The 56,762-nt window shown below is 63.9% G+C and carries 48 protein-coding genes and 1 pseudogene (2 of these 49 only partly in view); 31 read left to right on the plus strand and 18 right to left on the minus strand.

Translation table 11 applies throughout. The features are described from left to right. Both EJV47_RS20020 and EJV47_RS20025 read left to right on the plus strand, forming a co-directional pair. A protein-coding gene (locus EJV47_RS20020; protein ID WP_126694982.1) for a M61 family metallopeptidase crosses the window boundary here: on the plus strand, positions 1-188 show its end. Its footprint begins 1,627 nt before the window's first position; 188 of the gene's 1,815 nt are visible here — the last part of the coding sequence; its start codon lies beyond the left edge, outside the window; it ends in the stop codon at positions 186-188. A 274-nt stretch (positions 189-462) separates the two neighbouring features. Further along, complete coding sequence (locus tag EJV47_RS20025) at positions 463-2,082, plus strand: glycoside hydrolase family 28 protein (RefSeq protein WP_126694983.1); 1,620 nt, start codon at positions 463-465, stop codon at positions 2,080-2,082. 442 nt (positions 2,083-2,524) lie between these two features. Here the strand turns inward: EJV47_RS20025 and treF are convergent, their stop codons facing one another. The 3 genes from treF to EJV47_RS20040 form a co-directional block, all read right to left on the minus strand. After that, positions 2,525-4,096: an alpha,alpha-trehalase TreF gene (gene treF, locus EJV47_RS20030; protein WP_126694984.1), complete on the minus strand. Its 1,572-nt coding sequence runs from the start codon at positions 4,094-4,096 to the stop codon at positions 2,525-2,527. A 167-nt stretch (positions 4,097-4,263) separates the two neighbouring features. Beyond that, positions 4,264-5,289: a glycoside hydrolase family 43 protein gene (locus tag EJV47_RS20035; RefSeq protein ID WP_126694985.1), complete on the minus strand. Its 1,026-nt coding sequence runs from the start codon at positions 5,287-5,289 to the stop codon at positions 4,264-4,266. Between the two features lie 57 nt (positions 5,290-5,346). Continuing rightward, complete coding sequence (locus EJV47_RS20040) at positions 5,347-5,742, minus strand: hypothetical protein (protein WP_126694986.1); 396 nt, start codon at positions 5,740-5,742, stop codon at positions 5,347-5,349. Between the two features lie 222 nt (positions 5,743-5,964). On the opposite strand from EJV47_RS20040, the gene EJV47_RS20045 reads away from it, so the two are divergent. The 12 genes from EJV47_RS20045 to EJV47_RS20100 all read left to right on the plus strand — a co-directional run bounded on the left by EJV47_RS20045 (position 5,965) and on the right by EJV47_RS20100 (position 19,422). Beyond that, the gene (locus EJV47_RS20045) at positions 5,965-7,296 is read left to right on the plus strand and encodes an NAD(P)/FAD-dependent oxidoreductase (RefSeq protein ID WP_126694987.1); all 1,332 of its coding nucleotides are present in this window, start codon (positions 5,965-5,967) and stop codon (positions 7,294-7,296) included. 62 nt (positions 7,297-7,358) lie between these two features. Next, positions 7,359-8,288 (plus strand): SMP-30/gluconolactonase/LRE family protein, encoded by a 930-nt coding sequence (locus tag EJV47_RS20050; RefSeq protein ID WP_126695047.1) that lies wholly within the window; start codon positions 7,359-7,361, stop codon positions 8,286-8,288. Positions 8,289-8,470: 182 nt separating this feature from the next. Then, entirely contained in the window at positions 8,471-8,929 is a 459-nt protein-coding gene (locus EJV47_RS20055) for a carboxypeptidase-like regulatory domain-containing protein (protein WP_126694988.1), read from the plus strand. 308 nt (positions 8,930-9,237) lie between these two features. Then, positions 9,238-9,654 carry a carboxypeptidase-like regulatory domain-containing protein gene (locus EJV47_RS20060; RefSeq protein ID WP_126694989.1) on the plus strand — a complete coding sequence of 139 codons (417 nt, stop codon included), beginning with the start codon at positions 9,238-9,240 and terminating at the stop codon, positions 9,652-9,654. A 294-nt stretch (positions 9,655-9,948) separates the two neighbouring features. Then, a complete protein-coding gene (locus tag EJV47_RS20065) occupies positions 9,949-10,584 on the plus strand; it encodes a helix-turn-helix transcriptional regulator (protein ID WP_126694990.1) in 636 nt (211 codons plus the stop codon). 74 nt (positions 10,585-10,658) lie between these two features. Further along, on the plus strand, positions 10,659-12,164 hold the full coding sequence (locus EJV47_RS20070; protein WP_126694991.1) for a hypothetical protein: 1,506 nt from the start codon (positions 10,659-10,661) through the stop codon (positions 12,162-12,164). Between the two features lie 14 nt (positions 12,165-12,178). Continuing rightward, positions 12,179-13,498: an amidohydrolase family protein gene (locus EJV47_RS20075; RefSeq protein ID WP_126694992.1), complete on the plus strand. Its 1,320-nt coding sequence runs from the start codon at positions 12,179-12,181 to the stop codon at positions 13,496-13,498. A 26-nt stretch (positions 13,499-13,524) separates the two neighbouring features. Next, positions 13,525-13,902 carry a hypothetical protein gene (locus EJV47_RS20080; protein WP_126694993.1) on the plus strand — a complete coding sequence of 126 codons (378 nt, stop codon included), beginning with the start codon at positions 13,525-13,527 and terminating at the stop codon, positions 13,900-13,902. Next, positions 13,899-15,422, plus strand: a complete 1,524-nt coding sequence (locus EJV47_RS20085; RefSeq protein ID WP_126694994.1) for a hypothetical protein — start codon at positions 13,899-13,901, stop codon at positions 15,420-15,422. Before EJV47_RS20080 ends, EJV47_RS20085 begins: the two co-directional genes overlap by 4 nt. 451 nt (positions 15,423-15,873) lie before the next feature. Beyond that, positions 15,874-16,377 (plus strand): carboxypeptidase-like regulatory domain-containing protein, encoded by a 504-nt coding sequence (locus EJV47_RS20090; RefSeq protein WP_126694995.1) that lies wholly within the window; start codon positions 15,874-15,876, stop codon positions 16,375-16,377. Positions 16,378-16,602: 225 nt separating this feature from the next. Further along, positions 16,603-18,225, plus strand: coding sequence for a Na+/H+ antiporter (locus EJV47_RS20095; protein ID WP_126694996.1), 1,623 nt, complete (start codon positions 16,603-16,605; stop codon positions 18,223-18,225). Between the two features lie 456 nt (positions 18,226-18,681). Then, the gene (locus tag EJV47_RS20100) at positions 18,682-19,422 is read left to right on the plus strand and encodes a hypothetical protein (protein ID WP_126694997.1); all 741 of its coding nucleotides are present in this window, start codon (positions 18,682-18,684) and stop codon (positions 19,420-19,422) included. A 266-nt stretch (positions 19,423-19,688) separates the two neighbouring features. On the opposite strand, the gene EJV47_RS20105 is transcribed toward EJV47_RS20100, so the two are convergent. Further along, the gene (locus EJV47_RS20105) at positions 19,689-20,642 is read right to left on the minus strand and encodes an HNH endonuclease (protein ID WP_126694998.1); all 954 of its coding nucleotides are present in this window, start codon (positions 20,640-20,642) and stop codon (positions 19,689-19,691) included. A 137-nt stretch (positions 20,643-20,779) separates the two neighbouring features. Here EJV47_RS20105 and EJV47_RS20110 point away from each other — a divergent pair, with 137 nt between their 5' ends. Genes EJV47_RS20110 through EJV47_RS20120 form a run of 3 tightly spaced genes read left to right on the plus strand, consistent with a single transcriptional unit; the run spans position 20,780 to position 24,286 of the window. Continuing rightward, positions 20,780-22,357: a class I SAM-dependent DNA methyltransferase gene (locus EJV47_RS20110; protein ID WP_126694999.1), complete on the plus strand. Its 1,578-nt coding sequence runs from the start codon at positions 20,780-20,782 to the stop codon at positions 22,355-22,357. A 10-nt stretch (positions 22,358-22,367) separates the two neighbouring features. Then, entirely contained in the window at positions 22,368-23,675 is a 1,308-nt protein-coding gene (locus tag EJV47_RS20115) for a restriction endonuclease subunit S (protein WP_126695000.1), read from the plus strand. 14 nt (positions 23,676-23,689) lie between these two features. After that, a complete protein-coding gene (locus tag EJV47_RS20120; protein ID WP_126695001.1) occupies positions 23,690-24,286 on the plus strand; it encodes a Fic/DOC family protein in 597 nt (198 codons plus the stop codon). Here EJV47_RS20120 and EJV47_RS20125 read toward each other — a convergent pair. Then, positions 24,258-24,440 (minus strand): hypothetical protein, encoded by a 183-nt coding sequence (locus EJV47_RS20125; protein WP_126695002.1) that lies wholly within the window; start codon positions 24,438-24,440, stop codon positions 24,258-24,260. The two genes, EJV47_RS20120 and EJV47_RS20125, sit on opposite strands and share 29 nt — an antisense overlap. Before the next feature lie 191 nt (positions 24,441-24,631). Here EJV47_RS20125 and EJV47_RS20130 point away from each other — a divergent pair, with 191 nt between their 5' ends. Continuing rightward, entirely contained in the window at positions 24,632-27,715 is a 3,084-nt protein-coding gene (locus tag EJV47_RS20130) for a type I restriction endonuclease subunit R (protein WP_126695003.1), read from the plus strand. Between the two features lie 66 nt (positions 27,716-27,781). Here EJV47_RS20130 and EJV47_RS20135 read toward each other — a convergent pair. The 3 genes and pseudogenes from EJV47_RS20135 to ettA form a co-directional block, all read right to left on the minus strand. Next, positions 27,782-27,985, minus strand: a pseudogene (locus EJV47_RS20135) (energy-dependent translational throttle protein EttA); the annotation flags it as partial. A gap of 3 nt (positions 27,986-27,988) precedes the next feature. After that, entirely contained in the window at positions 27,989-29,056 is a 1,068-nt protein-coding gene (locus tag EJV47_RS20140) for a Fic family protein (protein WP_126695004.1), read from the minus strand. Positions 29,057-29,259: 203 nt separating this feature from the next. Beyond that, the gene (ettA, locus tag EJV47_RS20145; RefSeq protein WP_126695005.1) at positions 29,260-30,927 is read right to left on the minus strand and encodes an energy-dependent translational throttle protein EttA; all 1,668 of its coding nucleotides are present in this window, start codon (positions 30,925-30,927) and stop codon (positions 29,260-29,262) included. A gap of 546 nt (positions 30,928-31,473) precedes the next feature. Between ettA and EJV47_RS20150 the strand changes: the two genes are divergently transcribed. The 3 genes from EJV47_RS20150 to EJV47_RS20160 all read left to right on the plus strand — a co-directional run bounded on the left by EJV47_RS20150 (position 31,474) and on the right by EJV47_RS20160 (position 33,983). Beyond that, positions 31,474-32,778 carry a DUF349 domain-containing protein gene (locus EJV47_RS20150; RefSeq protein ID WP_126695006.1) on the plus strand — a complete coding sequence of 435 codons (1,305 nt, stop codon included), beginning with the start codon at positions 31,474-31,476 and terminating at the stop codon, positions 32,776-32,778. Positions 32,779-32,922: 144 nt separating this feature from the next. Then, complete coding sequence (locus tag EJV47_RS20155) at positions 32,923-33,144, plus strand: DUF2795 domain-containing protein (protein WP_022821757.1); 222 nt, start codon at positions 32,923-32,925, stop codon at positions 33,142-33,144. A gap of 83 nt (positions 33,145-33,227) precedes the next feature. After that, positions 33,228-33,983, plus strand: a complete 756-nt coding sequence (locus EJV47_RS20160) for an ABC transporter ATP-binding protein (RefSeq protein ID WP_126695007.1) — start codon at positions 33,228-33,230, stop codon at positions 33,981-33,983. An 82-nt stretch (positions 33,984-34,065) separates the two neighbouring features. Here EJV47_RS20160 and EJV47_RS20165 read toward each other — a convergent pair whose 3' ends face one another. From EJV47_RS20165 to EJV47_RS20180, 4 genes are all read right to left on the minus strand, one after another. Continuing rightward, positions 34,066-35,241, minus strand: coding sequence for a lycopene cyclase family protein (locus EJV47_RS20165; RefSeq protein WP_165903845.1), 1,176 nt, complete (start codon positions 35,239-35,241; stop codon positions 34,066-34,068). Positions 35,242-35,316: 75 nt separating this feature from the next. Then, positions 35,317-35,955 (minus strand): RBBP9/YdeN family alpha/beta hydrolase, encoded by a 639-nt coding sequence (locus EJV47_RS20170; protein WP_126695009.1) that lies wholly within the window; start codon positions 35,953-35,955, stop codon positions 35,317-35,319. Positions 35,956-36,129: 174 nt separating this feature from the next. Further along, the gene (locus EJV47_RS20175) at positions 36,130-36,993 is read right to left on the minus strand and encodes an LOG family protein (protein WP_126695010.1); all 864 of its coding nucleotides are present in this window, start codon (positions 36,991-36,993) and stop codon (positions 36,130-36,132) included. A 333-nt stretch (positions 36,994-37,326) separates the two neighbouring features. Next, positions 37,327-38,589 carry an ABC transporter permease gene (locus EJV47_RS20180; protein WP_126695011.1) on the minus strand — a complete coding sequence of 421 codons (1,263 nt, stop codon included), beginning with the start codon at positions 38,587-38,589 and terminating at the stop codon, positions 37,327-37,329. Between the two features lie 192 nt (positions 38,590-38,781). Here EJV47_RS20180 and queA point away from each other — a divergent pair, with 192 nt between their 5' ends. The 7 genes from queA to EJV47_RS20215 all read left to right on the plus strand — a co-directional run bounded on the left by queA (position 38,782) and on the right by EJV47_RS20215 (position 45,740). Further along, entirely contained in the window at positions 38,782-39,834 is a 1,053-nt protein-coding gene (gene queA, locus EJV47_RS20185) for a tRNA preQ1(34) S-adenosylmethionine ribosyltransferase-isomerase QueA (RefSeq protein ID WP_126695012.1), read from the plus strand. A 166-nt stretch (positions 39,835-40,000) separates the two neighbouring features. Continuing rightward, the gene (locus EJV47_RS20190; RefSeq protein ID WP_126695013.1) at positions 40,001-40,708 is read left to right on the plus strand and encodes a 2-C-methyl-D-erythritol 4-phosphate cytidylyltransferase; all 708 of its coding nucleotides are present in this window, start codon (positions 40,001-40,003) and stop codon (positions 40,706-40,708) included. 261 nt (positions 40,709-40,969) lie between these two features. Then, entirely contained in the window at positions 40,970-42,688 is a 1,719-nt protein-coding gene (locus EJV47_RS20195; RefSeq protein WP_126695014.1) for a DUF1800 domain-containing protein, read from the plus strand. Positions 42,689-42,880: 192 nt separating this feature from the next. Continuing rightward, complete coding sequence (locus tag EJV47_RS20200; RefSeq protein WP_207895937.1) at positions 42,881-44,461, plus strand: DUF1501 domain-containing protein; 1,581 nt, start codon at positions 42,881-42,883, stop codon at positions 44,459-44,461. 162 nt (positions 44,462-44,623) lie between these two features. Further along, positions 44,624-44,929: a hypothetical protein gene (locus EJV47_RS20205; RefSeq protein WP_165903846.1), complete on the plus strand. Its 306-nt coding sequence runs from the start codon at positions 44,624-44,626 to the stop codon at positions 44,927-44,929. 180 nt (positions 44,930-45,109) lie between these two features. Next, positions 45,110-45,313, plus strand: a complete 204-nt coding sequence (locus EJV47_RS20210) for a hypothetical protein (RefSeq protein WP_126695016.1) — start codon at positions 45,110-45,112, stop codon at positions 45,311-45,313. A gap of 220 nt (positions 45,314-45,533) precedes the next feature. Beyond that, the gene (locus EJV47_RS20215; RefSeq protein ID WP_126695017.1) at positions 45,534-45,740 is read left to right on the plus strand and encodes a hypothetical protein; all 207 of its coding nucleotides are present in this window, start codon (positions 45,534-45,536) and stop codon (positions 45,738-45,740) included. Here the strand turns inward: EJV47_RS20215 and EJV47_RS20220 are convergent. Both EJV47_RS20220 and EJV47_RS20225 read right to left on the minus strand, forming a co-directional pair. Beyond that, positions 45,737-46,405 carry an SOS response-associated peptidase gene (locus EJV47_RS20220; RefSeq protein ID WP_126695018.1) on the minus strand — a complete coding sequence of 223 codons (669 nt, stop codon included), beginning with the start codon at positions 46,403-46,405 and terminating at the stop codon, positions 45,737-45,739. The two genes, EJV47_RS20215 and EJV47_RS20220, sit on opposite strands and share 4 nt — an antisense overlap. Before the next feature lie 264 nt (positions 46,406-46,669). After that, a complete protein-coding gene (locus EJV47_RS20225; RefSeq protein WP_126695019.1) occupies positions 46,670-47,440 on the minus strand; it encodes an alpha/beta fold hydrolase in 771 nt (256 codons plus the stop codon). A gap of 194 nt (positions 47,441-47,634) precedes the next feature. Here EJV47_RS20225 and EJV47_RS20230 point away from each other — a divergent pair, with 194 nt between their 5' ends. Further along, the gene (locus EJV47_RS20230; RefSeq protein WP_126695020.1) at positions 47,635-48,552 is read left to right on the plus strand and encodes a DUF5996 family protein; all 918 of its coding nucleotides are present in this window, start codon (positions 47,635-47,637) and stop codon (positions 48,550-48,552) included. Between the two features lie 23 nt (positions 48,553-48,575). Further along, positions 48,576-48,752, plus strand: coding sequence for a hypothetical protein (locus tag EJV47_RS28475; protein ID WP_207895938.1), 177 nt, complete (start codon positions 48,576-48,578; stop codon positions 48,750-48,752). Positions 48,753-48,761: 9 nt separating this feature from the next. On the opposite strand, the gene EJV47_RS20235 is transcribed toward EJV47_RS28475, so the two are convergent. Then, a complete protein-coding gene (locus EJV47_RS20235; protein WP_126695021.1) occupies positions 48,762-49,694 on the minus strand; it encodes a hydrogen peroxide-inducible genes activator in 933 nt (310 codons plus the stop codon). 235 nt (positions 49,695-49,929) lie between these two features. Between EJV47_RS20235 and EJV47_RS20240 the strand changes: the two genes are divergently transcribed. Further along, positions 49,930-51,438: a catalase gene (locus EJV47_RS20240; protein ID WP_126695022.1), complete on the plus strand. Its 1,509-nt coding sequence runs from the start codon at positions 49,930-49,932 to the stop codon at positions 51,436-51,438. Positions 51,439-51,749: 311 nt separating this feature from the next. On the opposite strand, the gene EJV47_RS20245 is transcribed toward EJV47_RS20240, so the two are convergent. The 3 genes from EJV47_RS20245 to EJV47_RS20255 form a co-directional block, all read right to left on the minus strand. Further along, complete coding sequence (locus EJV47_RS20245; protein ID WP_126695023.1) at positions 51,750-53,705, minus strand: T9SS type A sorting domain-containing protein; 1,956 nt, start codon at positions 53,703-53,705, stop codon at positions 51,750-51,752. Between the two features lie 103 nt (positions 53,706-53,808). Further along, positions 53,809-55,146 carry a family 1 glycosylhydrolase gene (locus tag EJV47_RS20250; RefSeq protein WP_126695024.1) on the minus strand — a complete coding sequence of 446 codons (1,338 nt, stop codon included), beginning with the start codon at positions 55,144-55,146 and terminating at the stop codon, positions 53,809-53,811. 146 nt (positions 55,147-55,292) lie between these two features. Then, a protein-coding gene (locus EJV47_RS20255) for a GMC family oxidoreductase (RefSeq protein WP_126695025.1) crosses the window boundary here: on the minus strand, positions 55,293-56,762 show its 3' portion. It continues 216 nt past the right edge of the window; the window shows 1,470 of its 1,686 coding nt (coding positions 217-1,686); the start codon falls outside the window, past its right edge; its stop codon occupies positions 55,293-55,295.

Consider the following 56,762-nt stretch of genomic DNA (forward strand, 5'->3'; position numbering starts at 1 on the left):
TGGTGGCCATGCAGAGCGGCAAGCCCGGCGAGGAAGTGGAGCTGACCATCAGCCGCGACGGGAAGGAGAAGAAAATCCGCTGCCGCACCGTGGAGCGCGACGAAACCAAGCGCTACTACTTCGCCCTCGACCCGCAGGCTACGCCCCAGCAACTGGCCCTGCGCCAGGCCTGGCAGAAGAACCTGTAGGCCAGCTGACACCTCCGGCCAGCTGATTCGGGCCGCGTTTCTCGCACCAAGCCGGTGCAGAAGCGCGGCCCGAATGCGTTTTGCAAACCAGGTTCAGGATGGTGCAGGACTGTATTACCGCCATCAAGCCGTTGGTTTACTGCTATTCGCTCCATCCTGAGCACTTCACTAATACCCGCACCACCCACAGTCGTCAGGCTCCCCCTCGCCCGAAGGGGAATGCGCATCAAGCATTTCTTCGGGGGCCAGGGGGGTGAGGTCCACCGCTCTCCCTATGCCCCACCGCCTTTTCTCCGCCTGCCTCTTCCTGCTGCTGCTAGCCGCCTCCTGCGCCGCGCTGCGGCCGGGTGCTCCGGCCGGCGCCACCGCCAGCATCCCCACCAAGGACCAGGTAGGCGCGGCCAATCTGCCCGCTGACATTGCCCCGGTGAAAGCGCCGTTTGCCATGCCGCAGCTCAAGAAGCCCAGCTTCCCGGCCTTCGCGCTGCGCATCACCGAGCGCGGCGCCGCGCCGGGCATCATGGCCACGGCCGCCATCCAAGCTACCATCGACGAAGTGAGCCGGCGCGGGGGCGGCACGGCCATTGTTCCGGCCGGGCAGTGGCTCACGGGGCGTATCAGCCTGAAAAGCAACGTCAACCTGCACTTCGAGGACGGGGCGGAGCTGCAGTTCAGCGGCGAGGTGGAGGACTACCACCCGGCCGTATTCACCCGTACCGAGGGCGTGGAAGTCATGTCGCTGGGCGCCTGCATATACGCCAACGGGCAGCAGAACATTGCCGTGACGGGCCGGGGCCGGCTTATCGGGCCGGCGCAGGGCGGCTCGGTGCGTAAGCAGACGATGACCCACGACGTGGTGGAAAACGTGGTACTGGCCGCCACGCCGGTGGCCGAGCGCGTGTACGAGGGCCGGGGCGGCAGCATCGTGTTTCCGCCCATGTTCATCTCGCCCATCAACTGCCGGGGCGTGTACATCGAGGGCGTTTCGCTGGAAAATACCGCCTTCTGGAACATCGTGCCGGTGTACTGCGACGGGGTCATCATCCGGGGCGTGACGGTCAATTCCGTGGGCATTCAGCGCGGCGACGGCATCGACGTGGAATCCTCGCGCAACGTGCTCATCGAGTACTGCACCCTCAGCGCGGGCGACGACTGCTTTACCCTCAAGGCGGGCCGCGGCGAAGACGGGCTACGCGTGAACCGGCCCACCGAAAACGTGGTGGTGCGCCACTGCCTGGCCCGCGAAGGCCACGGCGGCATCACCTGCGGCAGCGAAACGGCGGCTATGATTCGCAACCTCTACGTGCACGACTGCGTGTTCGACAACACCGGCGTGGGCATCCGCTTCAAGACGCGCCGGCCGCGCGGGGGCGGGGGCGAAAACCTGACCTACGAGCGAATCCGGATGAACCTCAAGGCCACGGCCTTTCACTGGGACATGCTCGGCAGCCAGACCCACGTGGGCGGCCTGGCCAGCCGCCTGCCGGCCCGCCCCGTCACCGCCCTCACGCCGCACTTCGCCCACATCACCGCCCGCGACATCGTCGTGGAGCAGGCCAGCTATTTCGTGAAGGTGGAGGCTATTCCGGAAGCCCCGCTGCGCCACGTGCTGCTCGAAAACCTGACCGTGAAGGCCCAGAAGCTTTTCACCGCCGCCGACGTGCAGGACTTCACCGTGCGCCACGCCACCTTGCAGACCGCCGAGTCCCAGCTCAATTTCCTGGATGCCCGCCAAGTGCTCTTCGACCGGGTGCAGTTCGGCGGGCCGGGCCACGAGCTGAAAGCCACCGTCGCCGGCGACAGTTCGGCCGATATCCGCTTCCGCCGCTGCACGCCCGCCCAGCCCGCCGGCTGGCCCGCCCCCCAGTGGGCCCCGCCTGCCGCGAAGCAGTAAGCACCGGCTATTCCGTGGCGGCGCGGCGCTTCACCAGCGTTAACGGCCGCGTTGTGGTCCGGGTCCGGCCGGTTGTCACGCCTGCCCGCCGCGTTTCCACGCGTCGTCACCGCATCTGCAGCTATGCGCCGCAGCTTTCCAAGCCTGGCCGCGAAGTTTCCACCCTTGCGCCCCGGGTTTCCACGGCTAACCGGCCCATTTCCACCCCAACCGCTCTACTGCGCGCCCAACCGGCTCACGCCACGCCTAACCGACTTACTGCAATAATATATATTATAATTAATATTCAAATCAATTTGGTTTCCCTAGCAGATTAGAAAGCAACAGCAGAACCGCTCTAATACTAAATCCATCAACGATTAACCAAAGACCAAAAGCTAGTTCCCCTCGTCAGCTGAGGAGGGGAACTAGCTTCTAGCTTTTTACCGCCACTCGGAGGGAGCTACTTCGCCGGGCCGAGCTGGTAGTGGTTCATCAGCGTGAGCAGCACGCCGTTGGTCCAGCCGAAGCCGTCCTGAGTGGGGTACTCGCCGCCGCCGGCCAGCAGGGCGGTGTCCTCCACGTTGTACTTCTCCAGCAGCTTGCCCGTCTGCTCGAACACGCGCACGTTCAGCTGCACCCACCGCTCGGCCACGGTGCGGGCCAGCGCCCGGTGCCGGTAGTGCTCCAGCCCTTCGATGGCCACGTACTGCAGCGGGGCCCAGCCGTTGGGCGCGTCCCACTGCTGCCCGCTGCGGGTGAGCGTCGTCACCAGGCCGCCGGCTTTCAGGAAGTCGCGCTGCAGGCCGGCGGCTACCAGGCGGGCCTGCTTGCTGGTGGCCAGGCCGAAGTACAGCGGAAAGGCCGCCGCCAGGGTGCGCACCCGGGCCGGCCCGCGGGCCGTCAGATCGTAATCGACAAACCAGCCTTGCTTGGCGTCCCAGCAGTAGCGCAGAATGGCCCGGCGGCGGGCAGTAGCGCGGCGCTCAAACTCCCGGGCCCGGGCCTCGTCCGCCTGGGCGTGGTAGCCGTCGGCCAGGGTCATTTCCAGCCCGTAGAGCAGGCAGTTCAGGTCGACGGGCACCAGCTCGGTGGTGCGGATGCTGGCCAGCGTGCCGCCCGCCCCGAACCAGCGGGTGCTGAAGTCCCAGCCCGAGGCGGCGGCGGCGCGCACGTTGCGGTAAAACTGCGGGGCCGGCTGCGGGCTTTGCCTGGCGGTGGCCACGTCCTCGGCGTAAGACTCCTCGCGGGCGTAGTCGCCGGCGTCCCAGTAGCGGTTGAGCACCTCGCCACCGGGCAGGCGCACGGCGCAGCGGCGGGCCTCGCCGGGCTGCAGGGAGTCGGCGCCGGCCATCCAGTACTGATACTCGCGCAGCAGCCGGGGCTGGTAGCGGCGGCGCACCGAGTCGCCCTGCGCCTGGGCCAGCAGGTTTACCATCTGGGCGAAGAAGGGCGGCTGCGAGCGGGTGAGGTAGTAGGTGCGGTTGCCGTTCGGGATGAAGCCCTGCCGGTCAATCAGGCTGGCGAAGTTGTCGACCATGCCGCGAATCAGCGCCGTGCGTCCACTCTCGCGCAGGCCCAGCATGGTGAAGTAGGAGTCCCAGTAGTACACCTCGCGGAAACGCCCGCCGGGCACCACGTAGGGCCGGGGCAGCGGCAGCAAGGAGCCGTGCGCGCCTTCGGCCTGCCCGGGCGGGCGCTGCAGCACCGTCCAGAGCGTATCGAGGTGGTGACGCAGGCCGGCCTGCACGCGGCTGTGGTAGGCATCGGTGGGGGCGGTGGGCAGCTGAAAGTGCTGCTCCACGAAGCGCCGCAACTGAAAATCCGGCTGCCCGCGCTGCTGCTGGTAGGCCCGCTCAATGTCGGCCGGGGCCAGCCTGGGCCGCGCATCCACGAAGGTTTTGCTGTCGGGGAAGATGCCGCCGAGCTGCACGGCTTCGAACACCGTGGGGTACAACTGCCGGGGCGAAGGCTGCGCCCACGCCGCGTGCGTGGTCAGCAGCAGCGTCAGGCAGGAAAGGGCGAATCGGTTCATAAGCAGGAGTACGGCATTGGCAGCCCACGCGGCGTAACCGCGTCGTAAGCGAAGCGTCGTAGCGCGAAGCTCTGCTTCGCGTATCGTTGCTGACGTTGTTACGATCAACGGCCGGACGATTGTCGTTCAACGACGACGTTCAACGATACGCGAAGCAGAGCTTCGCGCTACGACGCGGACGGCACGGACGCCTGCCCTATCGGCGCGGGCATGGGCCGGCGCGAGGCCGTACCGCCGGTTACCAGCCGGGGCCAGCCGTCGGCGGGGTACTCCAGCCGGTCCAGCAGCATCACGCGCCGCGAGTAGCCCTGGTCGGCGTCGATGGCGTTGAACGTGGGCCGGGCCGGGTTGATGGCATGGTAGGCTAACCAGTCCTGCCCCGCCTCGTCGGTAACGACGCAGTTGTGGCCGGGGGCGCGCCAGTCAGCGGAAGCTTCCAGGATGGTCCCGGGGCCGCCGGTGGCGTCGGCCAGCGTCTCGAAGGGGCCGGTGGCGGCGCGGGAGCGGGCCACCAGCACGCCGTAGTGGGCATCGGGCCCGCAGCAGTTGTTGCCGGAGTAAAACAGGTAGTACCAGCCCTGGCGCAGAATCACCCAGCTACCCTCAATTAGCCGCTGGTAATGCGTGGGGTCGTCGGGCCGGGCGGGCAGCAGCTCCACGGTCTCGCTGCCGGGTAGAAAGGACACGCGGTCGGGGGCCAGCTCGCGCACCCGCAGCGGCCCGAAACCCGAGCCCCAATACAGCCAGCGGCGGCCGGTAGCCGGGTCGTCGAAGGCCATGGGGTCGATGTCGGCGAAGCCCGACATGCCGGTGTGCAGCAGCGGCCGGCCGATGTCCACGAACGGGCCGGTGGGCGCATGGGCCGTGGCTACGGCCAGGGCCAGCCCCGCGCCGTAGTCGGGCTCGGCGGAGTAGTAGAGGTAGTAGCGGCCCTCGTGCTGGCTCACGTGCGGAGCCCAGAATTCCTGCGTGGCGGCGGCCCAGCGGGGCTTTTCGGGCAGGGCCTCGCCAAGGTAGTCCCAGTGCACCAGGTCGCGGGAGCGGGCCACCTGAATATTGACGACGCGCCCGCCGAAAAGCTTGGTCTGGGTGCCGTAGGCGTAGTACCAGCCATCCGGGGCGCGGATGATGGTCGGGTCGGGGAAGTCGGCGTCGAGGACGGGGTTCTGGTAGTAACCGGGGGCAGCGGGCATGGCGGGGCGGCGTGGGTACAGGCTTAGCTGTACGCGCCGCCCGGGGCCGGGGGTTGGCTAGGCCTGCTGCTGCAACCAGGTATAGGCCGAGGCCACATCGTCGAAGGCGGCTACGGCGGGGCGCGGAATAAACTTGACAATCTGCTCAGTGCTGGGCCGGTGGTCGAAGGAGCGCGGGAAAATCCAGGCAATGTAGCGCATACCCGCCTGGGCCATCTGCTCCACCCACCAGATGCTCCACTCGCTGAGCTGCATGGTTTGCCGGGTGATGTTGGAGTTGTCGTTGAGCAGCTTGCGGGCCGGATGGCGCCGCAGCGTTTCGAGCAGCAGCATACAGCAGGCCCGCGACGATTCCGCGTCGTGGGGGCCGCGCCAGTCGGCGTACAGCCAGTCGTTGGCCGCGTCGTAGCTGATGACCAGCTCCGGCCGGTCGACGAGCAATTCCAGGTGCATAAACTTAGGTGCGGGAAGGTGTGGGAAGGTGGGCAAGCGGGGCGCAGTACCAGGCAGTACGACCAACGGTGGCCCAAAGATTGAGCCGGCCGGCCAGTTTGACCGTGGCGGCGGGCTATCCGGCCGGTAACCGCCCCGCCGCTTCTCCCGTTTGGCCCTGTTGGCAGCCGCGGCCGGCGGCTGGCCGTATCTTGCCCCCGTTCACCCCTCTGACTGCTGCTTATGGAAGGCCTGGCCAAAATCGAAGACCTGGGAAAACCGCGCGTGGTTATCGTGGGCGGCGGCTTCGGCGGGCTGGAGCTGGCCAAAGCCCTGCGCCACGCCCCCGTGCAGGTCGTGCTCATCGACAAGCAGAACTACCACTGCTTCCAGCCCCTGCTCTACCAGGTAGCCACCGCCGGCCTCGAAGCCGACACGGTGGTGTCACCCTTCCGCAAAATCCTCGACGAGCAGCCCAACTTCTTTTTCCGCCTGGCCGAGGTGCAGCGCATCGACGCCGGCCGGCAGGTGGTCGAGACGTCCATCGGCCTGGTGCGCTACGACTACCTGGTGGTGGCCACCGGCGCCACCACCAACTACTTCGGCGACCAGCAGATGGAGCGCAACGCCATTGCCATGAAGAGCGTGGAGGACGCCATCGAGCTGCGCAACACGGTGCTGTCGAACTTCGAGAAGGCCCTGCAGCTCGGCGACGAGGAGCAGCTGAATAGCCTGCTCGACTTCGTCATCGTGGGCGGCGGGCCTACCGGCGTGGAGCTGGCCGGGGCCCTGAGCGAGCTGCGCCGCCACGTCTTCCCCCGCGACTACCGCGAGCTGGACTTCAAGCAGATGGACATTCACCTCATCCAGAGCGGGGATTTGCTGCTCAAGGGCATGTCGGCCGAGGCTTCCGCAGCGGCGCTGAAGTACCTGGAAGATTTCGGCGTGCAGGTGCACCTGAACAAGCGCGTCAAGAGCTACGACGGCTACACCGTCACGCTCAGCACCGGCGAAACGCTCATCACCCGCACGCTTATCTGGGCCGCGGGCGTGGCTGGGGCGCCGCTGCCGGGTTTGCCGCCGGAGTGCCTGCGCAAGGGCGGCCGCTACGCCGTCGATGAGTACAACCGCGTGCAGGGCTTCCCCAACATCTTCGCCATCGGCGACATTGCGGCCATCGTCAGTCCCGAAAACCCCGAGGGCCACCCCATGCTGGCCCAGCCCGCCATGCAGCAGGGCCGCCTGCTGGCCCAGAACCTGGAAAACCTGCTGGCCGGCCGCCCTCTGCAGCCCTTCCGCTACGACGACAAGGGCACTATGGCCACCATCGGCCGCAACCACGCCGTGGCCGACATCAAGCTCGGCGGCAAAGACTGGCGCACCCAGGGCCTGCTGGCCTGGCTGATGTGGATGTTCGTGCACCTGATGTCGCTCATCAGCTTCCGCAACCGCCTGGTGGTGCTCATGAACTGGACCTGGAGCTACTTCACCTTCGACAAGGGCCGGCGCTACATCATCGGCCGCACGCGCGAGCCGGTGCCGGTGGAGGCCACCACCGAAAAGGCCATTGTGTAGCCGCTTGTCTGTTTCCACCACGCTTATCCGCCGCCCGGCCCCGGGGAGGCCCGCCGCTTATGATGCTGAATCCGCTGCTTTTTCTGGCCCTGCTCGGCGCTGCGCCGCAAACGGGCACGCCGCCTCCGCCTTCCGTGAAGCCCGCCCAAACCACCCCGGCCGCCAGCCCCGTCGTGGCCCCCGGCGCCAAGCCGCAGCTGGTGGCCCGGCAGTTTAAGTTCACCGAGGGCCCGGCCGCCGACCGCGCCGGCAACGTGTTCTTCACCGACCAGCCCAACAACAAAATCTGGAAATACGGCCTCGACGGCAAGCTGAGCGTGTTTCTCGACCCGGCCGGCCGCTCCAATGGCCTGTATTTCGACCAGAAAGGCAACCTGCTGGCCTGCGCCGACGAGCACAACCAGCTCTGGTCCATTGGCCCCAATGGCAAAGTCACGGTGCTGGTGAAGGACCTGCAGGGCAAGCGCCTCAACGGCCCCAACGACCTGTGGCTGAACCCCAAAACCGGCGGCCTCTACTTCACCGACCCCTACTACCAGCGCGACTACTGGACGCGCACCACCTCCGAGCTTGACGGGCAGAAGGTCTACTACATGGCCACCCAGCAGGCCGCGCCCGTCGCCGTCGACGCCGATTTGCGCCAACCCAACGGCATCATCGGCACGCCCGACGGCCGCACCCTGTACGTGGCCGACATCGGCGCCGGCAAAACCTACCGCTACCGCATCGGCGCCGACGGCCGGCTGCTTGACCGGCAGCTGTTCGTGGAGCAGGGCTCCGACGGCATGACTCTCGACCGGGAGGGCAACGTGTACCTGACCGGCAAGGGCGTGACCGTGTACAACCCCGCCGGCCGCCAGATCGACCATATCGACGTGCCGGAAGCCTGGACCGGCAACGTCTGCTTCGGAGGCAAAGACCGGCGCACCCTGTTTATTACCGCTTCGGAGGCCGTCTACGTGCTGCCCATGCGCGTGAGCGGGGCGCTGTAGCCGCCGGATTGGCGGAAGCTTGATTGGCCGTAGCGGCTTTTCTGCCGTTCAAGGTTTGCAGCTGGCCCGTTTGCGGGCGCACTTGGCGCTTTTTGGTGTTATATCAATATCATATAATACTAAACTTCGCCTAAAGCTGTTATATTTGACCCTAGTTAAATACCACCCGCTCCACCCAAGCCATGCAGCAACCTGTTTTTTCCACCCTTCTGCTGGCCCTGCTTGTCTGGGCCAGCGGCGCCCAGGCCCAGCAACGCCCCGCCACCCCAGCCCGCAAGCCTGCCGAGCGGCTGGCCTTGTCGGAGCCCGCGGCGGCCCCGGCACCGGCAGCCAACGTTACCTACGCCCTGCAGGGGCAGGTGCTGAACGAGGAAGGTCAGCCGCTGCCAGGCGCGACGGTGTTTGTGAAAAGCAACAAACAGGTCTACATCACCAACGCCGAGGGTTACTTCGTGTTCAACTCGCCCCGGCCTAACGAAACGGTTTCCGTGACCATGGCCGGCTACTCCGAGGCCGAGCTGCAGCTGCGCCGCGGCAACGCCGACGCCGTGACCCTGCAACTGCTACCCGGCACCCGCATCAAGCGCAGCGGCCGCCACGCCGGCCAGATCAAGACCGTAGGGCAGCAGGTCAAGGACTAAGCTTGCCCGAGCCACCGGCCGGAGCGTTCAGGCCCCGGTCCCGGGTGCAGCCAAGGCTGCACCCGGGACCGGGGTTTTTGCTTGACTACCAGTTTGCGCTGAGGCTTCCAACAACCAGCAACGGCCGCAAACACCTAGCCCGTAAGGCCCGCTAGAAGCACTACCATCCTCAGGCTTCGGTTAATATACTCTGCCCCAGCGCCTTGCCATTTGAATGAATCTACTTTATATACTTTTATCAATAATTATTTGAACAAATAAATTATTAAAGCAATATTTAAACCTACTTAAATACAAACAAAGCCGCCATGCGTACTCTTTTCTCCACCCTTGTTGCCTGCTCGCTTTTGCTAGCTGGCACCGCCGGCGCCCAAACGCTTGCTACCACCAATGCGGGCAACCAGCCTGTTTCCCCAAATCCGGAAATCGTTGGCCTCATCAAGGGGCAGGTGCTTAACGAGGACGGGCAGCCGCTGCCCGGGGCCACCATCCTTATCAAAGGCACCAAAAACGTGTTCAGCACCAACGCCGAAGGAGCTTACTCGTTTCCTTCGACGCTGCCCGCGCAACGCGTGCAAATCAGCCTGCTGGGCTATACGGAAGCGGAAATGTCGGTGCGCGTGGGCTCCGCCAATGCCGTGACCCTGCAGCTGCTGCCGGGCACCCGCATCAAGCACGGTGGCCGAAACAACGGCAAGCTGCTCGCCGTCGGTAAAGAGGAATAGCGGAACGGCCGTTGGGCAGTCATTTCCTACCCAACTGGTCATTTTTACAAAGGCCTGCCGGCCAAGAGAATAAGCTCTTGGCGGGCAGGGCTTTTTTTGGGTTTGGCAATAAGCAGGCTCCTCGCTTGTCGGGCCTATGACTTATTAGGCAGAAGCATTGGATAATAGCTATATAAAACCCATATTGCTGCTACTACGCTCCGCCGGCCGTACTGCGTCGGCTCTACCTTCCTGCACACCTATTGTTCCATTTCCGTCACTTCCCTGCATGATTCTACCCCTACCCCAGCACCTATGCTCCCGCTCGACTGCGCCGTCTTGGTGGCGGCGCCCCCTACTCTCTATCGACAGGGTCTGCTCACCACCCTGCTCGACCACTGGCCTGGCCTAGCCATTACTCTTACCACCGACGCGCAAGCCTTGGTGCCCCTGCTCCGGCGGCAGCGCTTCGCCCTCGCCGTGCTCGACAGCGCGCTGGCGGGGCCGTCGCTGCCGCGGCTGCTCGGGCAGCTGCAGCTGCCGCATACCCAGCAGCCCGTGCTGGTGCTGACGCCGCCGCGCCTCTCCCCCGGCAGTCGGCAGAGCCTGCTGCGCCAAGGCGTGGCCCTGCTGCTGCCCCACCACACCTCCCCGCTGGAGGTGGTGGCCACCATCCGGCCCTGGCTGACGGGTGAAACCGGCGGTGCCCGGTCGGGCCCGCCCGCGGCCCCGGCGCGGCCCGTCTCTCCCCCTACCCCCTTTAGCCCCCGCGAGCTGGACGTGCTGCGCCTGGTGGTAGCCGACCGCTGCAACCGGGAAATTGCCCAGCAGCTCAGCCTGAGCATTCGAACCGTGGAAAGCCACCGCCGCGCGCTGCTGCAAAAAGCCGGCGCCCGCACGCTGGTGGGCCTGGCGGTGCAGGCCGTACGCGCTGGCTGGGTACCGGCCTGATTCGCCCACGTCTATCGGAACTCCATCCCTCACTGCCCGGCCGCTACGCGGCGGCTGGCCTTTCCTGCCCGTTTATGCCCTTGACCCCCATTGTGGAGGTGGCAATAGCCCTGGCTTTGCTGTACCTGTTGTTCAGCCAGATTGTATCGTCGGTGCACGAGCTGCTGGTCAGCTTCCTGGGCTACCGCGGCAAATTTCTGCGCCGCTGGCTGAACCTGGCCCTGTACGACCCCAAAAACAAGAACTGGGTGGAGCTGCTGTACCTGCACCCCACCGTCGATACGCTGGCCCGGCGGGCCGGGCACCCGCCGGCGTACATCCCGCCCGAGCTGTTTGCCAAGGGGCTGATTGATTTGGTTATCGACGAAGCCCGGACGCACGAGTTCGTCACCGACCTGGCCTCGGGCGACGTGCGCTACCAGGTGGGGCCGCCCGCAGCAGCCGCAGCTGTACCAGCTGCTCCGGCCGCAAACGCCCCCGCGCCGGCCGGCGCGGCCGCTCCGGCCAACCCCGAGCCGCTGGCCTATTTCAAGGCGGGACTGGCGCGGCTGGAAGAAGGCAACTTCAAGGCGCTGATGCGGGCCCTGCTGCAGGATGCCGACGCGAGCGGGGTCAACACCTTCGACAAGCTGCACCAGAACCTGGTGGGGTGGTACAACGATTACATGGACCGCATGACCGGCTGGTACAAGCAGCGGACACGCAAAAACCTGTTCTGGCTGGGCCTGGGGCTGGCGGTGCTGGCCAACATCGACTCGCTGCACGTAGCGCATTATTTCTGGACGCACGCCGCCGCCCGGCAGCAAGCCGTGGCCTACGCCGAGAAAGTAGCCGCCCGCGACGCCAAGGAATTTGCCTCTGCGCTGGCGCCCGTACCCAGTACCAAGGAAAAACAAACCGCCGACTCCTTGGCCAGCATCAATCTGCTGCCCAAGCTGCGGCGCTACCAGCGCCAGGTGGATTCGCTCACGCGGGAGCTGCAGGACTGGGGCTTCCCCATCGGTTGGGCTACGCGCGGGCCTGAAGTGCCGCCGCTACAAGTCAGCCCCAGCGCCGCCCTGCCCGATACCTTCGTGGTGGCCCTGCCGGCCCAGGCGGAGCTGCGCACCTCGAAGAATGGCCAGAAAACGGAGTTCTGGCAGCGCCCGGCCAGCTGGGTACGCTACACCCGCCCCCGGCCGGCGGCGGGCCTGAAACCCATGCTGAGCCGCTGGCAGAATGCGGTGTTGTTTGAGCAGCCACCCAAGCCCGCGGCGCTGGCCCTCGACGCCGAGCAGCGGCGCTACCTGCAGTGGCTGGCGCTGCAGGGGCAAGACACCTTGCTCTACCGCGCCCTCGGTGGGCAGACCGTGGCGCCGCCGCCCCCGGCCCCGCCGGTCGAGCCGCTGCCGACCTCGTTGCGGGCCGTATGGCAAGCCTTGTGGCAGCACCTGCCGGGTTGGCTGCTGACGGCCTTTGCCCTGTGCCTGGGCGGGCCGTTCTGGTTCCAGGTGTTGCAGCGCTTCATCAACGTGCGCAACAACGGCCCCCGGCCCGCTCAGAACAACACCCCTCCCGTTCCCCTCAACAACCGGGCTTAGCCCACCGCGCAGCTATGAACGTGTATAACTGCCACACGCACGTGTTCAACATGGACTGTGCGCCCGACCGTTTTCTGGACGGCTACGCCGGCAAAACCGGCGCCTGGCTGCTCCGGCAAACCCTGCGCATCCCCTTGCTCAAGCGGGCGGCCCGCTGGGCCGCCCGCCGCACGCCTTTTGCCAAGAAGCAGGCGGCCTTCCTGCACATCGGCACCGAACTCTCGCAACGCGGCATCTTCGAGGAGCGGCTGGTGCCGAACTACCCCGTCGGGACGCGCTTCGTGGTGCTGACGCTGAACCTGGATCTGATGGGAGCCGGCAACGCGCTGCACAACTACGAAACGCAGCTGTGGCAGGTGCTCGACATCCGCCGCCGCAACCCCGATACCTGCCTGCCTTTCCTGTGCATCGACCCGCGCATGGGCTCGGCTCAGTGGAACCTGGAGTTCGTGCAAAAATGGCTGGCCCGCGGCTTCGTGGGGCTGAAGCTGTACCCCGCGCTGGGCTTCTACCCCTTCGACGAGCGACTGAGCCGCGTGTACGCCTACGCCGAGGCGCAGGGCCTGCCGATTATGATTCACTGCTCGCGCGGGGGCATCTACTACAAGGGCGCCATCACGCCGCTGCTGCGCACCCCGGAGCTGCCGCAGGCGCCCGTGGTGCAGCAGCAGTTGCAGGCGCTGAGTCAGCAGAGGCAGCTTTACGACCAGCCGTTCCCATTGCACGCCCGCCGGCCGCGCCTGGGCCAGAGTGGCCTGGGCGAGGTGGAAGCGGCCGACGACTTCTGCGACTTTTTCCTCGACCCGCGGGCCTATGATCTGGTGCTGGCCCAGTGGCCCAAGCTGAAAATATGCCTGGCGCACTACGCCGGCGGGCCGGAAATCGTGGCGGGCCGGGCGGCCGGCGCCAACCCGGCGAACCTGACCAACTGGTACCACGGCATCCGCTGGCTGATCCGCAAGTACCCGAATGTGTACACCGACGTGTCGTACACGCTGTCGGAAACCGCGCATTTTGATGCCCTGCGGCAGGATTTGCAGGATAAGCGCTACCAGCACCGCATCCTGTTCGGCACCGACTTCTTCATGACCGAGCTGGAATCGACGGAGGCCCAGCTGGCCGTGCAGCTGCACGAGTACCTGCAGCAGCACGACGCAGAGGCCTGGCCGCGGCTGGCCAACCACAACCCGGTTTGCTACCTGCACTCGGCCCACTACACGCCCGTGGAGCGGCTGGGCCAGAAATACGAGGAGTGCATAGCCCCTTTCGAGCCCTCTGATGAGCCCGGCCTGAACCCGCAGTGGACGGCGCCGGCCGCTCCTGCCTTGCCCTGATTCACCATCTTCTCAACCTTACCGCTATGGCTCTTATTACGCTGCAGGCCAACGCCGGCCCGGCCACCTTAGTCGTTACCATGGACACCAAGTGCGCCTGGCAGTTCTACTACAACGACCACCTCTTCATTGATTTGAAGGGCAACGGGGGCAAGAAGAAATTCTCCATGCCCCTGGGCGCCCCGGCCACCAACCGCGGCTCCAACGCGGCCACGTTTTACCTTACCAACGTGAAGGCCGACGCGGAGCCTTACACCATCACGATGGAGTGGCAGCAGAACGGTAAGCACGTGAAGACCGTGACGCTGGCCGACACCGACCCGGGCGCCAGTACCGTGCCCGGCGGCGGCAGTCCCTGCATGGTGTCGGAGCTGATTACCTACCAGGTCATCCAGAGCGTATGAGCCCACGTCTACGCCTGCGCCGTCTGCTGGTGCTCGGGGCCCTGCTGCCGCTGGCCTCCCCGCTGCGCGCCCAGCAGGTGCCGGCCACGCTGGCCGGCCTGCTGCCCGCCCCCGATACCACGGCCCTCAACCAGATGTACGCCAACCTGGAGCCAGCCGAGCTGATTGGCCCCAGCCTGCTGGGCCTGAACGCCAACAGCGTCAGCCGCCCCGGCGGCATCCAGGATATTTCCCTTTCGCTGATTCGCTCGTTCGTGACGCTGCCCACCGGCGGCAACGGCGTCGGCATCGAGTTCAGCCCCTACCAGCTGCTGGCCCAGACCAAGGTCGACTCCCTCAAGGGCCTGCCCAAGCAGGGGTCGGCGCTGCTCAAAACCTTCGTGCCCCAGTACCGGGCGCTGGAGGACTACCGGCGCACGTTTGCGCTGCGGGGCCTCACCCTGTCCGGCGCCAGCGCGGGCGACTCCGTCAGCAGCCGCCTGGCGGCCGGTATCAGCTACACCTTCGGCGCGGGCCAGCTCGACCCGTACCAGGCCCGGGACTTCATGGAGAATATCACGGCCAGCATCACCCAGCGCCTGAACCCGACCGCGCAGAGCGTCGGGCGCGAGCTGCAGACGTACGCCACGCTGCTGGATGCCGAGCTGGTGCGCCTCGGGCCCCTGGCCGGCCTCAGCGAGCCGACGCTGACCGTGATGCGCGACGAGCTGAGCACCTCGGGGCGCGTGGCCGATTTGCCCCAGGGCAGCCCGCTCCGGGTGCCGCAGCAAAATGCCACGAGCAAGCCCCCGGTCATCGACGCGGATAGCGTGCGGGCTGCGCTGAAGGCGTATTTCACCCGCAAAAACCTGACGAACACCCAAAGTCAGCTGCTGCTCGACAGCCTTTCCGTGCGCGTCATTCCGGCCTACCATACCTTGCGCGGCACCGTGGCCCGGCTGCTGCAGCCCGCGTTTGCCGACGTCAAGACGCTGGTGAAAACGGCTACCGAGGCCTTTGAGCGCAATAACTGGAACGCGCCGCTGCTGCAAGTCGGGGCCGGGCAGGTGTGGATTTCGCCCGACCACGCCTGGAACAGCCTCACCCGCCAGTCGGTGCACGGCTTTCTGCGCGGCTCCCTGCGGCCGCCGCGCACCTGGGGCAGTATCAGCCAGCACGCCCAGCTGATCCTGAACGCCCAGTACAGCTACCAGGCCCGGGATATGGACTCCATCAAGCACAAACTGGCCGGGGGGCTGCGCCTGCTGCTCGGCAACGCCCAGGCGCGGCTGTCGGCCGATTACCTGTGGCAGCGCCAGCTCTACCGCGCCTTCGAGGGCGCCACCCAGTCGCCGCAGACGCTTACCCGCTGGACCATCGGGGCGGAGGTGCGCGTGGTGGATAACCTCTGGTTTGAGGCCGCATTCGGCAAGGGCTGGCCCCCGGCCGCTACCGGGGCAGTGGCGGCCAGCAAGGCCAGCATCGTGACGCTGGGTGGCCTCAAGTACGGCTTCCGCAACCGCCGCCGCTTCGCGCTCTAACCAGCTTCTCGCAGCTCAGCCAGAACGACTATAGCGGGTTTATGCCCGATGTAGAGATGCCCAGGCGGCGTTTCCTCGTCCGCGCCGCCTGGGCCATTACTCGTTCCAGGAGCAGACGCAGCCAGGCGTTTCTACATGGGCACTACGCTGTTCCAAGTCTGTTTGCCTTCCTCATCAGCTAGTACACACAGTCCAATAACACCAAAAAGCCTCAATTACCTTGTCCGCCAAAAAGTACAAATAATATTATTGCATCTACACCCAACAAAACATGATTATCAGATAAATAACATCAAAACGACCATATACCCATAGCACCCTATCACAAACAATTCTATATTAGCATTACCCCGAAGCCAGGCCCGCTCCCGCTTTCATACAGTTACAACGGCAGGACAGGCGCAATTAGCTCCGGCGGTTTCCGCGCGTTTTACCTACTCTTCACCTAGCTATGAAAGCACTTTCTGTACTCGCCTGCGGGCTGCTCCTGACTGCTGCGGCCCAGGCCCAGCAGCTAGCCGCCCAATCCGACACGACGCAGCTGGCCGCCGCCCCGGTGGCCGAACCCGCGGCCGCCCCCGCCGCCGCCGTCGACCCGGAACTGCCCACGGCCCCGGCGGCACCCGCCACCCTGGAGTGCAACACCCTGGCCGGCCGCGTCACCGATGCCTTCGACTACCCGCTCACGGGGGCCACGGTGATGCTGCGCAGCCAGGGCCAGAGCTTCAGCCTCGATGCCTTCAGCACCAACGCCGACGGCCGCTACCTGATAACCTCGAAAAAGCCCATTCCGCGCGACGCAGTGCTGGAAGTAACGGCGGCGGGCTACAGCAGCTTCACCCTGCCGCTGGCCAATTGCCGGCCCCTCGACGTGACGCTGGAGCCGCTACCGGGCACCAAGTTTAAGGGCGACGGCCGCATCAAGAAAACCGCCGCCACGGGCAAAATCCGCTAAGCAGAGCGGAGCGCGAAAATCCGTTTCGCGGCTGCCTCGCTAGCAGGTCGACTGGCTTTAGGCCGCCCGCGGCATTGCGCCCGGCCGTACCCCGCTGTACGGCCGGGCGTCGGCGTTTCCGGCGGGTAAGCCCCTCCCCGGCGCCGGATTGCTGGCTTTTTGGCGGCGGGCGGCTACCTTCCGGGGGCCGGCCGTGCGGCCGGCGTCTTCCCCGCTTTGCCGCCGATGCACCACACTACCCTGCACGAAAACATTCTTCTGGTCCTGGGGCTACTGTTTGCCATGCTGCTGCTCGTCATGCTGGGCCAGAAGCTGCGCATTTCCTACCCCATCTTTCTGGTGCTGGCCGGCCTGGGCCTGAGCTTCATTCCCGGCCTGCCCCCGGTCGTCATCGACCCCAACCTCATCTTTCTGATTTTCCTGCCCCCGCTGCTCTACCAGGCCGCCTGGGACACCTCCTGGAAGGACTTCTGGCGCTGGAAACGCCCCATCGGGCTGCTGGCCTTCGGGCTGGTGTTTTTCACTTCCACCATCGTGGCCTACGTGGCCCAGGCCATGATTCCGGGCTTCACCCTGGCCCTGGGCTTCCTGCTGGGCGGCATCATCTCCCCGCCCGATGCGGTGGCCGCCACCTCCGTGCTGAAGGGCATCCGGGTGCCGCGGCGCATCACCAGCATTCTGGAGGGGGAAAGCCTTATCAACGACGCGAGCAGCCTCATCGTGTTCCGCTTCGCGCTGGCGGCGGTGCTGTCGGGCACCTTCGTGTGGCAAAAGGCGGTGTCGAGCTTCGTGGTGGTCAGCAGCGGGGGCATCCTGCTGGGGCTGGCCCTGGCCTACGGGTTCTATTTGCTGCACCGCTACCTGCCCACCACGCCCAGCATCAACACGGTGCTCACCTTCATTGCGCCCTACGTGATGTACCTGCTGGCCGAGGAGCTGGGCGTGTCGGGGGTGCTGGCGGTGGTCAGCGGCGGGCTGCTGCTCTCCTACCACTCCCACCGCGTGTTCGACGCCGACACCCGCCTGCAGGCCAACAGCGTGTGGGAAAGCGTGGGCTTCGCGCTGAACGGGCTGGTGTTTATCCTCATCGGGCTGGAGCTGCCGGTGGCGGTGCAGGGGCTGGATGGCTACTCCCTGCCCCAGGCCATTCGCTACGGCCTTATCGTCAGCGGCATCGTCATCCTGATTCGGCTGGTGTGGATGTTTCCGGCCGCCTTCGTGCCGCGCTGGCTGAGCGCCGGCATCCGCCACCGCGAAACCAGCCCCGGCTGGCAGGGTCCGCTGATCCTGGGCTGGGCGGGTATGCGCGGGGTAGTGTCGCTGGCCTCGGCCTTGTCGGTGCCGCTGCTGGCGGCGGGCGGGCAGGAGTTTCCGCAGCGCAACCTGATTCTGTTCATCACCTTCGTGGTTATCCTGGTCACCTTGGTGTTTCAGGGCCTCACGCTGCCGCTGCTCATCCGCTTCACCGGCGTGGCCCACATCGAGGAGCGCATGCCCACCGACGAGCAGGAAGCCGGCATTCGGCTGCGCCTGCGCCGGGTGGCCCTGGCCCACATGGCCCAGCACTACGTGGCCGATATGGAGCAGAACGAGATGATCCGGGCCCTGCAGCAGCGCATGCAGGCCGAGGCCCAGCGCACCGGCAACCTGCTCGAAGCCCTCGACTACGACGAAACCAAGCGCCTGGCCCTGCAGCGCTACCACCAGGTGCTGCTCGACGTGCTGCGGGTGCAGCGCGAGGAGCTGTTTGTGCTCCGCCACGAGGACGTGTTTGAGGAAGAAATGCTGCGCCACCAGGAAGCCCAGCTGGACCTGGACGAGGCCAAAATCAGCCACATGCCGCACTAAAAGCCGCCGGAGGCGCTACCCGTTTACGCCCCGTCGCCCCGCCGCGGCCGGCCCCCGCTTCGCCGCCACCGTTTTCGGGTTCGGCGCTATCGGTTTCCGAGTTGCCGCATCCGCTTTCGGGGACGCCGGAACCGGTTTCAGAGTCGCCGGAACCGCTGCCGGGTTCGTTGGAACCAGTTCCAGAGTTATCGGAACCGCTTTCGGGGTGGCCGGAACCCGTCCCGGGTCCGCCGGAACCACTTTCTGACCGGTGCAAATCCTACTCCGAGCCGATTTTATCTAATCCGGGTCCGTCGCAACCGCTTCCGGGTAATCCGGTCCGGCCCACGGCGCAATCCTGGCGGCCAGCGGCTCTACCGTCCTAGCTCCTAACTACTTGCCCCGCCTTGTAAATATGCCGGTATCCCTGCATCTTACCCGTAAACTCAACCATTCCCAACCAAACACCTTACCCCTATGGACCGTGACCAGTCCGCCCGCCTTAAACGCCACCAGAAAGTTGCCAGCGTCTTGCAGGAGCACCCCACCGAGCTGGCTACCCTGCCCGCGGTGCAGGACCTCGCGGCCGAGTACCTGCGCCGCTTCGAGCTGCTCAGCCCGGCCCTGGCCCAAAAAGGCCTGCGCTCCGAAGGCGCTACCGAAGCCAAAACCGACCACACCACCACCCTCATCGGCCGGGTGGTGCGCCACGCCAACGCCCTGCTGCTGCTCTACAAAAAGGAGGGCAACCTCGAAGCGGCCCGCAACCTGCACGTCCACCGCTCCGACTACACCCGCCTCAACGCCCCCGAGCTGGCCACCGAAGCCGACGAGGTAGCCCAGGCGGCCAAGCTCCGCCAGGCCGACCTGGCCGGCTACGGCATCAGGCCCGCCGACGTGAAGGACCTGGCTCAGTCCGTCGCCGATTTCACCGCCGCCGCTCCCGCCCCCAAAGTCGCCATCGAGCAGCGCAAAGTGGGCGGCGCCACTTTCCGCCAGGCCCTCAAAGCACTCGACGACTTCCTCAAAGAAGACCTCAAAGCCGCCATGGAGCTGCTCGCCCAGGACCACCCCCAACTCGCCGCCCGCCTCCAGGAAGCCCGCCGCGTCGATGCGCCCGGCTACGGCCGCAGCGCCAAAGCGCAGGCCCGGAAAGCGGCGAAGCAGCAGCGGAAGGGGGACACGCCCGATGGAGCAGCGACGCCGCCAGCCGGGTAATGCAGCGTGTAACTAACCCAAGTCACGGAGGAGCTTGAGTGTAAAAGCTAGAGCTAGTTCCCCTCCTCAGCTGAGGAGGGGCTAGGGGTGGTTGGCCTTGACGCCTGAACGTCGTCTAACTCTAGATTTGCTATTTCTAGCCTTTCAACCACCCCTAGCCCCTCCTCAACTGAGGAGGGGAACTAGCCTTAGTTCCGCCATGTATGTTAGCTCGTGCGAAACCACCCCGGCCGCGTTATGCGGCCGGGGTGGTTTCGCTTTTGCGCTTAGCCGCCGCGCTGCGCCCGGAAGTTGGCCCGCTCCGGCCAGTAGCGCCGCTCGGCCGGCAGCCGCAGCGGCTTGCCCTCGAAGCGGCCTATGCCGTAGTCCTGCCCCGCCAGCTCGCCGAAGCCCGCCGCCACCCGCACCCGGTAGTCGTCGTCCACCCAGAACAGCTTCCGGTCGAAGGCCCGGTGCAGGTTCGGGCACAGGGCCACGCCGTTGCTGATGTGGTCGTTCTGCGTCAGCGCCCAGGGCACGATGTGGCAGGCATCCAGCAGCGGCGCCGGCGGCCCCTGGGTGCTCAGCAGCTTCAGCCCCGACACGGCGCAGGTGAAATCGTAGGCTTCCAGCACCACCCGCTTGAACAAGCCGCTGCGCACGGCCCCGGCCAGCTCATCGGCCGCGGCCACGGGCGCGTAGGCCGCGGCGGGCTCCTGCAGCATCTGCCGGCGCAAATCCAGCACCTCGGCCACCCCGGCGCGGGCCTGGTAGCGGAAGCGCGTCTGCGGGAAGTAGCGCTGCAGCAGCGCCTGCCGCAGCTGCTCCCGGGCCGCCGGCGCCTGCAGCAGCATCCACAGCTCGGTATCCAGGTAGGCATAGTCGACCGTATCGCGCAGGCTGCCCAGGCTCTTGACCGAGCGCGAGGCCGTCAGCAGCACTTCCAGCCCTGGCAAGGTGCGCAGGTGCCAGAACCCATCCCCCGTGAGGTGGTAGAACGGCAGGGAAAAGTCGTTGGCCCGAAACAGCGCCGAGGTGCTCAGGTCGCGGCAGAGGCTACGGAAAGCGGCCAGCAGCTCCGGGGTGATGTAGATGCGGTTGTCCTGAATGCTGCCATCCTCGATGCCGTCGAGCACGGCCAGCAGCAGGGCGGGCTTGTACGGAGCCTCGCCGTGCTGGCGGCTGCGGGCTACCCGGAGGTGGGTGAAGCGGTGGAGGTAGGGTTTGGGGGCGGTGGGCACTACGTGTTGGCTTGTGGAGGCAGCGAGGATGCGCGAATATCGTCGAGATACTACGTTGACACCCTCCCGCTTTCGGCGTAGCTTGCACGGCCGGACGCTACCCCCGTAGTGCCCGGCTTCGCGTTTATGCTTGTTTTATGACTGATTCCCAGCTTGAAAAAACCCTGTGGACCGCCGCCGACAAGCTGCGCGCCAACATGGATGCGGCCGAATACAAGCATGTGGTGCTCGGCCTGATTTTCCTCAAATACATTTCCGACGCCTTCGAGGCCCGGCACCAACAGCTCGATCAGGAGCTGAGCGACCCGCACAACCCCTTCTACGTAGCCGAGCCCGAGGCCCGCTACCACACCCTGGAAGACCGCGACGAGTACACCGCCGAAAACGTGTACTACGTGCCGCCCGCCGCCCGCTGGAAATACCTGCAAAGCCACGCCAAGCTGCCCACCATCGGGCAGGAGCTGGACGAGGCCATGGAGGCCATTGAGCGCGACAACCCGCGCCTGAAGGGCGTGCTGCCCAAAATCTACGGCCGGCCCACGCTGGATAAGATGCGCCTGGGCCAGCTCATCGACCTGATAGGCACCATTGGCATGGGCGGCAGCGGGCACATGAGCCGCGACCTGCTGGGCCGCGTGTACGAATACTTCCTGGGTCAGTTTGCCGACGCCGAGGGCAAGAAGGGCGGGCAGTTCTACACCCCGGCCAGCATCGTGCGGCTGCTGGTGGAACTGCTGGAGCCCTACCAGGGCCGCATTTACGACGGGGCCTGCGGCAGCGGGGGCATGTTCGTGCAGAGCGACAAGTTTATTGAGGAGCACCGGGGCCGCAAGGGCGACGTGTCGGTGTATGGGCAGGAAAGCAACCCCACCACCCACCGCCTGGCCCGCATGAACCTGGCCATCCGGGGCATCGAGGCCACCATTGAGCTGGGCGACACCCTGCTGGACGACAAGTTTCCCGACCTCAAGGCCGATTTCGTGCTGGCCAACCCGCCCTTCAATATCTCCGACTGGAACGGGGAGCTGCTGCGCGACGACCGGCGCTGGCGCTACGGCGTGCCGCCCACCGGCAACGCCAACTTTGCCTGGCTCCAGCACTTCGTGCACAAGCTCTCGGCGCGGGGCCGGGCCGGCATCGTGCTGGCCAACGGCTCCATGACCAGCGCCTCGGGCGGCGAAGACGCCATCCGCCGCCAGCTGGTGGAAGCCAACCTGGTGGACTGCATGGTGGCCCTGCCCACCCAGCTGTTTTTCAACACCCAGATTCCGGCCTGCATCTGGCTGCTGGCCCGCGACCGGGCCAGCAACCCCCACCGCGACCGGAGCCAGGAAATCCTGTTCATCGACGCCCGCCAGCTCGGCACCATGATTAGCCGTCGCAACCGCGAGCTAACCGAGGCCGACCTGCGCCGCGTGGCCGACGCCTACCACAACTGGCGCTGCCAGAGCGCCACCGTGGCCCCCGGCGAAACGCCCGTGCTCTACCACGACCAGCCCGGCTTCTGCCGCGCCGCCCCCGTGGCCGAAGTGCAAGCCCACGGTTGCGTGCTCACGCCGGGCCGGTACGTGGGGACGGAAGAGGTGGAGGAAGGCGAGGATTTGAACGAAAAGCTGCAAGAGTTGGCAACGACGCTAGCGGGGCAATTTGAGGAGTCCTCTCGTTTGGAGCAGGAGATTCGCCAAAGCCTATTTTCATTAGGTATTCAAATCTGATTTTGCACCGATGGGAAAGTGGACAGTGCAGAAGCTATCTGATATAGCAACGCTAGTTATGGGTCAGTCACCCACTGGCGAAACATGTAATACCGTCGGCGTTGGCTATCCATTGCTGAATGGGCCGACTGAATTTGGCTCATATTCTCCGACGCCCACACAATACACTACCTCGCCTAGCAAATTCGCTCAACCGGGTGACTTGTTATTCTGCGTCCGGGGCTCAACAACCGGGAAGATGAATTGGGCTGACCGTGAATATGCTATTGGGCGAGGATTAGCAGCAATAAGACATAAAGGGGGATTAGTATATCAACCTTTGCTCCGCAAAATCATTGAGAATAATCTTAAAACCATTTTAGCTCAAGCTACCGGCTCTACTTTTCCTAACGTCTCACGGCAGCAGCTTCTTGACTTAGAAGTAGCAATGCCACCGGCCCATGAGCAGCTGACAATTGCAAATGCCATTGCTAATTTGGACGCCAAGGTCGAGTTGAATCACAAGCAGAACCAGACGCTGGAGCAGCTGGCGCAAACCCTGTTTCGGCAGTGGTTTGTGGCGTTTGACTTCCCGGTGGAAGCGGCGGATGCGACCAGCCCGAAATTGGATAATAACCCCACATTGCGTTTACCCCCCCCCCCCGTTAAAAATGTAACTTTCACAAGTTCAGCAGGCTACCGCAGCAGCGGCGGGGAGATGGTGGAATCGGAGTTAGGATTGATTCCGAAGGGGTGGCGGGTAGGGTCAATATATTCCGTGGCAAAAGTCATTTACGGAGCATCATTTGCTTCAAAATTATTTAATGAAAAAGCTGAGGGCTTACCGCTGATTCGCATCCGCGACTTAAAAACATTTTCTCCTAGCTTCTACACAACCGAAACGCATTCTAAAAGCACATTGATAACAGCAGGCAACCTGCTCGTTGGTATGGACGCAGAATTTACCCCTACGGTGTGGATGGGCGACGATGGATTAATGAATCAACGCGTTTGCATGTTCAGACCCGCATCTTCAGAAGTTCACGAGTTATTTATTTTGCACTCTATCAAACCCCTGCTAGAATTTTTCGAGCGGGCTAAGGTTGGCACAACTGTAATTCATTTAGGCAAATCTGACATTGACACTTTCAAACTCATCGTTCCCCCTACGAATGCGCTTCAATCGTTTCAGCGTATAGCTGCACCCATTTTTCAGAAGCTGCTCAATAATGCTGTTCAATCACGCACCCTAGCCACCCTGCGCGACACGCTGCTGCCGCAGCTGCTCAGTGGCCGCCTCACGGTGCGGCAGGCGGAGGAGCTGGTAGCCCAGGAATAATACCTACCTGCCCGATGAAATACGCCGCGCCCGACGACGAAGCCGAAGCCCTACCCAACCGATTGGGGTTGTCGTCGCTGGCCGCCGTGCAGCAGGCCGAAACCGAAGGCTTCTTGCTGGCCGAGCAACACCTGCTCGATGAGCTGCGCGAAGACCACCTGTTCGATGTGGCCTACATCCTCGGTATTCACCGCCGGGCTCTGGGCCACATCTACGACTTCGCGGGTCGCTACCGCACCGTCAACCTTTCCAAAGGCGGCTTTGTGTTTCCGGCCGCGCACTACCTACCCCAAAGCATGGCCCAGCTAGAGCAGGAGTTGCTACTATCTCTGCCCCACGCCTGGCCCGACACGGCGGCGCTGGTGCCCGACGTGGCCCGCGTGCATGCCGAGCTGCTGTTTATTCATCCATTCCGGGAGGGTAACGGGCGCACGGCGCGGGTGCTGGCCAACCTGATGGCCTACAAAAACGGCTCGACCAGCTTCCAATGGGAGAAGCTGGCCGAGCCAGAAGCCTTTGCGGCCTACGTGCGTGCCGTGCAAGCCGCCGCCCGCCTCGACTACGCCCCGATGCAGGCAGTGCTTATGAGTGTGGCGCCGGCCGGTCCGTAGTCTTTACTACGGCTTCGCGCAGGCGGGCTTCGTCGGGCCGGATGCCTTCTACCTGCGCCGAGCCCACGGCATTGCGCACCAGCATCTGCTGCCGCGCGGCACTGTCGCGCAGGTGCGGAAACCGGTCGGTGATTCGCTTGACGGTTGTTTTCATGGCAAGAGGCGTTTTACCTTTCTACGACAAAGTAACCAGAATAAACATTCCAGCTAATCCGGTACCGGTAGAACGTCATGCTGAGCCCCGTCGAAGCATCTCTACTGCTTCGTATGATGCACTCCAACGAAGCGGTAGAGATGCTTCGACGGGGCTCAGCATGACGACCAATAAGTCTCTATCCGCATTTTATGACCGAAGACGATATCGAACAATTTGCCCTGGAATGCCTCCAGGCCCACTCTTACCAGCGCGAATACGGCCCCTCCCTGGGCCCGCCCGATAGCCCGCACGGCGGCCAGGAGCGCCAGCATTACGACGACGTGGTGCTGGCCGGCCGCCTGCGCGACTTCCTCGACCGGCACAACCGCCACCTGCCCCCCGACGCCCGCTACGACGCCCTGCGCCAGGTGCTGCGCGTGGGCGAGGGCCTGGCCCCGCTGGCCGCCAACGAAGCCTTTCACCGCCTGCTCACCGAGGGCGTGCCCGTGGAGTACCGCCACCCCGCTACCGGCGAGCTGCGCGGCGACCGGGCCTGGCTTATCGACTGGCAGCAGCCCGAGCAAAACCAGTTTCTGGCCGTCAACCAGCTCACCGTCATCGAAAACGGCCAGCACAAGCGCCCTGACGTGGTGCTGTATGTGAACGGGCTGCCGCTGGTGGTGCTGGAGCTGAAAAACGCCACCAGCGCCAAGGCTACCTGCAAGCAGGCGTTTCAGCAGCTCCAGACTTACCAGAAGGCTATTCCGCGCCTGTTCGTGTACAATGCCCTGCTGGTGGTGTCGGATGGCTTCGAGGCCAAGGCCGGCACCGTGTCGGCGGACTGGTCGCGCTTCGCGGCGTGGCGGGCCAAGGACGAGCACGGCCTAGCTCCGACAAACGAACCATTGGAAACCCTGTGCGCCGGCTTGCTGGCCCCCGCCCATCTGCTCGACGTGCTGCGCCACTTCCTGGTGTTCGAGCACGCCCGCAACGGCACCGTGAAGAAGCTGGCAGCCTACCACCAGTTCTTCGCCGTGCGCAAGGCCGTGGCCGCCACCCAGCGCGCCGCCGACGTGCGCGGCGACAAGCGCGCCGGCGTGGTGTGGCACACCCAGGGCTCGGGCAAAAGCCTGAGCATGGTGTTCTACGCCGGCAAGCTGGTGGTGAGCGAGGCCCTGGGCAACCCTACCCTCGTCGTGCTCACCGACCGCAACGACCTGGACCAGCAGCTGTTCCAGACCTTCACCGACTGCCGCGAGCTGCTGCGCCAGGTGCCCGAGCAGGCCGAGGACCGCGAAGACCTGCGCCGCCGCCTGAGCGTGGCCGCTGGGGGTGTGGTGTTTACCACCATCCAGAAGTTTCTGCCCGACGAAAAGGGCACCCGCTACCCCGAGCTGAGCGCCCGGCGCAACATCGTGGTTATTGCCGACGAGGCCCACCGCAGCCAGTACGACTTTATCGACGGCTTTGCCCGCCACCTGCGCGACGCCCTGCCCCATGCCACCTACATCGGCTTCACCGGCACGCCCGTCGCAAGTACCGACCGCAACACCCAGGCCGTGTTCGGTGACTACATCGACGTGTACGACATTCAGCAGGCCGTGGAAGACGGCGCCACCGTGCGCATCTACTACGAAAGCCGCCTGGCCAAAATCAACCTCAAGCCCGGCGAGGAAGACCTGATTGACGAAGCTTTCGAGGACCTGACCGAAGGCGAGGAGCTGACGGCCCAGCAGCAGCTGAAAGCCCGCTGGGCGCGGGTAGAGGCGCTGGTAGGCAGCCAGGACCGTCTGCGCCGCGTGGCCCACGACATCGTGCAGCACTACGAAGCCCGCACCGCCGTGCTGGCCGGCAAAGCCATGATTGTGTGCATGAGCCGCCGCATCTGCGCCGCCCTCTACGCCGAAATCGTCCAGCTGCGCCCCGACTGGCATTCGGACGACGACGCGCAGGGCAAGCTGAAAGTGGTAATAACCGGCTCCAGCGCCGACGCGGCCGACTTGCAGCCCCACATCCGCAACAAAGCCGCCCGCACCGCCCTAGCCGACCGGATGAAAGACCCACAGGATGCGTTGCAGCTTGTCATCGTGCGCGACATGTGGCTCACTGGCTTCGACGCGCCCAGCCTGCACACGCTCTATGTGGACAAGCCTATGAAGGGCCACAATCTGATGCAGGCCATTGCCCGCGTCAACCGCGTGTTCCCCGGCAAAGACGGCGGCTTGGTCGTGGACTACCTCGGTATTGCCACCGACCTGAAGCGCGCCCTGGCCACCTACACCGAAAGCGGCGGCAAGGGTCGCCCCACCGTGGACCAGGCCGAAGCCGTAGCCACCACGCTGAATTTCCATGAGGCCATCGTGTCGCTGCTGCACGGCTGCAACTACCCGCTCTACTTCGAGCTGCCCACCATCAAGGCCAAGCTGGCCCACCTGATGGACTTGGCCGACTGCATCCTGGGCCTGCCCGACAACGGCCGCCAACGCTTTCTTGACCTCACCACGTCGCTCGTCAAAGCCTTTGCCATTGCCGTCCCCCACCCCGACGTCCTAGCCATCCGCGACGACGTGGGGTTGTTCCAGGCGCTGAAGGCCCGCTTGCTCAAGCTGGCCGACAGCGGCAAACCGGCCGGTAAGTCTGACGAGGAAGTGGAAACCGCCATCCGCCAAATCGTGTCCGACGCCGTAGTGGCCGGCGACGTGGTGGACATCTTCGCCGAAGCCGGTCTGCGCAAGCCGGATATTTCTATTTTATCAGATGAGTTCCTGGCCGAAGTGCGTGGCCTGAAGCAGAAGAACGTGGCCCTGGAACTGCTGAAGAAGCTGCTGGGGGAAGACATCAAAAGCCGCAGCCGCTCGAACGTGGTGCAAAGCCGCAAGTTCTCGGAGATGCTCGACGCGGCCGTGAAGAAGTACCAGAACAACGTCATCACCGCCGCCCAAATCATCGACGAGCTGATTCAGATGGCTAAAGAACTGAAGGACCAAGACGCCCGCGGCGGCCGGTTCGGGCTCAACAAGGACGAACTGGCCTTCTATGACGCCCTGGGCGCCAGTGAAAGCGCCGTGGAAGTGATGGGCGACGAAAAGCTCCGTATCATTGCCCGTGAACTGGTCGACATCGTGCGGAAGAATACCAGCATCGACTGGACGCTAAAAGAGAGTGTGCAAGCCAACCTGCGCCGCCTGGTGAAGCGCATCCTCAACAAGTACGGCTACCCGCCCGATTTGCAGGCTCGGGCCGTAGAAACGGTATTAGAGCAGGCTAAGCGGCTGGCTGCGGCTAGCGCGTAAACACCAACGAAAACACGCCGCTGGAACTGCTTCCGACGGCGCATTTTATTTAGGCGTGGGACACTCTTACCCCAAGCTCCGGTAGCGCCCCCGCTTGGGCTCCACGTCGCCGAGGCGCTTCTTTTCGGCCTCCTCGTACTCCGAGAAGTTGCCCTCGAACCAGACCACCTCCGAGTTGGCCTCGAAGGCCAGGATGTGGGTGGCCAGGCGGTCGAGGAACCACCGGTCATGGCTGATGATGACGGCGCACCCGGCAAAGTTTTCCAGCGCGACTTAGCGGGCCAGCAAATCGAATAGGGGCTGGTTGATGTAGTAGTTCGACACCCCCAGCTTTTGCTTTTGCAGCAAGCCGTCGGCAGCCAGCTGGTTTAGATAACCCGCGGCCGTGATGCGGCTTACGCCTAGTTCCTGCTGCACAAACTCAATGCGGGTATAGGGATGGCGAAAGAGATTATTGAGCAGGTCCTGACTGTAAAAACGGTAATTGCGCAGCTGTTGCTTAGTGCGCTGCATTAACTCCCGCATTTCGCCGATCAGCGTGATGGTTTCGCGGGCCGTTTGCGCTACGCCGTCAAGCATATATAGTAACCACGGCTCCCAGTTACCCGTGTCGCGTACTTGTTGCAGATGCCGGTAATAATCGGCTTTGTAGCGGATGAGGTACCGGCTCAGATACAGCACCGGAATATCCAGCAGCTCTTTTAGTACCAAGTACAAAATGTTCAGAATACGGCCCGTACGACCGTTCCCGTCATAAAACGGGTGGATACTTTCAAACTGAAAGTGTAGCACCGCCATCTTCACCAATGGATCCGCGTCGCTGAGCGTGTCATCATTCAGGTAGACTTCTAGATTGCCCATCAGGCGCATAATCTCAGCTGAATCCTGCGGGGGCATGTAAACCACATCGCCCAACTGATTCTTGAGGGTTGTTCCCGGCAAACGCCGGTACCCCGCATTGTTCTGCTCCAATTCCCGTTGAATCAGCGCCAGATGGTTTACGCTCAGAAACCCATACTGCCGTACCAAGCTAAAGCCCAGCCGTAACGCCGCCGCGTAGTTACCCACTTCTTTAGCCGCCTGCGACTTTATCCCTTCCGTCTGCAACGCGGCCTTGAATAGTTCGTCGTGGGTAGTAATGATGTTCTCGACGGCAGAACTGTCTTTGGCCTCCTGCAAGGGCAGCGTATTGAGCAAAATACCCTCGTTCGGAATGGTCTTGGACACGCCTTTCAGTTCAGCTAAAGCCGCACGAGCTTCGGGTAGCTTCTTCAAAACGGCCTTCGTTTCTATTTCAGCAGTGGGCGGCAAATCGGTCGGTTGCCACAAGGCAGCAGGCATTGGACTATGGTATGGTCGGAAAAGGAATGCGGCATCTGATAAGCAAAACACGCTTTGCTTATCAGATGCCGCAAGATATGTAAAGAAAACAGCCGTTTGCTTTACATAAGCTCGAAGGTATGCATAGACAATGTCCATTTGCTATACAAACACGCCGCCGGAACTGCTTCCGGCGGTGCGTTTCAGTTAGGCGTGGAGCAACCTTAATTCAAGCTCCGGTAGCGCACCCGCTTGGGCTCCACGTCGCCGAGGCGCTTCTTCTTGGCCTCCTCATAATCCGAGAAGTTGCCCTCGAACCAGACCACTTCCGAGTTGCCCTCGAAGGCCAGGATGTGGGTGGCCAGGCGGTCGAGGAACCACCGGTCATGGCTGATGATGACGGCGCAGCCGGCGAAGTTTTCCAGCGCGTCTTCCAGGGCGCGGATGGCGTTAACGTCGAGGTCGTTGGTCGGTTCGTCGAGCAGCAGCAGGTTGGCGCCCTGCTTGAGGGTGGTAGCCAGGTGCACCCGGTTCCGCTCCCCGCCCGAGAGCGAGCCGACTTTCTTTTCCTGGTCGCCGCCGCGGAAGTTGAAGTTGCTCACGTAGGCGCGCGAGTTCACCTGCCGGCCGGCCAGCAGCATAGTTTCGGTGCCGCCCGAAATCGTCTCGAACACCGACTTGTTGGGCTCCAGCGTGTCGTGCTGCTGGTCCACGTAGGCTGTCTTCACCGTGGGGCCTACCTCGAAGGTACCCGCGTCGGGCTGCAGCTGCTCGGTGATGAGGCGGAACAGGGTGGTTTTGCCGGCGCCGTTCGGGCCGATGATGCCCACGATGCCGCCCTGGGGCAGGGCAAACGAGAGGTTCTCGAACAGCAGCTTGTCGCCGAAGGCCTTGCTGATGTTGTGGGCCTCGATAACCTGGGCGCCCAAGCGCGGGCCGTCGGGGATAAACAGCTCCAGCTTCTGCTCCTTCTCGCGGGCGTCCTCCGAGGCCATCTTGTCGTAGCTGGCGAGACGGGCCTTGCTCTTGGCCTGCCGGGCTTTGGGGGCCATGCGTACCCATTCCAGCTCGCGCTGCAGGGTTTTCTGGCGCTTGCTCTCGGTTTTCTCCTCCTGGGCCAGGCGGGTCGACTTCTGCTCCAGCCACGAGGAGTAGTTGCCCTTCCACGGAATGCCCTCGCCGCGGTCCAGCTCCAAAATCCAGCCGGCCACGTTGTCGAGGAAGTACCGGTCGTGGGTTACGGCAATGACGGTGCCCTTGTACTGCTGCAGGTGCTGCTCCAGCCACAGCACCGATTCGGCGTCGAGGTGGTTGGTTGGTTCGTCGAGCAGCAGCACGTCGGGTTCCTGCAGCAGCAGGCGGCACAGGGCCACCCGGCGCTTCTCCCCACCCGAGAGGTTGCCGATGATGGCGTCTTCGGGCGGGGTGCGCAGCGCGTCCATGGCGCGTTCGAGCTTGTTGTCGAGGTTCCAGGCGTCGAGCTGGTCGAGGCGCTCCTGCACGGTGCCCTGGCGCTCCAGCAGCTTGTCGAAGTCGGCGTCCTCGGCCCCGAAGGCCTCGTTGATTTCCTCGAACTCCTTGAGCAGGGCCACCGTCTCGGCCACGCCTTCTTCAATGACCTCGCGCACCGTCTTGGTCGGGTCGAGCTGGGGCTCCTGCTCCAGGTAGCCCACCGAGTAGCCCGGCGACCAGACGACCTCGCCCTGGAACTGCTTGTCCTGGCCAGCAATAATCTTCAGCAGCGACGACTTACCCGAGCCGTTGAGGCCGAGCACGCCGATTTTGGCGCCGTAGAAGAAGGAGAGGTAGATGTTTTTGAGAACCTGTTTCTGGGGCGGGTAAACCTTGCTTACCCCCGCCATGGAGAAAATAATGGTGGGCTGGTCGCTCATGCAGAGAAGCTGGTGAATGAAGTCGAAGGCATCCAGAACGTCATGCCGAGCGCAGCGCAGCATCTCGCCTGCTGATGGCCGATGGTATCGTCATGCTAAACTCCGCGAACCACAGGCGAAGCCAAGCAGCTCCACCGCTTCTGCGGATTTGTCCAACGAAGCCGTAAAAGTGCTTCGCAGGCCCAGCATGGTGTTCGTCGGCGCTTGATTCAACGAAGCACGCGAGATGCTGCGCTGCGCTCGGCATGACGTTCTGGCGAACCGGGCGGCTTGGTTCTACTTCCTCCCCGCCCGTTCTTACAAAGCTACATTCGCCGCGCCACACCACCCAGCCGCAAAGTTTACTTGCATCATATCTAATATATGATGCAACTTCCGGCTACGTATGTCGTCTCGGCTAAGCTGGACGCGGCCCGTTCTCATCTTTCGCTCAAACCAACCGCAGGTCCTTGCGTACCGTCAAGTCATTACGAAACCCGTAAACTTGTACGTTTTTCGTTTTCCGCCACCCACCACCCCGCACCTATTCAGGAGGTTAGTATCCGTATGGAACAGCAAACCCAGCTGCTCACGCAGGCCCGCCAGTTCGGCTATATCGAAGGCGGCCAGGTCTGGCTCCGGCCCTTCATGACGTTTCCGGCCCGCCAGGTCGGCCAGGTAAAAGACACCGAGGACGCCGCCCTCATCTACTTCGCTCAGCGCTTCGAGAGCTTCCGCACCAAAGTGGAAGACCTGCTCACGCGCATCACCGAATCCGAAAACAAGGGCTCCTTCCTGATGAAAGCCCTGCACCTGAAGGAGCAAATCGGGGCCTACGACGGCCTGGGCGACTTCACCGCCCTGCACGAGCGCCTCACCGAGGCCGAGGAGCAGATTCGCACCCTGGTTTCGCGCAACCGCGAGAAAAACCTCGCCACCAAGGCCAAAATCATCGAGGAGGCCGAGGCCCTGCGCACCAGCATGGACTGGCAGGCCGGCGCCGAAACCCTCAAGGACCTGCGCCAGGCCTGGATCAAGACCGGCCCCGTCGCCAAGGAGTTGACCGACGAGATGGAAACCCGCTTCCAGGCCGCCGTCGAAGACTTCTACACCCGCAAGAAAGCGTTCCAGGCCGATAAAAAGGCCATGACCAACCGGGCGTTCGAGAAGTACAAGTCGCTCATCCACAAATCCGAAGCCCTGCAGAACTCCGACGACTGGGAAGGCGTCACGGCCCAGCTCAAGGACCTGCAGCAGCAGTGGAAGGAAGTAGGTGGCTCCTTGCCGCGCAAAACCGCCAACGACCTGTGGACGCGCTTCCGCGCCGCCCACAACCGCTTCTTCGACCGCCTCAAGGAGCACATCAGCAGCAAGCGCGTGGAGGCCAAGGACCACTACATGGACGACAACCTCACCCGCAAGCGCGACTTGGTGGCGGAGGCCGAAGCCCTGGTGGAAAAGCCCATGCACGAGGCCGTCACGCGCGCCAAAGAGCTACAGGCCGCCTGGAAGAAAGTGGGCCCCGTGCGCGGCCCCGAGTCGGACCGCGTGTGGGAAGCCTTCCTCTCCGCCTGCGACCGGGTGTTTGAACTTAGCTCGCTGGAACACTATATTCGGAAGCGGCAGCCCCAGGAAGGCCCCAAGCCGCCGGCGGCCGAGCAGTACAGCCAGCGCGTGGCCGCGCTCAAGGACTTCATCAAGTACGACCGGCAGGAGCAGGCCGTGCTGGAGGAGAACCTGGGCAAGCTCACCGACACGCCCGGCAACGAAGCTTTCCGCAGCATGCTGCAAAGCAAAATCCGGGCGTTTGAGCGGAAAATCCGCACGAAAAACGACCTGATCGAATTCCTGCGCCAACGCTACCAGCAATAAGCCAACATTTCGGCCGCGTTTGCGTTGTCCCCGAAAATCCCGGCCTGACGCATTGTCGCACGTCGTGTCCCCGGCCGGGTTTTTGATGGCGGCGCAATCCGCTTCTTCTTACTCAACTTCCCCCCTTTTACACACCCCCTGACTATGTACTGGACTCTGGAACTTGCCTCGTACCTGGAAGATGCTCCCTGGCCCGCCACCAAAGACGAGCTCATCGACTACTCGATCCGCTCGGGCGCCCCGATGGAGGTAGTAGAGAACCTGCAGGCCCTCGAAGACGACGGGCAACCCTACGAGAGCATCGAGGAAGTATGGCCGGACTACCCGACCAAGGAGGACTTCATGTTCAACGAGGACGAGTATTAGGATTAGTGCTTAGTTGGTAGTGCTTGGTGCTTAGGCTCTGGCGGGCAGCGGGCCTCCGTTAGCCGCGCCAACTGGCCCACGCCATGACTCAAATACCAAGCACCAAGCACCAAGCACTAAGCACCAATAATCTGGTTGCGGGGTACGAACGACGCGTTCTGCTCCGCAACCTTTTTTTGTCCGTACCCCATGGCGCTTTCGTGGCCATCGTGGGGCACAACGGGGCGGGCAAAACCACCCTGTTTCGGGTGCTGACGGGCCAGCTGCCCTACCAGGGCACGGTGGTAGTGGCGGGCCGGGAGCTGCGCACGGTGCGCCGCCCGGCCGTGGAAGGCCTGCTGGCCCACCTGCCCCAGCGCAACGTGGTGGCCTTTCCCATCGAGGTGCGCGAGCTGGTGGTAATGGGCCGCTTCCGCCAGCACCGCAGCCTGCTGGCCGGCTACACCGCCGCCGACTACCAGCTGGCCGACCAGGCCCTGCACGAAGTCGGCGCCGCCCACCTGGCCCGGCGCGACTTCACCCAGCTCTCGGGCGGCGAGCAGCAGCTGGTGTGGCTGGCCCAGCTGCGCCTGCAGGACGCTGCCCTCTGGCTGCTCGACGAGCCCACCCAGCAGCTCGACATCTATTACCGCCGCCGCGTGTTCGGCCTGCTGCGCCGCTGGGGCCAGGAGCTACACCGCACCATCCTCTGCATCACCCACGACCTGGAGCAGCTGCCCGAGCTACCCGGCTACCTCCTGAACCTCTCGGCGCCGGAGCCGGCGCTGCAGCCGCTCAGCCGCGAAACCGTGGACGCGGCCCGCGCCTGGCTGGAGGACGAGGCGAGCTTGCATAACTAACAGGTGAGCGGGATGAGCAGATAACTAGCACGCCTTCCTGCGGTTCGCTCTGCTCAGGATGACGTGCTAGTTATCCGCTCATCTATCCAGCTTTTCTCCTCCCCGGCCGGCCGCTCAGCACCTGCCCGATGGAGCGCAGGAAGGGCCAGGGCGTGACCGAGTTCATCACCTGCAGATTCTCGACCCAGCTGGTTTTCTCGTCCAGGAAATCCAGGATGCGCTCCGTGGGGTTGCGGCGAAACAAGTCGGCGAAAATGTCGCGGGTCATTTCGCCCTGGCGCTGCATGATATCGAGCAGCAGCGCGTCGAAGAAGCGGAACTGCCACCGGTCGCCGGTGAGGTCGGGGGGCAGGGTGCCGGTGGTGGCCAGGGCGGCGGCGAGGCGGGCGGCCTGCTGCTGCATGCGCAGGAAAGCGTAGCCGGTGCTAGCCTTCACGCGCCCGCCGCGGGTGCCCAGATTCACGATACCGGCCCCGTCGTGCGCGGCAAACGGGTGGTCGGTCATGGGAATGGCGCCGCTTTCCGTCTCCACCACGCGGTAGGGCTGGCCGCTGAGCAGCTCGTGCAGGTACTCGCGCAGGGCCACTTCGTATTGCTCCGGTGCCAGCAGCGTGCCCGAAAACAAGGTGTACTCCACTAGCGCCCGGCGCGGCCCGAACGGCAGCACGTACACAAAGCGGCACTCCTGCTGCTGCGGCACCCGGAAGTCCATAAACACCGGCGTCCGGGCATCGAAAGCGTCGAAATCCGTTTCCACCTCCCAGCCCACAAAGTGCTGCCAGAGGTAGCGCTTATCGGGCCGGCGCTCCACCTGTGGCGGGCGGCTGTCGAAGGCGTAGCGGGCCGAGAACGTGCCGGCGTCGGTGCGGGCTACCACGCCCTGCGGGGTATTTTCGAGGGCCTCGACCCGGGCCGTAACCCGCGTAAACTGCGCCGGCCGCGCGGCCAGTGCCTGCTGCACGAAGCGGTAAAAATCCAGGCCGCGCAGGGTGCAGTAGCGGTGCCGGCGCAGCGGCAGCACGGCCTCAAACCGCGGACTGCGAAACGCCAGCTGCCGCCACTCGGCCGCCAGCACCGCGTCGTAGGGCGTGGGCTGGTCGGTCCAGAACGACCAGGTTCGGTCGTTCTTGTCCTTGGTTTCGGGTTCCAGCAGCAGCACGCGCTTGCCTTGCAGGCGCGGCTCCTGACTAAGGTGGTAGGCCAGGCTCAGGCCGGCCGCGCCGCCGCCGGCCAGCAGGTAGTCGTAGTCGGGGTTCACGGGCACAAAGAACGCCGGCCGCCCGAATAGGTTCGGGCGGCCGGAGCGCAACGGTGGTAGAAAAAGGGTAGGTGGCTATTGGTGCGCCAGGTTGCTGGGGGCGTGGTCGAAGGCGCCGGCCAGGTCGCGCACGGCGTCGCGCACGTCCAGGTCCAGCTCGGCGCTGAAGTGCTGGCGGCCGTGCACAATGCTCACGCGGGCGTGCAGGCGCTCCAGCCACAGCTTTTCGTTTTGCTGGTAGGCCGAGGTGTAGGGGTCGTCGTCGGAGAGCAGCACCATGAGCTTGTTTTCGGGAATGGCGTGGCGGGCCCGCTCGTAGTCGATGGGCGCGTTCATCCAGTGCAGGATGTCCTGCCAGGGGCTGTCGACCATAAACCAGCCAGCTACGCACAGCACCCCGCGCACCTGGGCCACGGCCTGCTCCCGGTTGATTTCGGCCAGGTAGTGCAGAATGGCCAGGCAGCCCACGCTGTGACCCACAAGGTAGACTTCCTGGTTTTGCAGGCGTTCGGGGGGTAGCACCTGGCGCAGGTGCGCCACGGCCTGGCTGATAACGGGTACTTCCCAGGAGGGCATGTCGAGCGGGTGCACTTCGTAGCGGAAGCCGTCTTCCGGGGCCGTTTGCTCCAGCTGCTGCTTCAGCCAGGGGTACCAGTCGCTGGTGCCGTTGCCGCCCCAGCGGGGCACCACGTACACGTGTTTGGTGGGGGTCATAGAGGGGAAGGATGGTGGTAGTAAGCGGGTCGTAATGCCACGCGGGAAGCACGACAGTTACCTAAGTTCATATAACCAAAAGAATGGCACATAAACAAATCAATACTCAACCATTGAAAAACAAAAAAGCCTCCGGACAACTCCGGAGGCTTCGCTGCCAGGGTAACAAGCGGCTTAGAAGTTCGGCGACAGGGAGTACTTGTGGTAGAAGTCGTCGATGATTTTCACGGCTTCGGCCGCGTCGTCCACGATTTGCACCAGCGCCATGTCTTCGGGCGAGATGTTGTGCTCCTCGTGCAGCATCACGTCCTCAATCCACTTGAACAGGCCGTTCCAGTAGGCCGAGCCCACCAGCACGATGGGGAAGCGGCCGATTTTGCGGGTCTGAATCAGGGTAATGGCTTCGAACAGCTCGTCGAGGGTGCCGAAGCCGCCGGGCATGCCCACGAAAGCCTGGGCGTACTTCACGAACATCACCTTGCGGACGAAGAAGTAGTCGAAGTTGATAACCTTGTCCGGGTCGATGTAGATGTTGTGGGTCTGCTCGAAGGGCAGCTCGATATTGAGGCCCACCGACTTACCACCCTCGGCGCGGGCGCCCTTGTTGCCGGCCTCCATGATGCCGGGGCCGCCGCCGGTGATGACGCCGTAGCCGTGGCGCACCAGCTTGGCGGCAATTTCCTCGGCCTGCTGGTAGTACGGATTCTCGGGCTTGGTGCGGGCCGAGCCGAAAATGGACACGCAGGGGCCGATTTTGGACAGCTTCTCGAAGCCCTCCACGAACTCGGCCATCACCTTGAAGATCTGCCAGGAGTCGGCAATCTTAATCTCGTTCCAGTCCTTATCGACAAACGCCTTGCGGATGCGGTGCTCGTCCTCCAGCTGGGTGGTCCGCTCGCCGTGGGTTTGCTCGCGAATGTCGCTGATGGTGGTGGCCTTGTTATCGTTCACGTCGGGCTGCACGATGGTCTGGCCGCTGCCGACGTTGTGGGCTTCTTCCTGAAGCTTGGTTTTGCTGGTTTTTTTCAGTTTGGTCATGGCCACGCTGAGGTAATGAGCCGATTCGCCTTTTTCGGGCTGATGCAACCGCACGGGTTCAGGGCGCGGCGAACCGGGAAGTGGAAAAATGGGAATGAATTGGGGAGCAAAAGAAAGGCCGTTCGCGCCCGGAAGGCGGAACGACCAAAAGTATGGGCGGCCAAGTTAACAATTCGTTAACATTCCGCCATAGGCTATGACGAAATTGTTACTCTGGGTGGATGGCTAAAGGGTCAAATGACTAAATGGCTGGATGGTTAAATGGCTGGTCGTTCAGGCGCTTCGTTGAACAACCAACCATTTAACCATCCAGCCATTTGACCATTTAACCATTTACTTCGACCGAATGGCTTCCACCGGGTTCATCATGGCCGCTTTCACCGACGGAATAATGCCCGCAATGACGCCGATGAGCACCGACAAGCCCAGACCCAGCACGATGCGGTACATGGACATGGTAATCTTCATGGCGTCCTGCGGCACCAGGGTTATCAGCCAGACCAGGAACAACCCGGCGGCCCCGCCGATGAGGCAGAGGAAAATAGCTTCGAACAGGAACTGGGCCAGGATGAAGTAGTTCTTGGCCCCCAGTGACTTCTGAATGCCGATGATGTTGGTGCGCTCCGTCACCGACACGAACATGATGTTGGCAATGCCGAAGCCGCCCACCAGGATGGCAAACGAACCGATAACGGCCCCCGCTACCCCAATTACGCTAAACAGGCTGGAAATGGCGTCGGCCAGCATTTCGGGGCGGTTCAGGGCGAAGTCGTCCTCCTCCCGGGGCTTGAGCCCGCGGATGTTGCGCATGGCGCCCTGCACTTCCGATTCCAGGTTGAGCAGGCCCGGGTCTGCGTCGGTGCCCTTGATGCCGATGGTGCCCTGGGCGCCGCCCATGCCGCCGTTGCTCAGGGCGTAGATTTTGGTGAAGGAGCCCAGCGGCACCAGGCAGTTGGTGTCGTTGCTGGGCGTGTCGAGCATCTTTTTGCCCTCCTTCTCCATCACCCCGATGATGGTGTATTTCAGCCCGTGGGTACGAAACTCCTTGCCCACGGCCGAGCCGTTGGGGAACAGGTTGTGGGCAATGTCGTAGCCAACCACCGCCACGTTGCGGGCCGCGTCGATTTCCTGCGGGGTGAAATAGCGCCCCTCCTGCACTGGCACGTCGGATACCTGCCGGAACTCGTAGGTGACGCCCTGCAGGGCAATGTCTTCCAGGCTGTTGGAGCCGGCCTTGAGCGTATTGCCGCCCCGGGCCGCGAACAGGGCTACGCCGCGGTTATTCTCGGGCGTGAGCAGGCGCTGGAGCTGCTGAAACTCGCGCAACGTGGGGCTGGGCCGGTTGAAATACTTCCACCAAGGATAGTCGCCGCCGAAGGCCCAGGGCCACTTGGCCACGTAGATGACCTTGTCGCCCACGAAGTTCATGCTCTGCCGCACGCTGGCTTCCAACGAATCGACCACCGTGAACACGGCAATGATGGCAAAGATGCCCACCGTGACGCCCAGCAAGGACAAAATGGTGCGCAACAGATTGGACTGCAGCGCCTGCCAGGCAAAGCGGAAACTTTCAAACGTCAGGCGGAGGGTTTTCATAGCTGCTGGATGGCTAAATGGCTGAACTGTTAAATGGTTATTCGTTCCGGAACGGCCAGCCATTTAGCCATTCGGCCATTTAACAGTTTTTCTGGCGGGAAGGTAACGATATATCCGGGCGGGTTCCGTACTTTTGCAACTCGAAAAAATTGCGTAATCTCCCCGCAATCTTGCCTGTACTAAACGCCGGCCATGAAGCTCTCCGAGTTTAAGTTTGATTTGCCCGAATCCCTGGTCGCTCAGCACCCCGCCAAGAACCGCGACGAGTCGCGGCTGATGGTGGTGCACCGCGACAGCGGCCGCATCGAGCACCGCTCCTTCAAAGATATCATTGAATACTTCGACGACGGCGACGTTTTCGTGGTAAATGACACGAAGGTATTTCCTGCCCGCCTCTACGGCAACAAAGAAAAGACGGGCGCCAAGATTGAAGTGTTCCTGCTGCGCGAGCTGAACAAGGAGCTGCACCTGTGGGACGTGCTGGTGGACCCCGCCCGCAAAATCCGCGTGGGCAACAAGCTGTACTTCGACGACGACAGCATCATGGTGGCCGAGGTCATCGACAACACCACCTCGCGCGGCCGCACCATCAAGTTTTTGTTCGACGGCCCCGAGGAGGACTTCTACAAAGCCCTGCACGACCTGGGCGAGACGCCGCTGCCCAAAGAGGTCATCACCCGCGACCCGGAAGCGGCCGACAAAGAGCGTTACCAGACGATTTTTGCCAAGCACACGGGCGCCGTGGCCGCGCCGTCGGCCGGGCTGCACTTCACCCGCGAGGTTATCAAGCGCCTGGAAATCAAAGGCGTGGACATGGTACCGGTAACGCTGCACGTGGGCCTGGGCACCTTCCGCCCCGTCGACGTGGAGGATTTGACCAAGCACAAGATGGACTCCGAGAACTTCATCGTGCCGGCCGATTCGGCGGTGGTGGTGAATAAGGCGCTGGACCAGAAGAAGCGCGTGTGCGCAGTGGGCACTACTACCATGCGCGCCATGGAGTCGTCGGTATCGGCCAACGCCCGCCTGAAGCCCACGGAAGGCTGGACCGACCGGTTTATCTTCCCGCCCTACGACTTCAAAATTGCCAACGCCCTGCTGACCAACTTCCACCTGCCGGAAAGCACGCTGATGATGATGGCCTCGGCCTTCTCGGGCTACGACCTGCTCATCGAGGCCTACCAGACGGCCATCAAGGAGAAGTACAAGTTTTTCAGCTACGGCGACGCCATGCTGATTCTTTAATGGGGTCTTAGGGTCTTAGGATCTTAGGGTCTTAGGGTCTTAGGGTCTTAGGGTCTTAGGGGTAGTTGCTTTGCCCTGCTTATGTTGCGCCGGATACCAGCTTTTGCTGCTATCCGGCGTTTTTTGTTGCCCGTCATCACGCCGATTTCTAGCCTGCCTCTTCTGCATGTCTTCCCAAGCCCCCAAGACCCCAAGCCCCCAAGACCCCAGATTCGCCATCATCGTCGCCGGCGGCAGCGGCACGCGCATGGGCGCCGACCGGCCCAAGCAGTTTCTGAAGCTACGCGGGGAGCCGGTGCTGGTGCACACGCTGCGCCGCTTTGCCGCCCCGGAGCTGCACGTGCAGCGCCTCGTGCTGGTGCTGCCCGCCGACCAGCTGGCGGTGTGGCAGGAGCTGCACCAGCGCTACGCCCCCGAGCTGGCGCACGAGGTAGTAAGCGGTGGGGCTACGCGCTGGGCCTCGGTGCGGCAGGGCCTGGCCCGGCTAAAGGAATACAGCGCCGGCGTGGTGGCCGTGCACGACGGCGTGCGGCCCCTCACGCCCTTGTCGGTTATTGAAAGCACCTACGCCGCGGCCCGGCAGCACGGCGCGGCCGTGGCGGCGGTGGCACCCAAAGACTCGGTGCGCGGCCTCTCGGCCACCGGCTCCTACGCCCTGGACCGCTCCCGCCTGCGCCTGGTGCAAACGCCCCAATGCTTCGAGCTGGAGCTGCTGCGCCGCGCCTACCAATTGCCCGAGCTGCCCACCTTCACCGACGACGCCAGCGTGGTGGAGGACTTGCAGCACCCCATCCACCTGGTGCCGGGCGACTACCGCAATCTGAAAATTACCACGCCCGAGGATTTGCTGCTGGCCGAGGCGCTGCTGGGCTAAATACCTACTCTGTAAAAGACTTAACTCCAGCTTTCTTGGTAAGCTGCCAGACGCACAAAGCGGCCGGCTCCCGTTGCAGGGGGCCGGCCGCTTTGTGCGTCTGGCTATCTAATTACGCCTTTACAAGCCGAATTAAATAAAAATTAAAATTGCAGTTTAATCATCATTAAACTTTCACTATTTCTATTCATCTTAGAGGTTACAATGCCGGCCGCATAGTTGCCTGCTTGTCGCGCGCCCGTCTTTTTTTACCTCTTGCCTATGGACCGTAGAGCTTTCCTCCGCAAACCGGCTTCAGTACTCACGGCCCCGGCAGCTGCGCTGACGGACACCGCGGCATACACCGACCCGCCCGGTCAGGAAACGGTCAGCCGCTTTGCCAACCAGACCCTGCCCGACGTGCCGCGCACCAACGCCAGTCTGGCGCCCTACGCCGGCACCTGGGGCCCGGTGCAGGCGGCTCACCTGCTGCGCCGCTGCGTGTTCGGCCCGACGCGGGCGCAGCTGGCGGCCGCGGCCGGCTCCTCGCTCACGCAGGTGCTGAACGGGCTGTTGACGGCCCCGGCCGCCCCGGCCCCGCCCGTCAACGTGTCGGCTACCGATACCAGCGTGGCCATCGGGCAGACCTGGACCGCGCAGGCTTTCGACCAGAACTTCGAGGGCGTGCGGCGCTCCTCCCTGCGGGCCTGGTGGCTGGGGCAATTGCTCAGTGACTCCACCCTGCAGGCGAAGATGTGGCTGTTCTGGCACAACCACTTCGTCATCGAGCTGGCCGACGTGGGCGACGCGCGCTACGGCTACCAGTACGCCGAATTGCTGCGCAGCCAAGCCCTGGGCAACGTGAAGCAGCTGTGCAAGGACGTGACCGTAGCCCCGGCCATGCTGCGCTACCTCAACGGCAACCAGAGCACCGCCACCGCGCCCAACGAAAACTACGGCCGGGAGCTGCTGGAGCTGTTTACCGTCGGCAAAGGCCCCATCATCGGCCCCGGCAACTACACCACTTACACCGAGGCCGACGTGCAGGCCGCCGCCCGGGTGCTGACCGGCTGGCGCGACAACTCCACCACCATCCAGGGCTACTACACCGCCTCGCGCCACGACACCACGACCAAGCAGTTCAGCGGCGCCTTCCAGAACCAGAGCATTCCGAACGGCGGCGCCACCGAGTACCAGACGCTGGTGGACATGATTTTCGGGCAGGCCGAAACGGCGCGCTACCTGGTGCGCAAGCTCTACCGCTGGTTTGTGTACTACGTCATCGACGCCACCACCGAGCAGCAGGTGATTCAGCCCCTGGCCGCCCAGCTGCAACAAAACGGCTATAACCTCGCGCCGGTGCTGCGGACCTTGCTGGCGTCGGAGCACTTCTTCGACGCGGTGAACGTGGGCTGCTACATCAAAAGCCCGCTGGAATTCTCGCTGGGCCTGCTGCGGCAAATGGAGGTAGCCCAGCCCACCAGCAGCAACGTGGCGCAGCAGTACGCGGTGTGGGACTACTACAACGGCCTCACCAACCTGCAGCAGCAGTACCTGGGCGACCCGCCCAACGTGGCCGGCTGGCCCGCCTACTGGCAGACGCCGCAATTCAACGAGCTGTGGATCAACGCCGTGACCTTGCCGCGCCGCAACCAGGTATCCGATGCGCTGCTTACGACTACCGGCGTTACCCGCTCGGGCTTCCAGCTCATCATCGACCCGGTGGCCTGGGCCCAGAGCCTACCCGTGCAAACCTCGCAGGACCCGAACCTGCTCATCCGGGCCTTCGTGGACGTGCTCATGCCCTTCCCGCTGACCACGAACCAGCTGGCCTTCCTCAACGACGCGCTGCTGCCCGGCCTGCCCGACTTCGAGTGGACCGACGAGTGGACCCAGTACCTGGCCGCGCCCACCAACACCGCCAAGAAAAACGCCGTGGCCACCAAGCTCCGCGCCCTGCTGCGCGTCATGCTCAGCCAGGCGGAGTTTCAGTTGTCTTAATGGCTAAATGGCTTGATGGCTAAATTGTTAAATGGCTGGATTATGAATGATTAAATGGTTCGATGGCTAAATGGCTGGTCGTTCTGACGTTAAGCAGCTAGCCATTCAGCAATTTGACCATTTAGCAGCTTGCCCATTTAACACCCCACCAATCAACCATTTAACAATTCAGCCATTTAACCATTACTTCCCATGAAACGCAGAGAATTTATCCAGACGGCGGCGGCCGGGGCGGTGCTGCCGGTGCTGATGAACGGCTTCCCGGTGGCCGCCTACGGGCAGGACAACGCCGTGCTGGCCGCGCTGGTCAACGCCACCACCCAGACCGACCGCGTGCTGGTGCTGGTGCAGCTCAACGGCGGCAACGACGGGCTGAACATGGTCATTCCGCTCGACCAGTACAGCGGACTGATGACGGCCCGGCCCGACATTGCCATTCCGCAGGCCCAGGTGCTGCCCATGACCCAGCTTACCGGCCTGCACCCGGCCATGACGGGCCTCAAGAGCCTCTACGACAACGGCAGCGTGGGCGTGGTGCAGAGCGTGGGCTATCCTAACCCCAACTTCTCGCACTTCCGCGCCACCGACATCTGGACCTCGGCCTCCGACTCCAACGTGACCTGGACCACCGGCTGGGCCGGCCGCTACCTCGACGGCGAGTTTCCGGGCTTCCCTACCGGCTACCCCAGCACCCAGAACCCCGACCCGCTGGCCATTACCGTGGGCTCGGTGGTGAGCAACTGCGTGCAGGGCCCCACGGTAAACATGGGCATGGCCATTGCCAGCACCAGCTCGTTTTACCAGTTGCTCACCGGCACCGTCGACACTGCCCCGAATACCCCCGCCGGCCACGAGCTGACGTTTATCCGCCAGGTGGTGCAGCAGACGCAGGTGTACACCGCGGCCCTGCAGCGGGCCGCCCGGGCGGCCACCAACCTCTCGCCGCTCTGGCCTACCGCCGGGCAGAACAGCCTCGCCGATCAGCTCAAAATCGTGGCCCAGCTCATTGCCGGCGGGCTGCAGACGCGCATCTACTGCGTGAGCCTGGGCGGCTTCGATACGCACGCCCTGCAGGTGCCGGCCACCGGCAGCACTGCCACCGGCACCCACGCCACGCTGCTGGGCCGCGTCTCGCAGGCCATCGAAGCCTTCCAGGACGATTTGCGCCGCCTCGGGGTGCAGGACCGGGTCGTGGGCATGACGTTTTCGGAGTTTGGGCGGCGCATCAAGGCCAACTCCGGCAAGGGCACCGACCACGGCGCGGCGGCCCCGCTGTTCGTGTTCGGCACCAGCGTCAATCCGCGCATCCACGGGCAGAACGTGCAGGTGCCGCTCAACGCGGGCGTCAACGACAACGTGCCCATGCAGTTCGACTTCCGCTCCATCTACGCCTCCATTCTGCAGGACTGGTTTGCGGTGCCGACGGCCACGCTCACGGCCTTGTTCGGCCGCACCTTCCCCTACGTGCCCGTGCTGCGCCCCGGCGTGCTGACGGGCACCGTGGCGGCCGAGGACGTGAACGTGCCCGGCTTCAGCGTGTACCCCAACCCCGTGCGCGGCCGGGCTACCGTGGCCTTCGAGGCCGGCGGCGCCCACGTGCAGGCCCGGCTGTTCGACGCCACCGGCCGCGAAGTGCAGCTGGTGGTCGACCGGGTGCTGCCCCGCGGGCCGCAGCGGCTGCCACTCGATGCGGCGGGGCTGGCGGCGGGCACCTACTACTGCCACGTGCAGGAAGGACCGCGCATCAGCACCCGGCTGGTGGTGGTGGAATAGCCGCCCGCGCGGCGGCTAACCTCGTCGGTTACCATTAAAACTCGAAAAACTCCCCGCTCGGCTGTAGCCCTGGCGGGGAGTTTTGCGTAATGCCCAAACACGCCCGCCGGCCCCGCCTGCGGGCGTTTGTTCCGACCCCCTAACTACCTCATCTGCTCCATTATGGACAACCAGATCCAAAAAAACCTGGAAGACATTCTCCCGGAAGACATTGCGCGCACCTTCGAAAGCGCCTACCACGTCATCAAGGGCGACAATGAGCACGTCGAAGACTTGCTGCGCCACGGTGGCGCCCTGCTGCGCAAGGCCAGCCAGCGCCTGACGCCCACCCAGCTGGTGCTCGGCATTGCCGTACTGGCGGCCGGCGCCGTGTTTGTACTGGCTAAGTATTCCGACCAGATTCAGGACGCCATCGAAGACTTCACCGACGGCGAAGACGACAAGCAGCCCGCCCCGGCGGCTAAATAGCTTTAGAGCCAGCAACGCAGCCTGCTCCTCACCGGGCGGGCTGCGTTTTGCTGTGCTACGATCCAGAAATAGCAATGCATTTTATATAACTTTTATTATTAATATTTTCACAATTACAACTTATCACGTATACTAGCACCTCGTTCAGCTTTTCCTGCCACTACCAAAACCTTACACCTCATGCGTAAGCAGCTTTACTATGCGCTGGCCGCTGTAATTCTGGGCAGCACAGCCGTACCCGAAACCGCCGCAGCCGAAACGCTGCTGCCGGCCCCAGCCGCTTCGGTTCCCACCGTTCACGCCACTACGGCCGACCGTGCCGAGACGCTGAAAAAGCGAAAGAAGCGCAAAAAGCGCCGCATGGGTAGCCGGCGCGGCCGCTAAGCCCTTCGCATGATGATGTCGACCTACTGGCTGGCATTTATCAGCGAATCAAACGCTTAACTCTCTGCTGCTAATACCGCCCTTACGGAACGCGAGGGTAGTTCAAACGGCTTCACATCTTCATGTGAGGCCGTTTTTTTGTGCCCCGGGCCGCCCACGCCGTAACATTGCATTGTCAAACGATTCTAGGATTTCTCCACTTCCCCGCCCTCTGCCTGCTATGAAAACCCTCTGCTTCTCCCTCCTGCTGGCCGTGCTGGCCAGCGCCCCCTTCGAAGGCGCCACTGCCGCCCCAGCTTCCGCTACCACGCTCACCACCGCCGACCACGACACCTTCGGGGGCGGCTACAAGTTCAAGCGAAAAAAGCGCAAGAAAAACCGCGGCCCGCTGCGCCACAGCAAGCGCCGCGGTCTGTTTGGTCGCTAGGCCGCGGCCGGCTCCAGCACCGAAGCATCGTTGTGGGCCGGCGAATTAACCAGCGTCGTCACGGCGTACTCCTTCAGCAAGCCGTCGGGCAGCGGGCGCAGCAGCGCCTGGTGCTCGGCGGCTTTGGCGTCGTTGCTGAGCCAGGCTAGCTCGGCGGCGCGGTCGGGCAGGATGACGGGCATGCGGTTGTGCAGCCGGGCCATCAGCTCGTTGGGCTCGGTGGTGACGATGGTGAAAGTGGGCACCACTTCGCCGGTGTCGCGGTCGGTCCACTCGTCCCAGAGGCCGGCAAAAGCGAAGGGGGCCTCGTCCTGGCGCAGAATGCGGTGCGGAATCTTGCCGCGGCCGGTTTGCTGCCACTCGTAGAAGCTGTCGGCCAGCACCAGGCAGCGGCGGCGCTGCAGCAGCTGCCGAAACGAGGGCTTCTCGGGCAGCGTCTCGGCCCGGGCGTTGATGGGCTTGGGCGCCTGCTTCACGTCTTTCACCCAGGCCGGAATCAGCCCCCATTGCACCGCCTGAATATCGTGCGGGGCCAGGTTGGTGATGATGGGCATGCGCTGCGAGGGCGCCGCGTTGTAGTTGGCCGCGGTAGGTGCGGCGGGCTGGGCATCAAAGCGCTTGGCCAGGCCGGAGTCGGGGGTGATGATGGTGTAACGGCCGCACATGGCAGTAGGGTATGAGGTTGTGAGGGTAGGAGTTTACGAGTCGTCGCAGCGGCCGGCCATTGCGTGACCGGTCAATACATAACCCCAAAACTGGCTTATCAGTGCCGTTTTCGGCGTTTGCTGCAAACGAAAGGCCTGTTATTTTTCTTTCCTCGGTGGGTGATGTACCGCGACTCATCGGGCCCTTGGCAACGCTAGCCACCCAACCGGTTTGCGTCCGGCAAAGCTCATCCGCCACTGACCACTGCGGCCAATGCCGGTAGCTCAGGATGCTTTACTGACGGCTTTGTCCTCGGCCACCAGCTCGGCCATGAACTGCCGCAGCAGCTGGGCCACTTCGCCGGGGGCTTCGAGCGGCAGCAGGTGGCCGGCACCCTCGATGAGGTGAAAGGTGGTTTTTTCGGCCAGGCACGGCAACAGCTCCCGTTGGTGCACCTGCGGGGGCAGCACAGCATCGGCGGTACCCGCTATGAGGCACACGGGCACCTGCACCCGGGGCATGCGGGCGCAGAGGTCTTCCCGGCTACCCTGCAGCAGCCAGGCGTCCCAAGCGGCGCGACTGGTGCGCAGGTTGTCGGCCACTACCTGCTGGTGCAGCTCGTCGGCTAAGGGCCGGGCGGTGATTTTATTGAACGTTTCCTCAGCCGCTTCCGGGTCGCCGTGGCTGCCGAGGCTTTGCTGCCGCTCTTCTTCGGTCATGGGCTCGGGCGTGGGCGGCGACGGGCTGAGCAGCGCCAGGCCGCGCAGGCCGGCGGGCTGCCGGGCGGCCAGGGCCAGGGCAATCTTGCCGCCCATGCTGTGGCCGACCAGCACGTACTCCGTCAGCTGCCGCTGCGCAATCAGCGCTTCTACCTCGCTGGCGTAGGCTTCTACGGAATAGCCGCCCGTGGGCGCCGCCGCGTCGCCGAAGCCGCCGAGGTCGGGCGTGAGGCAGTGGCAGTCGACGCCAAGGTCGGCAGCTACGCCGTGCCACTCGCGGCCGGAGCCGGCCCAGTAGTGCAGGAAAACGAGGGAGAAAGGCGGGGCGGCGGGCATAAACGAAGAAAAACGGACACCGAATTACTTACGCGAAACCGGCGGCCGGGTACAGGCGGCGGCTAGCCGTTTTCTGCCCCGGGGCCCGCTGGCACCGGTATTGACTCCGGCGGCCTTGCTTTTCGTGCGGCTTCCGGCCAGTTTCGGCGGTATAATTCTGGCTATCATTGACGTGCTCATCAACGCCCGCCCGTATGGCCTCATCAGCTACTTCCCCCGCCTGGCCCGCCCTGCCGGCCGATTCCTGGACGGCCACGCGCCAAACCCTGCACATGTGGACGCAGATTGTGGGCAAGACGCGGCTGGCGCTGTCGTCCATGCTCAACCACTGGTGGCAGGTGCCGCTGTACGTGACGCCCCGCGGCCTCTCCACCGGCTCGATGCCCTACGCCGCCGGCGCCTGCGAGGTCGTATTCGATTTTCACCACCACGAGCTGCAGCTCTACACCAGCGACGGGGAGGTGCGGCGCATGGCCCTGGCGCCCCGCTCCGTCGCCGATTTCTACCGCGAATACCGCCAGTTGCTGCGCGCGGCGGGCGTAGCCGCGGCTATCTGGCCGGTGCCGGTAGAGGTGGAAGACGCCACCCCCTTCGCGCACGACCAGCACCACCACAGCTACGACGCCGACGCGGTGCAGCGCTTCTGGCGCATTCTGCTGGGGGCCGACCAGCTGCTGGGCGAGTTTCGCAGCCACTTCACCGGCAAGGTCAGCCCGGTGCATTTCTTCTGGGGCTCCTTCGATCTGGCCGTCACCCGCTTTTCGGGCCGACCGGCGCCCCCGCATCCCGGCGGCGTGCCCAACCTGGCCGATTGGGTAACGCGCGAGGCCTACTCGGCCGAAGTCAGCAGCGCGGGCTGGTGGCCGGGCGGCAACGGGCAGGAAGCCGCCTTCTACAGCTACGCCTACCCCTCGCCCCCCGGTTTCGGCGCGGCCGCCGTGCGCCCCGCGGCGGCTACGTTCAGCGAGCAGCTGGGCGAATTCCTGCTGCCCTACGAAGCCGTGCGCACCGCCCCCGATTCGCGGCAGCTGGTGCTGGATTTTCTGCAGAGCACCTACGAAGCCGCCGCCAACCTCGCCCACTGGGACCGGAAGCACTTGGAGCGCCACTGAGTTCGTTCATAAATTATGCACGTATGCTGGACAAAATTGATAACCCAACTTCGCCCGCTAGGCCGATGACGCCAGAGGAATGGGATAATGCCCTGAAACAAGCAACTACCCCGGAAGAAATGACCGCCTTGGCTTTGCAGATTCCTCCGGCCAAACCGGATGACCCGCCACGACCTGACTACGGAATAGAGCAAGGGTAGCCACACGATCTACTTCCAGCGAATCTTCTGCCCCGCGCCGCGGGCGTGCAGGCGCTCGGGGGTACGCTGTAGGATGATGTCGCGCAGAGTGGTGAGCAGGGGCAGCCGCACGAAGCTGTGGTGCACCACCAGGCTGACTTCGCGCACCGGCTCGGGCGCCACGAAGCGCTTGAGCATGGGGTTGCGGCCCAGTTCGTCGAGCACCGACAGCTCGGGAACCAGGGTATAGCCGTGGTTTTGGCGCACCAGCTGCTTGAGCGTTTCGATGGAGCCGCTTTCGTAGGTAAAAGGGCGCACATCGGTGGCCGCGGCGGGCGTGCAGATGTTGAGCGTCTGCTGCCGGAAGCAGTGCCCCTGCTGCAGCAGCCACATATCGGGCGCCTGCAAATCCTGGGGGCTGATGTGCGGCTGGGCGTAGAGCGGGTGGCCCTCGGCGACGTAAGCCAGAAAGGGCTCTTCCAGCAACGGAATTTCCTGCAGGGCGCGGTCGTCGAGGGGCGTGACGAGCAGGCCTACGTCGAGCTGGTTGGCCTGCAGGCGCTGCACGATGTGCTCGGTTTGCAGTTCCTCCACCTGCACGCGCAGCTGCGGATGGCGCTGCACCAGCTCCAGCAGAAACAGCGGCACCAGGTAGGGCGCCAGCGTCGGAATGATGCCGAGGCGCAGCTCCCCCACCAGCTCACCCTTTTCCAGCTGTACCGCCTCGCGCAGCTGCTTCACGGCACGCAGCACCTCGCGGGCGTGCTGCACCGCCTTGGCTCCTATGGCCGTCGGCTCGATGCCGCTTTTGGTGCGGTGAAACAGCAGCACGCCCAGCTCGTCTTCGAGCTTCTGCATCTGCATGCTGAGCGTGGGCTGGGTAACAAAGCACTTCTCGGCGGCCAGCACAAACTGCCGGTGCGTATCGAGGGCGACAAGGTATTCGAGCTGCTGCAGGGTCATCAGTGGGTAGTCTTGGAGCGGTCATCCCGGGCTCAGCGCAGGACCTTCTCACGTTAGCGCAAACTGTTCACGCTTGGAAAGACCTGCGCCTCGCTCAGGATGATGGCAGTAGTACGCAGGCAAAAATAACACCCATAGACAAATACTATACAATTATAAAAACTATCGATTTTATTGATAAATATCAAACCAGCACTTTTGTGGCACCTCCACCATTGAATCAACGCTGACTACGATGTCCGAAAACCAGAATCCGAACCGCCTGACCACCGCCGCCGGCCGCCCCATCTGGGACAACCAAAACTCGCAGACCGCCGGGCCGCGCGGGCCGGTGCTGCTGCAGGACTACCTGCTGCACGAAAAGCTGGCTCACTTCAACCGGGAGCGGATTCCGGAGCGCGTGGTGCACGCCAAGGGCTCCGGCGCCTACGGTACGTTCACCGTCACCCAGGACCTGACCAAGTTTACCCGCGCCAAGCTGTTTGCAGCAGTGGGCAAGCAAACGCGCGTGTTTCTGCGCTTCAGCACCGTGGGCGGCGAAAAGGGCTCGGCCGATACCGAGCGTGACCCGCGCGGTTTCGCGGTGAAGTTTTACACCGAGGACGGCAACTGGGATTTGGTGGGCAACAACACGCCCGTGTTCTTCGTGAAGGACCCGGTGAAGTTCCCCGACTTCATTCACACCCAGAAGCGCGACCCGCAGACCAACACCAAGAGCCCCAACGCCATGTGGGACTTCTGGAGCCTGAATCCGGAGTCGCTGCACCAGGTACTGATTCTGATGTCGGACCGCGGCACGCCCTACGGCTACCGCCACATGCACGGCTTCGGCTCCCACACCTTCTCGTTTATCAACCACGACAACGAGCGGTTTTACGTCAAGTTCCACTTTCTCACCCAGCAGGGCATTAAGAACTTCACGGCCCAGGAAGCTACCGAAATGAAGGGCCTTGACCCGGATTTCGCCCAGCGCGACCTGTTCGAGGCCATCGAGAAAGGCGACTTCCCGCGCTGGACCTTGTCGGTGCAGCTGATGCCGGCGGCCGACGCGGCAACCTACCGCATCAACCCCTTCGACCTCACCAAGGTGTGGCCCCACGCCGACTACCCGCTGCAGGAGCTGGGCGTGCTGGAGCTGAACGAAAACCCGGTGAACTACCACGCCCACGTGGAGCAGGCCGCCTTCGCCCCGGCCCATGTGGTCGACGGCATCGGCTACTCGCCCGATACGATGCTGCAGGGCCGCCTGCTGGGCTACCCCGATGCCCAGCGCTACCGCCTGGGGACCAACTACGAGCACCTGCCCGTGAACCGCTGCCCCTACGGTTTCTCGAACTACCAGCGCGACGGGCAGATGGCCCTGGGCGACAACGGCGGCAGCGGCCCGAACTACTTCCCCAACTCCTTCGACGGCCCGCAGGAAGACGCCACGGTGGGTGAGCCGGTCGAGGAGCTGTTTGGCCCGGCCGCGCGCTACGACCGCAACGCCCCCGGCGAAAACGACCATTACTCGCAGCCCGGCGCCCTGTTCCGCCTGATGACGCCCGAGGCCCAGCGCAGCACCATCGAGAACATCGTAGGCGCCATGAGCGGCGTGAGCGGCCCCAAGCGCGACGAGATTCTGCAGCGCCAGCTCTGCCACTGGTTCCGCGCCGATATCGGTCTGGGCATGGCCGTAGCGCAGGGCCTGGGCCTGAATATCAGCATGCCGGCCCACCACGCACCCGCCGAGGCGACGGTGTAAAGCAGCAGACGCTACCAGCCGACAAAGCCGGCCCCACCTCAGTGGGGCCGGCTTTGTCGTTCCTGTCCGAATAGGATTGTCGGCAGACAGGCAAACTGCCCGGGCACGATTGTCTTGTTCGATGTCAAATGCCTGGAACGCAAGGAGGAGCTGCCGGCTGCCTCCCACGCGACGACGATTCGCTTGTGGCAATACAACGTCGGTGCCTCGCGGGGCTCGACATAACAACCTGATGATTGCGCAACAAAAAAGGCCCGGCTTGGAGAAGCCGGGCCTTTTTTGTGGTCAGCGGCGCTAAGCCGCCGGGTAGCTTATTCTACTACCACTTGCTTGGTGGCCATTTGGCTGCCAGCTTGTACGCGCAGGGTGTACAGGCCTTTGGCCAGGCTGCTCACGTTTACTTCGGCGTTGGTGCCAGCGGCGTTCAGCTGCACCGAGCGGGTCAGCACCTGCTGGCCGAGGTTGTTCAGCAGGCTCACCTGCGCCGTGCGCTCGTTGGCAATAGCCGGCAGGCTTACCGTGAACTTGCCGTCGACGGCCGGGTTCGGGAACACGTTCAGCAGACCAGCGCCCAGCTCTTCACGCTTGGCCGTGTTGGGGCCCAGGGCCAGTTCCACAGCAATACGGGTGCGCAGCGTGGTGGTGTTGACCAGGGTCCAGGCGCCGGTAGCGGAAGTCTGGAAGTAGAACGTAGAGGGACGCAGCGGGTCTTCCGACTGGTAGGCCAAGCCCAGCGGGCCGGTCAGTTCGCGGAACACCACGAAGAAGTCACCAGCCGGAACCGCTACGTTGGGTACCGACACGTCCGACGTAATCGGAGTCGCAGCTACCGTGGGGCGCGTCAGCGTCGGCGAGCTGTACAGGACGGTGCCCGAAGGCGTATTGCCGGTACCGCCAGCCGTTACCAGGTCGATGCGGTAGGTGCTGCCAGCCGTACCTGCACCGGTGAAGGTGGGCTTAATGCTGTTTACAACGGTGGGCGTGAGGGTGTTGAAGCGCACGGCCAGCGAGCCACCGAACGGGGCGCTAAGGCTCACGCTGATGCTACCCGCAAAAGTCGTCGCCGGATTGTCCTCCGTGTACGCGAGGCGGCTGGTCGATACGTTCTGGGTAAACGTCTTGGTGTTGTTGGACGCCACGTCGTCGTTCGGCACGCTCACGTTCAGCGTGTTCACGCCGGAAGTAGTCAGCGGGTAAGCCGGGAACGAAACGAGGGTGGAAGCCCCCGAAGCCAGCGTGGGAATCGTTACCGGGCTGTTGACGGTATTGGCACCGGCCACCGTCAGCGTTACCTGCACGTTGGTTTTGGTGGTGGCGCTGTTGTTGGTCACCAGTGCTTGTACTACGTGCGCCGGAATGTAGGTCGAGGAAACCTGCCCCAGCGAATAGATGGCGTTAACCGCAATGTCATTGGCGGGCAGCACGGCCGGCGCGAAGCGGTAAGTACGGCCGAGGTCGGCGGGCGCCGAGCGGCGGTAGTTGTGCGTGCTGGCAGCATACTCGCCGGTGATGAACACCGTCGTCGACCAGGCAGCGGCCGAAGAGGTTTTGTTGGCCAGCACGGTCTGCCCGGTGCTGCTACCCGAGCCTTTGATGCCCACGGTGGGGAAACGAACCCCATCGGCACCGGTAGTAGCGGCTACGGTCGGGCCGTACACAAACTCGATGTTGTTGGTAGTTTCGTAGAGCTTCAACTGAAAGTTGAAGCTATCAAACTGCGCAGCGGCGCTGGTGCTGGCCTTGTCGCGCACATTTTTCCACTGAATGGTGCACACGCGGTTGGGCGCCGTGCCGGTGGTAGCCACGCGGTACTCAGCCCCGCCAGCAGCGGTACCGGCTTCCAGGTCAAAATTGAAGGGAGCCAACAGATTTACGTCAGCCGGGTTAGTGCTGCCGATGGGGTCCACTCCGCTGCCGACAGGTTGGCCCGATTCAAAAGCACCAAACATATTGGCGGCCGACGGGGCGGCGGTGCCGAGGCGGATGAGGCCGTTGGTGTTCAGCACGAAATTCGTGAAGGCAGCACCGTTGTAGTTGAACGTGAAGCCAATGGGCGTAGCGGCCGAGTTGGCGTCGTCGTTGTTGGCCGTGGTAATGGCCGTGCCGTTCGTGCCGAGGTCGGTGTAGGTGCCGGTTACGTTCGTGGCCGTGGCCGGAGTGTAGTTCAGCCCCTGTGCGTGCGCCTCGTTCAGCGACAACAGGCCCAGGGCGACAAGCGGCAACCACCGGCTAGCTCGGACCAAGCGGTTGGGTAAGGTTTTCTGCATAAGAAGGGAAAAAAGAAGTGAAAAGTTGTGGGGGAGCCCTCGCGCCAGGCAAGGCCGCCACTAAAGTGCGAAAAAAGGCTGAAAGGATGCTTACGAATATCCGTTAGATGTCGACTTTCAGCGCGGCGGGCCGGGGCGATATTTCAAATAGCTCGCCGTGGGGCACCATCGTAATCTGCCCAAACTCCCGAATCATCATCTTGTAGCTCTCCCCCACGGACCGGATTTTGCGGTCCAGATCGTAGAGGCCGCAGGGGTTGACGGCCAGGCGCCGCTCGGCCAGGCTCACGTCCCAGTCGAGCTGATCGAGCAGGCTGTACCAGGTGAAGCCGACCACCGGCACGCCGTCCTGGCGGATGCGCGTGACGTTGACCCACTGCTTCCAGAGCCAGCATTCGGCCTCTTTGGCATTGAAGGTGTTGGTTTCGGTGTGGAATACGGGCTTGCGGTAACGCTCGTAGTACTGGCGCGTCATGGTGTACCAGCCCAGCACGTCCTCGGCCGAGCACCAGTTGCCGTCGGGCTTGATGATGCGCTCATTGCGGCCGTAGTAGTCGTTGCCCATGATTTGGTAGCCGGGCGGCTCGCCGGCCATAAACCACTGCAGCTCCTCGCGGGTGAGGCCGTTGTCGAGGCAGTAGAGCAGCACTTCCGCGTCGATGGTGTGGGCGTAAAGCAGGTCCAGGGACAGGAAGCGCAACTTGTTGGTCAGGCGGATTTCGGGGCTCTGCACGGCGCGCATCTCGTGGATGTACTCGGCCGACTCGCTCTGCACAATCACGCAGTCGGGCCGGTACTTGGCAATCTGCTGGTTGCCCATGATGCTGGCCGCCGTGATGTGCTTCATGGCGGTGATGAATGCCCGGTCGTCCTTGAGCTGCTCGTTCCAGATGCCGTCCTTGGCCGAGGCGCGGGCCGTCACGTAGATTTCGTTGACGGGCGTGTAGAAGCGCACCCAGGGGTAGCGCCGGGCCACCGCCCCGCAATACTCGGCGAAGTGCACCGGCAGCTCGGGGTTCTGGAAGTTGCCCACCCAGTCGGGCACGCCGAAGTGCATCAGATCCAGAATGGGCGTGAGGCCCAGGCGCTGGATTTCGGCCATGGCCAGGTCGGCAAACTCCCAGTCGTAGCGGCCCGGGCCCTTGTGAATCTTGTAGTAGGGCAGGTTGTAGCGCAACACCTTCAGGCCCAGCTCCCGCACCAGGCCCAGGTCTTCCTTGTACCGCTCGTAGTGGTAGCTTTCGGCCAGCTGGTCGCGGCGGGTGCGGCCGTGGTCGATGGTGGGGTACGAGCACTCGATGCCGGTGGCAAACATGAAGTTGCTGGGCGAGCCGGTGGGCAGCCCGCGGCCGTCGTGGCCGGCCGCGCCGCCGTACTCGTCGCCGGCGTAGTTGCCGTCGCCGAAGCTGGCTTTGATGTGGGAAAGGAAGTTTTTGGACATGGAGGTGTGGTGGTTGCGGCGGCATTTTATCCTCTGTCATCCTGAGCAAAGCGAAGGACCTTGTCACGTCTGATAGTAACTATCTGACGCTTGCCGTTCTTCGGTGATAAGGTCCTTCGCTCTGCTCAGGATGACAGACGGGGTCATTACAGGTCCAGGCGCTGCCGCTTTTCCAGGAACCGGTCGGCGGTGCGCAGGCTCAGGGCCATGATGGTCAGGGCCGGGTTCACGCTCAGGGCGCTGGGGAAGACGGAGTTGTCGCAGATGTAGAGGTTGGGCACGCCGAAGCAGCGGCCGTCGGCATCCACCACCGCGTCGTCGCCGCTTAGGCCCATGCGGCAGGTGCCGATGACGTGGGCCGAGCGGGGGAAGGTCCAGATGTCGCGGGCGCCGGCGGCTTCCCAGATGCGGCGCATCACCCGTTCGGCGTGGGCGTTCATGCGCTGCTCGTTTTCCTGGTTGGTGAAGTGTACCCGCGGCTTGGGCAGGCCACGCGCGTCCTTTTCCTCCGACAGCTCCAGGTAGTTATCGGTGTGGGGCAGACAGTCGCCGAGGATGTTGATGCCGGCCACGTGGTTGTATTGCTGCAGATACTCGCGCAGCGGCTGCCCCCACAGGCCCCGGCTGCGGGCTACCTGGCTGGCGAAGGTCACGGGCATCACGCCGATGCTCTGCAGCAGGTAGCCGCCGGCAAAATCGGCGTCCGCGGGGCGGTGGGTGTCTTCCGAAATCAGCCCGCCGGGAATGCCCTTGTAGGGCCGCACCATCTCCTCGAAGGTGCCCCAGAGCTGCAAGCCGGGGTGGGCCATGAGGTTGCGGCCCACCTGCCCGCTGCTCAGGGCCAGCTCGTTGAGCAGGAGCAGGCGGGGCGTCTCTACGGCGCCGGCGCACAAAAACAGCGTGCGGCACCGCTGCCGCTGCTGCTGCCCGTGCTGCTGGTACACCACGCCCGTCACGCGGCCCTGGGCATCCCGCTCGATTTCCGTCACGAAGCAGTCGGCGCGTACTTCGGCGCCGTGGGCTTCGGCCAATGGGATGAAGGTGACGTCCATGCTGGCCTTGGCCCCGTTGGAGCAGCCCGCCTGGCAGAAGCCGCGGTTGGTGCAGGCCTCGCGCCAACCAATGCCCTCCTGGTAATAGCGCGCCGACACGGCCGCGTTGGCCGCCGGCGAAGTGCGGATGCCCAGCTTCTCACAGGCGCGCTGCATCAGCTGGGCGGCGCCGTTGAGCGGCAGCGGCGGCAGCGGGTAGCCGCGCTGCCGCGCCGGCCCCCAGGGGTAAGGCGAAGGGCCCGAAATGCCCAGCAGCCACTCCAGCTCGTCGTAGTAGGGCGCCAGATCCTCGTAGCTCAGGGGCCAGTCCTCGCCCACCCCGAACTCCGTGCGAATGCGCAAATCATCGGGCTGCACGCGGGGGGTGTAGGCGGTATAGTGCAGGGTGCTGCCGCCCACGCCGGTGCCGGAGTTGTTGTTGCCGAACGACAGCGGGTCCTTGCCCGCCGACAGCCGCTCGTCGTTCCAGAACAGGAAGCGTTGCGCCTCTTCGTCGGTGGCAAAGTCGCGGCGCGGCTCGTGGCGCGGGCCGGCCTCCAGGGCCACCACCCGCAGCCCGGCCAG

The organism is Hymenobacter gummosus (assembly GCF_003970915.1).
GTDB lineage: Bacteria > Bacteroidota > Bacteroidia > Cytophagales > Hymenobacteraceae > Solirubrum > Solirubrum gummosum.

What these genes read in the sequence shown, in the direction of transcription:
- EJV47_RS20095 (WP_126694996.1), top strand. Translation starts at nt 16,603, where the DNA reads ATGCACCACACTACCCTGCACGAAAACATTCTTCTGGTCCTGGGGCTA.
- EJV47_RS20120 (WP_126695001.1), top strand. Translation starts at nt 23,690, where the DNA reads ATGAAATACGCCGCGCCCGACGACGAAGCCGAAGCCCTACCCAACCGA.
- queA (WP_126695012.1), top strand. Translation starts at nt 38,782, where the DNA reads ATGAAGCTCTCCGAGTTTAAGTTTGATTTGCCCGAATCCCTGGTCGCT.
- EJV47_RS20125 (WP_126695002.1), bottom strand. Translation starts at nt 24,440, where the DNA reads ATGAAAACAACCGTCAAGCGAATCACCGACCGGTTTCCGCACCTGCGC.
- EJV47_RS20225 (WP_126695019.1), bottom strand. Translation starts at nt 47,440, where the DNA reads ATGCCCGCCGCCCCGCCTTTCTCCCTCGTTTTCCTGCACTACTGGGCC.
- EJV47_RS20050 (WP_126695047.1), top strand. Translation starts at nt 7,359, where the DNA reads ATGCTGAATCCGCTGCTTTTTCTGGCCCTGCTCGGCGCTGCGCCGCAA.
- EJV47_RS20075 (WP_126694992.1), top strand. Translation starts at nt 12,179, where the DNA reads ATGAACGTGTATAACTGCCACACGCACGTGTTCAACATGGACTGTGCG.
- EJV47_RS20025 (WP_126694983.1), top strand. Translation starts at nt 463, where the DNA reads ATGCCCCACCGCCTTTTCTCCGCCTGCCTCTTCCTGCTGCTGCTAGCC.
- EJV47_RS20130 (WP_126695003.1), top strand. Translation starts at nt 24,632, where the DNA reads ATGACCGAAGACGATATCGAACAATTTGCCCTGGAATGCCTCCAGGCC.
- EJV47_RS20090 (WP_126694995.1), top strand. Translation starts at nt 15,874, where the DNA reads ATGAAAGCACTTTCTGTACTCGCCTGCGGGCTGCTCCTGACTGCTGCG.
- EJV47_RS20170 (WP_126695009.1), bottom strand. Translation starts at nt 35,955, where the DNA reads ATGACCCCCACCAAACACGTGTACGTGGTGCCCCGCTGGGGCGGCAAC.
- EJV47_RS20080 (WP_126694993.1), top strand. Translation starts at nt 13,525, where the DNA reads ATGGCTCTTATTACGCTGCAGGCCAACGCCGGCCCGGCCACCTTAGTC.
- EJV47_RS20115 (WP_126695000.1), top strand. Translation starts at nt 22,368, where the DNA reads ATGGGAAAGTGGACAGTGCAGAAGCTATCTGATATAGCAACGCTAGTT.
- EJV47_RS28475 (WP_207895938.1), top strand. Translation starts at nt 48,576, where the DNA reads ATGCTGGACAAAATTGATAACCCAACTTCGCCCGCTAGGCCGATGACG.
- EJV47_RS20085 (WP_126694994.1), top strand. Translation starts at nt 13,899, where the DNA reads ATGAGCCCACGTCTACGCCTGCGCCGTCTGCTGGTGCTCGGGGCCCTG.
- EJV47_RS20055 (WP_126694988.1), top strand. Translation starts at nt 8,471, where the DNA reads ATGCAGCAACCTGTTTTTTCCACCCTTCTGCTGGCCCTGCTTGTCTGG.
- EJV47_RS20245 (WP_126695023.1), bottom strand. Translation starts at nt 53,705, where the DNA reads ATGCAGAAAACCTTACCCAACCGCTTGGTCCGAGCTAGCCGGTGGTTG.
- EJV47_RS20210 (WP_126695016.1), top strand. Translation starts at nt 45,110, where the DNA reads ATGCGTAAGCAGCTTTACTATGCGCTGGCCGCTGTAATTCTGGGCAGC.
- EJV47_RS20190 (WP_126695013.1), top strand. Translation starts at nt 40,001, where the DNA reads ATGTCTTCCCAAGCCCCCAAGACCCCAAGCCCCCAAGACCCCAGATTC.
- EJV47_RS20150 (WP_126695006.1), top strand. Translation starts at nt 31,474, where the DNA reads ATGGAACAGCAAACCCAGCTGCTCACGCAGGCCCGCCAGTTCGGCTAT.
- EJV47_RS20155 (WP_022821757.1), top strand. Translation starts at nt 32,923, where the DNA reads ATGTACTGGACTCTGGAACTTGCCTCGTACCTGGAAGATGCTCCCTGG.
- EJV47_RS20065 (WP_126694990.1), top strand. Translation starts at nt 9,949, where the DNA reads ATGCTCCCGCTCGACTGCGCCGTCTTGGTGGCGGCGCCCCCTACTCTC.
- EJV47_RS20240 (WP_126695022.1), top strand. Translation starts at nt 49,930, where the DNA reads ATGTCCGAAAACCAGAATCCGAACCGCCTGACCACCGCCGCCGGCCGC.
- EJV47_RS20215 (WP_126695017.1), top strand. Translation starts at nt 45,534, where the DNA reads ATGAAAACCCTCTGCTTCTCCCTCCTGCTGGCCGTGCTGGCCAGCGCC.
- treF (WP_126694984.1), bottom strand. Translation starts at nt 4,096, where the DNA reads ATGAACCGATTCGCCCTTTCCTGCCTGACGCTGCTGCTGACCACGCAC.
- EJV47_RS20235 (WP_126695021.1), bottom strand. Translation starts at nt 49,694, where the DNA reads ATGACCCTGCAGCAGCTCGAATACCTTGTCGCCCTCGATACGCACCGG.
- EJV47_RS20200 (WP_207895937.1), top strand. Translation starts at nt 42,881, where the DNA reads ATGAAACGCAGAGAATTTATCCAGACGGCGGCGGCCGGGGCGGTGCTG.
- EJV47_RS20110 (WP_126694999.1), top strand. Translation starts at nt 20,780, where the DNA reads ATGACTGATTCCCAGCTTGAAAAAACCCTGTGGACCGCCGCCGACAAG.
- EJV47_RS20175 (WP_126695010.1), bottom strand. Translation starts at nt 36,993, where the DNA reads ATGACCAAACTGAAAAAAACCAGCAAAACCAAGCTTCAGGAAGAAGCC.
- EJV47_RS20160 (WP_126695007.1), top strand. Translation starts at nt 33,228, where the DNA reads ATGACTCAAATACCAAGCACCAAGCACCAAGCACTAAGCACCAATAAT.
- EJV47_RS20250 (WP_126695024.1), bottom strand. Translation starts at nt 55,146, where the DNA reads ATGTCCAAAAACTTCCTTTCCCACATCAAAGCCAGCTTCGGCGACGGC.
- EJV47_RS20195 (WP_126695014.1), top strand. Translation starts at nt 40,970, where the DNA reads ATGGACCGTAGAGCTTTCCTCCGCAAACCGGCTTCAGTACTCACGGCC.
- EJV47_RS20040 (WP_126694986.1), bottom strand. Translation starts at nt 5,742, where the DNA reads ATGCACCTGGAATTGCTCGTCGACCGGCCGGAGCTGGTCATCAGCTAC.
- EJV47_RS20100 (WP_126694997.1), top strand. Translation starts at nt 18,682, where the DNA reads ATGGACCGTGACCAGTCCGCCCGCCTTAAACGCCACCAGAAAGTTGCC.
- EJV47_RS20070 (WP_126694991.1), top strand. Translation starts at nt 10,659, where the DNA reads ATGCCCTTGACCCCCATTGTGGAGGTGGCAATAGCCCTGGCTTTGCTG.
- EJV47_RS20045 (WP_126694987.1), top strand. Translation starts at nt 5,965, where the DNA reads ATGGAAGGCCTGGCCAAAATCGAAGACCTGGGAAAACCGCGCGTGGTT.
- EJV47_RS20180 (WP_126695011.1), bottom strand. Translation starts at nt 38,589, where the DNA reads ATGAAAACCCTCCGCCTGACGTTTGAAAGTTTCCGCTTTGCCTGGCAG.
- ettA (WP_126695005.1), bottom strand. Translation starts at nt 30,927, where the DNA reads ATGAGCGACCAGCCCACCATTATTTTCTCCATGGCGGGGGTAAGCAAG.
- EJV47_RS20140 (WP_126695004.1), bottom strand. Translation starts at nt 29,056, where the DNA reads ATGCCTGCTGCCTTGTGGCAACCGACCGATTTGCCGCCCACTGCTGAA.
- EJV47_RS20060 (WP_126694989.1), top strand. Translation starts at nt 9,238, where the DNA reads ATGCGTACTCTTTTCTCCACCCTTGTTGCCTGCTCGCTTTTGCTAGCT.
- EJV47_RS20205 (WP_165903846.1), top strand. Translation starts at nt 44,624, where the DNA reads ATGGACAACCAGATCCAAAAAAACCTGGAAGACATTCTCCCGGAAGAC.
- EJV47_RS20220 (WP_126695018.1), bottom strand. Translation starts at nt 46,405, where the DNA reads ATGTGCGGCCGTTACACCATCATCACCCCCGACTCCGGCCTGGCCAAG.
- EJV47_RS20230 (WP_126695020.1), top strand. Translation starts at nt 47,635, where the DNA reads ATGGCCTCATCAGCTACTTCCCCCGCCTGGCCCGCCCTGCCGGCCGAT.
- EJV47_RS20035 (WP_126694985.1), bottom strand. Translation starts at nt 5,289, where the DNA reads ATGCCCGCTGCCCCCGGTTACTACCAGAACCCCGTCCTCGACGCCGAC.